Origin of the sequence: Pseudobutyrivibrio ruminis (assembly GCF_015057245.1) — a bacterium.
Lineage (GTDB): Bacteria > Bacillota > Clostridia > Lachnospirales > Lachnospiraceae > Pseudobutyrivibrio > Pseudobutyrivibrio ruminis_E.
On the sequence record NZ_SVET01000019.1, the window covers coordinates 1 to 53,037 of the forward strand.

General features: G+C 37.3%; 46 protein-coding genes. 43 read left to right on the forward strand and 3 right to left on the reverse strand.

The features are described 5' to 3' along the window. The 43 genes from groEL to E7274_RS12575 form a co-directional block, all read left to right on the forward strand. Positions 1-1,185 (forward strand): chaperonin GroEL (groEL, locus tag E7274_RS12365; RefSeq protein WP_304176295.1); only part of this gene is annotated, 1,185 nt, incomplete at its 5' end. Positions 1,186-1,276: 91 nt separating this feature from the next. Then, complete coding sequence (locus E7274_RS12370) at positions 1,277-2,149, forward strand: DegV family protein (RefSeq protein ID WP_304176297.1); 873 nt, start codon at positions 1,277-1,279, stop codon at positions 2,147-2,149. A 26-nt stretch (positions 2,150-2,175) separates the two neighbouring features. Then, a complete protein-coding gene (locus tag E7274_RS12375) occupies positions 2,176-3,450 on the forward strand; it encodes an adenylosuccinate synthase (protein ID WP_044934328.1) in 1,275 nt (424 codons plus the stop codon). A 92-nt stretch (positions 3,451-3,542) separates the two neighbouring features. Continuing rightward, positions 3,543-4,148, forward strand: coding sequence for a DUF4340 domain-containing protein (locus E7274_RS12380; RefSeq protein ID WP_304176298.1), 606 nt, complete (start codon positions 3,543-3,545; stop codon positions 4,146-4,148). 150 nt (positions 4,149-4,298) lie between these two features. Next, positions 4,299-4,565 (forward strand): 30S ribosomal protein S15, encoded by a 267-nt coding sequence (rpsO, locus tag E7274_RS12385; protein WP_028247035.1) that lies wholly within the window; start codon positions 4,299-4,301, stop codon positions 4,563-4,565. A gap of 156 nt (positions 4,566-4,721) precedes the next feature. Beyond that, positions 4,722-6,803 (forward strand): polyribonucleotide nucleotidyltransferase, encoded by a 2,082-nt coding sequence (locus tag E7274_RS12390; protein WP_044934332.1) that lies wholly within the window; start codon positions 4,722-4,724, stop codon positions 6,801-6,803. 56 nt (positions 6,804-6,859) lie between these two features. Beyond that, on the forward strand, positions 6,860-8,773 hold the full coding sequence (locus E7274_RS12395; protein WP_304176300.1) for an ABC-F family ATP-binding cassette domain-containing protein: 1,914 nt from the start codon (positions 6,860-6,862) through the stop codon (positions 8,771-8,773). 89 nt (positions 8,774-8,862) lie between these two features. Further along, positions 8,863-9,489 carry a redox-sensing transcriptional repressor Rex gene (locus tag E7274_RS12400; protein ID WP_033154065.1) on the forward strand — a complete coding sequence of 209 codons (627 nt, stop codon included), beginning with the start codon at positions 8,863-8,865 and terminating at the stop codon, positions 9,487-9,489. Positions 9,490-9,499: 10 nt separating this feature from the next. Beyond that, complete coding sequence (locus E7274_RS12405) at positions 9,500-10,258, forward strand: hypothetical protein (RefSeq protein ID WP_304176302.1); 759 nt, start codon at positions 9,500-9,502, stop codon at positions 10,256-10,258. Positions 10,259-10,366: 108 nt separating this feature from the next. Next, positions 10,367-11,248 carry a hemolysin family protein gene (locus E7274_RS12410; protein ID WP_304176304.1) on the forward strand — a complete coding sequence of 294 codons (882 nt, stop codon included), beginning with the start codon at positions 10,367-10,369 and terminating at the stop codon, positions 11,246-11,248. 59 nt (positions 11,249-11,307) lie between these two features. Further along, positions 11,308-12,036, forward strand: coding sequence for a YebC/PmpR family DNA-binding transcriptional regulator (locus tag E7274_RS12415; protein ID WP_033154067.1), 729 nt, complete (start codon positions 11,308-11,310; stop codon positions 12,034-12,036). Between the two features lie 24 nt (positions 12,037-12,060). Beyond that, a complete protein-coding gene (locus E7274_RS12420; protein ID WP_304176306.1) occupies positions 12,061-13,509 on the forward strand; it encodes a glycogen synthase in 1,449 nt (482 codons plus the stop codon). A 63-nt stretch (positions 13,510-13,572) separates the two neighbouring features. Beyond that, positions 13,573-16,332, forward strand: coding sequence for an FtsK/SpoIIIE family DNA translocase (locus E7274_RS12425; RefSeq protein ID WP_304176308.1), 2,760 nt, complete (start codon positions 13,573-13,575; stop codon positions 16,330-16,332). 16 nt (positions 16,333-16,348) lie between these two features. Beyond that, the gene (locus E7274_RS12430) at positions 16,349-18,019 is read left to right on the forward strand and encodes a formate--tetrahydrofolate ligase (RefSeq protein WP_304176310.1); all 1,671 of its coding nucleotides are present in this window, start codon (positions 16,349-16,351) and stop codon (positions 18,017-18,019) included. A 1-nt stretch (position 18,020) separates the two neighbouring features. Then, a complete protein-coding gene (locus E7274_RS12435; protein WP_304176312.1) occupies positions 18,021-18,995 on the forward strand; it encodes an FN3 associated domain-containing protein in 975 nt (324 codons plus the stop codon). A 179-nt stretch (positions 18,996-19,174) separates the two neighbouring features. Beyond that, positions 19,175-19,654: a 23S rRNA (pseudouridine(1915)-N(3))-methyltransferase RlmH gene (gene rlmH / locus E7274_RS12440; protein WP_044934340.1), complete on the forward strand. Its 480-nt coding sequence runs from the start codon at positions 19,175-19,177 to the stop codon at positions 19,652-19,654. Between the two features lie 27 nt (positions 19,655-19,681). After that, a complete protein-coding gene (locus tag E7274_RS12445; RefSeq protein ID WP_304176314.1) occupies positions 19,682-20,986 on the forward strand; it encodes a pyrimidine-nucleoside phosphorylase in 1,305 nt (434 codons plus the stop codon). A 1-nt stretch (position 20,987) separates the two neighbouring features. Next, positions 20,988-21,974 (forward strand): PhoH family protein, encoded by a 987-nt coding sequence (locus E7274_RS12450; RefSeq protein ID WP_044934344.1) that lies wholly within the window; start codon positions 20,988-20,990, stop codon positions 21,972-21,974. Then, entirely contained in the window at positions 21,974-23,167 is a 1,194-nt protein-coding gene (locus tag E7274_RS12455; RefSeq protein ID WP_304176316.1) for a hypothetical protein, read from the forward strand. Before E7274_RS12450 ends, E7274_RS12455 begins: the two co-directional genes overlap by 1 nt. Further along, complete coding sequence (gene ybeY, locus E7274_RS12460) at positions 23,164-23,661, forward strand: rRNA maturation RNase YbeY (protein WP_304176318.1); 498 nt, start codon at positions 23,164-23,166, stop codon at positions 23,659-23,661. Before E7274_RS12455 ends, ybeY begins: the two co-directional genes overlap by 4 nt. Positions 23,662-23,681: 20 nt before the next feature. Continuing rightward, entirely contained in the window at positions 23,682-24,815 is a 1,134-nt protein-coding gene (locus E7274_RS12465) for a DUF3048 domain-containing protein (protein WP_090393983.1), read from the forward strand. Between the two features lie 7 nt (positions 24,816-24,822). Further along, positions 24,823-26,505: a putative polysaccharide biosynthesis protein gene (locus tag E7274_RS12470; protein WP_304176320.1), complete on the forward strand. Its 1,683-nt coding sequence runs from the start codon at positions 24,823-24,825 to the stop codon at positions 26,503-26,505. A gap of 4 nt (positions 26,506-26,509) precedes the next feature. Continuing rightward, positions 26,510-27,724 (forward strand): aminoacetone oxidase family FAD-binding enzyme, encoded by a 1,215-nt coding sequence (locus E7274_RS12475; protein ID WP_304176322.1) that lies wholly within the window; start codon positions 26,510-26,512, stop codon positions 27,722-27,724. Next, positions 27,721-29,307, forward strand: coding sequence for an NAD(P)/FAD-dependent oxidoreductase (locus tag E7274_RS12480; protein WP_304176324.1), 1,587 nt, complete (start codon positions 27,721-27,723; stop codon positions 29,305-29,307). The genes E7274_RS12475 and E7274_RS12480 overlap by 4 nt, the downstream gene beginning before the upstream one ends. A 36-nt stretch (positions 29,308-29,343) precedes the next feature. Beyond that, positions 29,344-31,935, forward strand: coding sequence for a DNA mismatch repair protein MutS (gene mutS, locus E7274_RS12485; protein WP_090479079.1), 2,592 nt, complete (start codon positions 29,344-29,346; stop codon positions 31,933-31,935). Beyond that, the gene (mutL, locus tag E7274_RS12490) at positions 31,935-33,839 is read left to right on the forward strand and encodes a DNA mismatch repair endonuclease MutL (RefSeq protein WP_090478985.1); all 1,905 of its coding nucleotides are present in this window, start codon (positions 31,935-31,937) and stop codon (positions 33,837-33,839) included. The genes mutS and mutL overlap by 1 nt, the downstream gene beginning before the upstream one ends. Then, positions 33,839-34,786 carry a tRNA (adenosine(37)-N6)-dimethylallyltransferase MiaA gene (gene miaA, locus E7274_RS12495; protein WP_304176326.1) on the forward strand — a complete coding sequence of 316 codons (948 nt, stop codon included), beginning with the start codon at positions 33,839-33,841 and terminating at the stop codon, positions 34,784-34,786. The genes mutL and miaA overlap by 1 nt, the downstream gene beginning before the upstream one ends. Continuing rightward, positions 34,779-36,065, forward strand: coding sequence for a methionine gamma-lyase family protein (locus E7274_RS12500; protein WP_304176328.1), 1,287 nt, complete (start codon positions 34,779-34,781; stop codon positions 36,063-36,065). Before miaA ends, E7274_RS12500 begins: the two co-directional genes overlap by 8 nt. A gap of 44 nt (positions 36,066-36,109) precedes the next feature. Continuing rightward, a complete protein-coding gene (mreB, locus tag E7274_RS12505) occupies positions 36,110-37,123 on the forward strand; it encodes a rod shape-determining protein (RefSeq protein ID WP_044934366.1) in 1,014 nt (337 codons plus the stop codon). Beyond that, positions 37,123-37,986, forward strand: coding sequence for a rod shape-determining protein MreC (mreC, locus tag E7274_RS12510; protein ID WP_304176330.1), 864 nt, complete (start codon positions 37,123-37,125; stop codon positions 37,984-37,986). The genes mreB and mreC overlap by 1 nt, the downstream gene beginning before the upstream one ends. Continuing rightward, a complete protein-coding gene (gene mreD / locus E7274_RS12515; protein WP_044934371.1) occupies positions 37,979-38,524 on the forward strand; it encodes a rod shape-determining protein MreD in 546 nt (181 codons plus the stop codon). Before mreC ends, mreD begins: the two co-directional genes overlap by 8 nt. After that, a complete protein-coding gene (locus E7274_RS12520) occupies positions 38,511-41,354 on the forward strand; it encodes a penicillin-binding transpeptidase domain-containing protein (RefSeq protein ID WP_304176332.1) in 2,844 nt (947 codons plus the stop codon). The genes mreD and E7274_RS12520 overlap by 14 nt, the downstream gene beginning before the upstream one ends. Positions 41,355-41,386: 32 nt before the next feature. Next, positions 41,387-42,070 (forward strand): septum site-determining protein MinC, encoded by a 684-nt coding sequence (locus tag E7274_RS12525; protein WP_304176334.1) that lies wholly within the window; start codon positions 41,387-41,389, stop codon positions 42,068-42,070. Then, positions 42,070-43,185, forward strand: coding sequence for an FtsW/RodA/SpoVE family cell cycle protein (locus E7274_RS12530; RefSeq protein WP_044934375.1), 1,116 nt, complete (start codon positions 42,070-42,072; stop codon positions 43,183-43,185). Before E7274_RS12525 ends, E7274_RS12530 begins: the two co-directional genes overlap by 1 nt. After that, positions 43,186-43,581 (forward strand): methylglyoxal synthase, encoded by a 396-nt coding sequence (locus E7274_RS12535; RefSeq protein WP_028236218.1) that lies wholly within the window; start codon positions 43,186-43,188, stop codon positions 43,579-43,581. Beyond that, positions 43,565-44,545, forward strand: a complete 981-nt coding sequence (locus E7274_RS12540) for a D-alanyl-D-alanine carboxypeptidase family protein (protein ID WP_155952399.1) — start codon at positions 43,565-43,567, stop codon at positions 44,543-44,545. The genes E7274_RS12535 and E7274_RS12540 overlap by 17 nt, the downstream gene beginning before the upstream one ends. 78 nt (positions 44,546-44,623) lie before the next feature. After that, positions 44,624-45,046, forward strand: a complete 423-nt coding sequence (locus tag E7274_RS12545) for a hypothetical protein (protein ID WP_044934379.1) — start codon at positions 44,624-44,626, stop codon at positions 45,044-45,046. A gap of 55 nt (positions 45,047-45,101) precedes the next feature. Further along, positions 45,102-46,493: an HlyD family efflux transporter periplasmic adaptor subunit gene (locus E7274_RS12550; RefSeq protein WP_304176336.1), complete on the forward strand. Its 1,392-nt coding sequence runs from the start codon at positions 45,102-45,104 to the stop codon at positions 46,491-46,493. 35 nt (positions 46,494-46,528) lie between these two features. Next, complete coding sequence (locus E7274_RS12555) at positions 46,529-47,233, forward strand: YggS family pyridoxal phosphate-dependent enzyme (protein ID WP_090393973.1); 705 nt, start codon at positions 46,529-46,531, stop codon at positions 47,231-47,233. Between the two features lie 17 nt (positions 47,234-47,250). Next, complete coding sequence (locus E7274_RS12560) at positions 47,251-47,763, forward strand: cell division protein SepF (protein WP_033154092.1); 513 nt, start codon at positions 47,251-47,253, stop codon at positions 47,761-47,763. A 79-nt stretch (positions 47,764-47,842) separates the two neighbouring features. After that, positions 47,843-48,934, forward strand: a complete 1,092-nt coding sequence (gene aroB / locus E7274_RS12565; protein WP_304176338.1) for a 3-dehydroquinate synthase — start codon at positions 47,843-47,845, stop codon at positions 48,932-48,934. Continuing rightward, entirely contained in the window at positions 48,934-49,464 is a 531-nt protein-coding gene (lspA, locus tag E7274_RS12570; protein WP_304176340.1) for a signal peptidase II, read from the forward strand. Before aroB ends, lspA begins: the two co-directional genes overlap by 1 nt. After that, the gene (locus E7274_RS12575) at positions 49,457-50,368 is read left to right on the forward strand and encodes an RluA family pseudouridine synthase (protein ID WP_304176342.1); all 912 of its coding nucleotides are present in this window, start codon (positions 49,457-49,459) and stop codon (positions 50,366-50,368) included. The genes lspA and E7274_RS12575 overlap by 8 nt, the downstream gene beginning before the upstream one ends. Positions 50,369-50,388: 20 nt before the next feature. Here E7274_RS12575 and E7274_RS12580 read toward each other — a convergent pair whose 3' ends face one another. The 3 genes from E7274_RS12580 to E7274_RS12590 all read right to left on the reverse strand — a co-directional run bounded on the left by E7274_RS12580 (position 50,389) and on the right by E7274_RS12590 (position 52,632). Further along, positions 50,389-51,453: a tyrosine-type recombinase/integrase gene (locus E7274_RS12580; protein WP_304176344.1), complete on the reverse strand. Its 1,065-nt coding sequence runs from the start codon at positions 51,451-51,453 to the stop codon at positions 50,389-50,391. Positions 51,454-51,695: 242 nt separating this feature from the next. Beyond that, positions 51,696-52,139 (reverse strand): GNAT family N-acetyltransferase, encoded by a 444-nt coding sequence (locus E7274_RS12585; RefSeq protein ID WP_304176346.1) that lies wholly within the window; start codon positions 52,137-52,139, stop codon positions 51,696-51,698. A gap of 49 nt (positions 52,140-52,188) precedes the next feature. Next, positions 52,189-52,632: a MarR family winged helix-turn-helix transcriptional regulator gene (locus E7274_RS12590; protein ID WP_304176348.1), complete on the reverse strand. Its 444-nt coding sequence runs from the start codon at positions 52,630-52,632 to the stop codon at positions 52,189-52,191. Between the last annotated feature and the right edge of the window lie 405 nt (positions 52,633-53,037).

Consider the following 53,037-nt stretch of genomic DNA (forward strand, 5'->3'; position numbering starts at 1 on the left):
GCTGGTGATGATGAAGTAGGTCAGATGGTAGCTGACGCTATGGAAAAGGTTTCTAACGATGGTGTTATCACAATCGAGGAATCTAAGACAATGCAGACAGAGCTTGACCTTGTAGAAGGTATGCAGTTTGACAGAGGTTACATTTCAGCTTACATGTGCACAGACATGGACAAGATGGAAGCAAACCTTGATGATCCATATATTCTTATTACAGACAAAAAGATTTCTAACATTCAGGAACTCCTTCCACTTCTTGAGCAGGTTGTTCAGTCAGGTGCTAGACTTCTTATCATTGCTGAGGATATCGAGGGTGAGGCTCTTACAACTCTTATCCTTAACAAGCTTCGTGGAACATTCAACGTTGTTGCTGTTAAGGCTCCAGGATATGGTGACAGACGTAAGGAAATGCTTCAGGATATCGCAATCCTTACAGGTGGCCAGGTAATTTCTGAGGAAGTTGGTCTTGAGCTTAAGGATGCAACTCTTGAGCAGCTTGGTCGTGCTAAGTCTGTAAAGGTTAACAAGGAGAACACAGTTATCGTTGATGGTCTTGGTGATAAGGCTGCAATCGAGGCTCGTGTATCTCAGATTCGTGGACAGATTGATGAGACAACTTCAGAGTTCGATAAAGAAAAGCTTCAGGAAAGACTTGCTAAGCTTGCAGGTGGTGTTGCAGTTATCCGTGTAGGTGCTGCTACAGAAACAGAAATGAAGGAAGCTAAGCTTCGTATGGAAGATGCTCTTAATGCTACACGTGCTGCTGTAGAGGAAGGTATCATCCAGGGTGGTGGATCTGCTTACATCCACGTTCAGAAGGAAGTTGCAGCTCTTGCTGAGACACTTACTGGTGATGAGAAGACAGGTGCAAATGTTATCGTTAAGGCTCTTGAAGCTCCATTATTCTACATCGCTGCAAATGCAGGTCTTGAGGGATCTGTTATTATCAACAAGGTACGTGAGTCAGAAGTTGGTATTGGTTTCGATGCTTACAACGAAGAGTATGTAAACATGGTTAAGGCTGGAATCCTTGATCCTGTTAAGGTTACAAGAACAGCTCTCTTAAATGCTGCTTCTGTTGCTGCAACACTTCTTACAACAGAGTCTGTTGTTGCAGAAATTAAAGATCCTTCTGCTGATGCTGCAGCTGCCGCTGCTGCAGGTGCTGGCATGGGTGGAATGTACTAAAATTATGCTTTAGTTGTTTCTTTTCACCGCTGATTATGTTAGAATAATCAGCGGTGTTTTGTTTAACACAGAGTATTTTTTGAGGTGATTTATGAGCAAAGTTGCAATTCTTACAGATAGCAATAGTGGCATTACACAGGCACAGGCCAAGGACTATGGAGTTTTTGTTATACCTATGCCTTTTTATATTGATGGCGAGTTATATTACGAGGATATCGATTTAACTCAGAAACAGTTTTATGAGAAGCTTACACAGGGCGGCGAGATTACTACTTCAATGCCTATCACAGGAAATCTTATGGATACATGGGATAAGCTTCTTAAAGAGTATGATGAAATAGTTTATATTCCTATGTCTAGCGGATTATCTTCATCTTGCGCTACAGCAAAGATGCTGGCAGAGGATTACGATGGCAAGGTTGTAGTTGTAGATAACCAGCGTATCTCAGTTACACAGAAGCTCTCAGCACTTGAGGCTAAAAAGCTTGCCGATTTAGGAAAGAGTGCACAGGAAATCTGTGATGCTCTTATGGAAATCAAGTCTTTATCTACTATCTACATTACTGTAGATACACTAGAATACCTTAAAAAGGGCGGAAGACTTACTCCAGCAGTTGCTGCAATCGGTTCACTGTTAAAGATTAAGCCAGTACTTTCAATCTACGGAGAGAAGCTTGATAAGTATTCGATGGCTCGTACAGTTAAGGCAGCAAAGCAGACTATGATTGAAGCATTGAAAAAGGATATGCAAAATGTCCTTCATACAGACAATCTTGATGATGTTGTGATTTCTATAGCACATACACAGAATCAGGAAGCCGCAGAAAAATTTAAAGAAGAATTAGAAGCTGAATTCCCAGGCAAAGAAATCTGGATAGATCCGTTATCACTTTCAGTTTCATGTCACATTGGACCAGGCGCACTTGCTTGCACAGTGACTAAGAAATTGATTGATATAAATTAATTTAATTGTAATTTAGGAGGATTGTTATGGTTAAAGCAGTTGTAGGTGCCAATTGGGGCGATGAAGGCAAAGGAAAGATTACAGACATGATGGCAGCGAATGCTGATATCATTGTTCGTTTTCAGGGTGGTGCAAATGCAGGACACACTATCGTAAACAACTATGGTAAGTTCGCGCTTCACACATTACCTTCAGGTGTATTCTATAATCACACCACTAGCATCATTGGAAATGGCGTCGCATTGAATATTCCTATCCTTATCAAAGAGATTAACTCTATTGTAGAGAAAGGAGTACCAGCACCTCGCATTCTTGTGTCTGATAGAGCACAGATTGTTATGCCATATCACATCCTTTTTGATCAATACGAGGAAGAACGTCTTGGAAAGGCTTCTTTCGGTTCAACAAAGAGCGGTATTGCTCCTTTCTACTCAGATAAATACGCAAAAATCGGTTATCAGGTTCAGGAGCTTTTTGATGATGAGCTTTTGAAGGAAAAGGTTGTTCGTACATGTGATCAAAAGAATGTTCTGCTTGAGCATTTATATCACAAGCCACTCCTTAATCCAGAGGAGCTCCTTGAGACATTACATGAATACCGCGATATGATTGCACCATATGTTTGCGATACATCAGCATTCCTTTGGAATGCACTTAAAGAAAATAAGACTATCCTTCTTGAAGGCCAGCTTGGTACTTTGAAGGATCCAGACCATGGTATTTACCCAATGGTTACATCTTCATCAACACTTGCTCCATACGGTTGCATCGGTGCTGGTATTCCAGCACAGGAGCTTAAGCAGGTTGTTACAGTATGTAAGGCATACTCTTCAGCAGTAGGTGCAGGTGCATTCGTTTCTGAAATCTTCGGTGATGAAGCTGATGAGCTTAGACGTCGCGGAGGCGATGGTGGTGAGTTCGGTGCTACTACAGGTCGTCCACGTCGTATGGGATGGTTCGATTGCGTTGCTTCTAAGTACGGATGTAGAATGCAGGGTACAACAGATGTAGCATTTACAGTTGTTGATGTACTTGGATATCTTGATGAGATTCCTGTATGTGTTGGCTATGAAATCGATGGTGAGGTTACTACAGATTTCCCTGTTACTAGCAAGCTTGAAAAGGCTAAGCCAGTACTTAAGACACTTCCAGGATGGAAGACAGATATTCGTGGAATTAAGAAATACGAAGATCTCCCAGAGAACTGCAGAAACTACATTGAGTTTATTGAGAAGGAAATTGGATTCCCAATCACAATGGTTTCAAATGGTCCTGGAAGAGACGATATCATCTACAGATAATTATTTTGAAGCTGGAGCTTATGGCTCCGGCTTCTTTGTTTGTTAATACTTTTTTGTTATACTAAATGAAGAATATTTTCTTGGAGGAAATGATGAAGAAGTTTATTTCAAAGAATTATAAAGGCATATTTCTTGTGCTGGCCATTGTTTTGCTTATTGTGGTTTTGATTATTACTTTTAATTCTAAAAACCCAGCAAAAATGATACAAAATCTTGATGGCTCTGATGAACAGGCAGAAGTATTGGATGAAGCCAGCGAAATAGAAGATGAAGGCGATAATGTTATATTACTTGATAATGAAGAAGTTTATAGCTTCCAGATGACTGATAGTAATAATATTCTATTGACCTTTGAAAGAGATGGAGATGATTGGGTTTACACAGATGACCCTAGCATCGATATAAACGAAGATAGAATAGAAAAGCTGTTGAATTATATTACAGATGTTAGATTTGTAGACATAATTGCCAATGAGGATGAAGACGGAAATGGCGATGAATATGGCTTAAATCAGGATTCGCCTGTGTACATTATTAAGGATGCAAACGGCTATTCAACATTTATTTCGTTAGGTAAAACTGATGAAGAAACAGGACAGATTTATTTTGCATTGAATTATGATTTTTCTACTGTTTATGTAAATAGTGGAAAATTAGCAGGCGTTAATAAATATGCAATCGAAGATTTAATACAGTAACAGTTTAAAAAAGCCTATTTATACATAGTTTACATATTTTTATAGCTGTGTTATTATATATCGGTACGAAATTTACTGTAACTCAGGTTTTGGACACTCCGACCTTTTCCTTAGTTACGGCATATTAAAAGTTTTTAGGAGGTAGTTAAAATGATTACAAAAGAGAAGAAGCAGGCAATTATCAATGAGTATGCTAGAACAGCTGGTGACACAGGCTCTCCAGAGGTTCAGATCGCTGTTCTTACAGCTCGTATTTCTGAGCTCACAGAGCACCTTAAGGCTAACCCAGGTGACCATCATTCACGTCGTGGTATGATGAAGATGGTTGGTAAGAGAAGAAACCTTCTTGCATACCTTAAGAATACTGACATTGAGAGATATCGTTCAATCATTGAGCGTCTTGGCTTAAGAAAGTAATCTATAAGAGCGGAGTATTGCTTACTCCGCTCATTTTCTTATTTGTTTTTCGATTTCAAGCAAGATCCGAAGCCACTGAATTAGGAGAGTATAACTCTTCGTTTTCAGTAGTTTCGGGTTGATGCTTAAATAATAAAATATTTGAAGGAGAAAACCATGAAGACATTTACAATGGATTTGGCTGGTAGAACACTTCGTGTTGATATCGGCAGAGTTGCTGCACAGGCTAATGGAGCAGCATTTATTCAGTATGGTGAGACTACAGTTCTTTCAACTGCAACTGCATCAGACAAGCCTAGGGATGGTATCGATTTCTTCCCACTCTCTGTTGAGTTTGAAGAAAAGACATACGCTGTTGGTAAAATCCCTGGTGGTTTCAATAAGAGAGAGGGTAAGGCATCTGAGAACTCAGTTCTTACATCTCGTGTTATCGATAGACCTATGCGTCCACTTTTCCCAAAGGACTATCGTAATGACGTAACACTTAACAACATGGTTATGGCAGTAGATCCACAGTGCCGTCCTGAGCTTGTTGCTATGCTCGGTGCAGCTATTGCTACATGTATTTCAGATATCCCATTTGATGGCCCTTGCGCTATGACACAGATGGGTATGATTGATGGAGAGTTTATCGTAAACCCTTCACAGGAGCAGTGGGATAAGGGTGACCTTAAGCTTACAGTTGCTTCTACAAGAGAAAAGGTTATCATGATTGAAGCCGGCGCAAACATCATCCCAGAGGACAAGATGATTGAAGCTATCTACAAGTGTCATGATGTTAACCAGACAGTTATCGCATTCATCGACGAGATGGTTAAGGAATGCGGTAAGCCAAAGCATGAGTACACATCATGCGCAATTCCTGAGGAGCTCTTCGCAAAGATGAAGGAAATTGTTACTCCTGAGGAGATGGAAGGTGCTGTATTCACAGACGAGAAGCAGGTTCGTGAGGAGAATATCCGTCAGATCACTGAGCGTCTTGAAGAAGCATTTGCTGATAACGAAGAATGGCTTGCTGTTCTTGGCGAGGCAATTTATCAGTACGAGAAAAAGACAGTACGTAAGATGATTCTTAAGGATCACAAGCGTCCAGATGGTCGTGAGATCACACAGATTCGTCCACTTGCTGCAGAAGTAGATATTATTCCACGTGTTCACGGTTCATCTATGTTCACTCGTGGACAAACACAGATTTGCGATGTTGTAACTCTTGCTCCTCTTTCAGAGGCTCAGAAGATTGACGGTCTTGATGCTTTCGTTACTGAGAAGAGATACATGCATCACTACAACTTCCCTGCATACTCAGTAGGTGAGACAAAGCCTTCTAGAGGACCAGGACGTAGAGAAATTGGACACGGTGCACTTGCAGAGAGAGCACTTCTTCCAGTACTTCCTACACCAGAAGAATTCCCATATGCAATCCGTGCTGTATCTGAGACATTCGAGTCAAATGGTTCTACATCAATGGCTTCAACATGTGCTTCATGTATGTCACTTATGGCAGCTGGTGTACCTATCAAGGCTATGGTTGCTGGTATTTCTTGTGGTCTTGTTACAGGCGATACAGATGACGATTTCGTTCTTCTTACAGATATCCAGGGTCTTGAAGATTTCTTCGGAGACATGGACTTCAAGGTTACAGGTACAAAAGAAGGTATCACAGCTATTCAGATGGATATCAAGATTCACGGTCTTACACGTCCAATCGTTGAAGGTGCTATCGCTCGTTGCCGCGAGGCTAGATTCTTCATCATGGACAACTGCATGAGCAAGGCAATTGCTGAGCCACGTAAGGAAGTTGGAGAGTACGCTCCAAAGATTATCCAGCTTTCAATTGATCCTGAGAAGATTGGTGATGTTGTAGGTCAGCGTGGAAAGACAATCAACGAAATCATTGCTAGATGTGATGTTAAGATTGATATTACAGATGACGGAAACGTTTCAATCTGTGGTACAGATGCTGCAAAGATGGACGAGGCTAAGAGAATGATCGAAATCATTACAACTGATTTCGAGCAGGGCCAGATCCTTACAGGTAAGGTTGTAAGCATCAAAGAATTCGGTGCATTTATCGAGTTCGCTCCAGGCAAGGAAGGAATGGTTCACATTTCTAAGATTGCTAAGGAAAGAATTGACAGAGTAGAAGATGTTCTTACTCTTGGTGATACTGTTAAGGTTGTATGCCTTGGCAAGGACAAGATGGGACGCATCAGCTTCTCTATTAAGGATGTTCAGTAAAATTAGATTTTATTTGGCGCCTGACATTAGTCAGGCGCATTTTTTAAGGAAAAACTATGTTACTTAATGTTTCGCATATTTTTAAATCATTTGGTGAAGATGGCATTATAAAAGATGCCACTTTTACAGTAGATGAGGGTTCTAAAGTAGCTATCGTTGGTAACAACGGAACAGGAAAATCTACCCTATTAAAAATAATAGTTGGAGATTTACCAGCGGACAGTGGTGAAGTTACTCTTAAAAAAGATGCTACTATGGGCTATTTAGCTCAGTATCAGGAGGATTCCTTTGGTAGTAGCATTTTAGATACAGTACTTAGTGCACGTGAAGATTTGCTTTCCATGGAAAAACGTCTATCAGACATGGAAATGGAGATGTCAAACCTTGATAGTAAAGATGCTGCGACCTTTATGGAGAATTATCATAAGTTACAGCATCAATTTGATTTATTAGGTGGATATACATTCCGTTCGGAAGCTGTAGGTATATTAAAAGGCCTTGGCTTTGAAGGGGATGATTTAAATAAAAGCATGAATGAGCTTTCTGGTGGTCAGAAGACACGAGTTAGTTTGGGACGTCTTCTTGCATCATCGCCAGATTTGCTCTTATTAGACGAGCCTATAAACCATTTGGATTTGAATTCAATCGTGTGGTTGGAAGGATATTTATCTTCATATAAAGGCGCAGTTGTAATTGTTGCTCATGATCGATATTTCCTTGATAAAATTGTAGATCATGTTGTTGATTTATCCTACGGACGCACTAGTGTATATACAGGAAATTATACAGCTTTTTCTGAGCAAAAGGCTTTATATCAGCTCACATATGAGCGCAGCTATGAAAAACAGCAAAAGGAAATAGAACACCAGAAAGCTGTTATAGAAAAGCTTCAATCCTTCAACAGGGAAAAATCCATTAAAAGAGCTGAAAGCAGAAAGAAAATGCTTGATAAGATTGATATTATGGATGCCCCTGATAAGGATATGCCTAGAATGCGACTCACTCTTGAGGTGGAAAAGGAAAGTGGCAAGGATGTTTTAGATTTTTCTCATGTGACAAAATCGTATGATGATAAAAATATCTTTACAGACTTATCCTTTGAGGTTCATAAAGGGGATAGAATTGCCATTTTAGGTGATAATGGTACAGGAAAGACTACAATCCTTAAGTGTATCAATGGTCTTACAGATTTTGAATCAGGAGAGATTCGCTTTGGGGCAAATGTTACTGTTGGATATTATGACCAGGAGCAGCAAGGACTTACTGAGTCAAACACTATCTTCAGTGAGCTTCATGATGCATATCCATATCTTACAGAGACACAGGTTAGAAACACATTAGCTGCATTTATGTTTACAGAGGATGATGTTTTTAAACGCATTAGCGAGTTATCCGGTGGAGAGCGAGGACGTGTTTCTCTTGCAAAGCTTATGCTTTCTAAGTCTAATCTTTTAATCCTTGATGAGCCTACAAACCATTTGGACATGGATTCGAAAGAAATGCTCGAGGAAGCACTTAACGAATATGATGGAACTTTGCTTTATGTAAGTCACGATAGATATTTTGTTAACCGTACTGCAAATATGATTCTTGAACTTTCAGATGGTCATTTTACAAAGTACCTTGGCAATTACGATGATTATATTGCAAAGAAGGAACAACTTTCTGCAGCAAATGTTGTTTCAACCCAGGAATCTGTAGTAGATTCTAACGCTACAGCTGCAAAGCTTGATTTTAAAGAACAAAAGAGAATTGAGGCAGAAAAGAGAAAGCTTCAAAACAAAATCTCAAAAATCGAAGAAGAGATAGAAAAACTAGAAGAAAAAAAGGCAAAGATTCAAGACGAATTCTTAAAGCCAGAGAATATGACAAATTCTGCAAAACTCAACGAATTAACTGCAGAACAGAATGAAATAGATTCAAAATTGGAAGATTTATATTCTCAGTGGGAGGAGTTAAGTTTATCTTAAGCATTTATTAAGTCTTTGTTAAAATCTTGACATAGTTTTTGTGTGATTTTATAATTAAGATTGAAAATTGTAATTAGGAGGTATATGGTTTGGATAAACAGATTTCACAAGCAGTCATCAGAAGACTTCCTAGGTACTACAGATATTTGGGCGAACTTTTAGACGATGGTGTTGAAAGAATTTCATCTAATGATTTAAGTAAAAGAATGCATGTTACTGCATCTCAGATTAGACAGGATCTTAATAATTTTGGTGGCTTTGGCCAGCAGGGTTATGGCTATAATGTTGCTTATTTACATGATGAAATAGGAAATATCTTGGGAGTTAACGAAACACATAATGTTATCGTTATTGGCGCTGGTAACTTAGGCCAGGCTATTGCAGGTTATGTAAAATTTGAGCGTGTAGGTTTTAAGATTATTGGATTATTTGATGTTAATCCTGAGCTTAAAGGAAAATTGGTTAGAGACATTCCTGTTCAGATGCTTGATGAGCTTCCTGAGTTTATTAAGCATAATGATGTGGAAATAGCAGCTTTAACATTACCTAAGTCAAATGCAAGATCTACAGCATTAAAGCTTGTTTCTCTTGGCGTTCATGCTATTTGGAACTTTGCTCATGTTGATTTAGATGATATTCCTGATGTTATTATAGAAAATGTTCATTTATCAGATAGTTTAATGCAACTTTCTTATAACATTACTCAGCAGAAGTAGGTGAATGTATATGGCGGACAGGGATTTTACAACTGCCATTTCCAAAATCAAGGTTCCTATGCTTATTTTGGATCAGAAATGGCATAGACTTTTTGCATTAGGCGGAAAGCCAGAACAGGTTAAAGAGCTTGAAAAGCAGGAAAATGACTTACTTAAACGTGAGGCAGAGCTTAAAAAGGAGCTAAAAGACCTTAAAAAGGTCAAAGAGAATTTGATGGCTTCTGTTATGTCCAATATGGAAGGCACATCAGATTTAGTTTCAAAGAAGCTTGATGATGATAAAAGGCTTTTGGAAGAATGCAAAGAACGCATCGAATCTAACGAAGAAGAACTTAGTGGGCTTCCACAGCAGACAGATGATGTTAACCGAGAGTTGATGTTAGCTACCATGGATTATTGCTACGACAAGCTTCGTACCAATTCCACAGAAGCCGAGGAAATCACTAACTGGATTAAGGATGTAAGGGTTCAACTTAAGAAAAACGTTATTCGTAAGCATAATCGTGAGATTAACAATAAAGAGATTTATTCATACATGCATGATGTGTTTGGCATGGAAGTGCTAAATCTATTTGACATGCAGAATGGAGATTTCTATATTGGTACAATCGACGACAAGGGCGAGCCTGTAAAAACACCTGCGGACAAGCAGGATGAAAGCGACAAAACAGACCTTTCAGATATTCAGTTAGAAGAAGTTGATTTGGATGCTGTTTCCAAGGAATCAAAAGAAGATACAGAGGAAGCTGAGGCTTCACCAGAGGAATAGAATTCACTGTTTTTTAAAAGACTAAACACCATAATGTTTAGTCTTTTTCTTATATATATGGTATCATTATTAATGTGATAATTTACGTATTTCGAGAAAGGAGTATTTATGGAAGACGGGTCCAATCCCTATTTAATTATTTTTTTATTGGCTGTTATTGTTATTGAAGCAATAGGGCTTATTATTTTGTACAGAAGGTCTAAGCAGGAAAATATCACCGAGGAAGATGTTATTTCCCTTGTAAACGAGGGCCATGAGGATGGAAATATCCTTGCATCCGAGGCTGCTATGATACAGAACATCTTTGAGTTCTCTGATACCGATGCAAAGGATATCATGACTCACAGAAAAAGCATAGTGGCTGTAAATGGCGATAGTACCTTGCGTGAGGCTATAAACTTTATAAATGAGAATAATATGAGCCGTTATCCGGTTTATATTGAGGATTTAGACAATATCATAGGCATTTTGCATATTAAGGATTTACTCACATACTATGACAAGGACATTGATAATGTAAAAGTTAAGGATTTACACGAGCTTATGTCAGTGGCAGAGTTCGTTCCCGAAACCCATGGAATCAATACATTATTCGCCAAAATGCAGTCTAAAAAGCGCCATATGGTGATTGTAGTTGACGAATATGGACAGGTTTCCGGCTTACTTTCCATGGAGGATATTCTTGAGGAAATCGTTGGAAATATTGAGGATGAGCATGATGAGGAAGAAAACTCTATAGAGGTTAAGACAGAGGATTCGTTTGTGATGGATGGAGGAACTTCTCTTGAAGAGGTTGAAGAAATTCTTGGTACAAAGTTATCTGATGATTATGAAACTCTCAATGGATACTTAATTTCCTTAAATGGCAAGATTCCAGAAGACGGTAGTTCCTTTACTTTGGAGGACGATAATTACGTTTTTTATATTAAAAATGTATCCGATAAAGTCATAGATAGCGTATATGTTAGACGCAAAAGGCACGTTGAATAAAAGGCCGTGATTTGTTATAATTTTTTGAGATTTAGAATAGAAAAGAGGTAAATAATTTTATGTCAGGACATTCAAAGTTCGCAAATATTAAGCACAAAAAAGAAAAGAATGATGCTGCAAAGGGTAAGATTTTTACAATAATTGGTCGTGAGATCGCTGTAGCAGTTAAGGAAGGCGGCCCAGACCCTAATAATAATTCTAAGCTTCGTGATGTTATCGCTAAGGCTAAGGCTAACAACGTACCAAATGCAACAATTGAAAATGGTATCAAGAAGGCTGCTGGTAACGCAGATGCTGTAAATTACGAGTCTGTTACATACGAAGGATATGGTCCTAACGGTACAGCTATTATCGTTGACTGCCTTACAGACAATCGTAACCGTACAGCTGCTAACGTTCGTTCAGCATTTACAAAGGGCGGCGGAAGCATCGGTACACCAGGTTGCGTATCTTTCATGTTTGATAATAAGGGGCAGATTATCGTTTCTAAAGAGGATTGCTCTATGGAAGCTGATGATCTTATGATGATTGCACTTGATGCAGGTGCAGAAGATTTCTCTGAGGAAGAGGATTGCTTCGAAATCTATACAGCTCCAGAGGATTTCTCAGCAGTTAGAGAAGCTCTTGAGGCTGAAAACATTCCTATGGCTGATGCTGAGGTTACAATGATTCCTCAGACATACGTTGATCTTACAGATGAGCAGGATCTCTACAAAATCAACAAGATTCTTGATCTTCTTGATGATGACGATGATGTTCAGAACGTATATCACAACTGGAATGAATAAATAAAAATTGAGGGGTTTATAATTATGAATAAGATACTTTTCGCTGCTAGCGAGTGTGTACCATTTGTCAAAACCGGCGGATTGGCAGATGTTTGTGGAGCACTTCCTAAGGAATTCTCAAAGGAGTACTTTGATGTAAGGGTGGTCTTGCCATACTACACATTTATTCCAGAGAAATACAAGAAGGACTTCAAGTTTTTAACTAGCTTCCAAATGAACATGGGACCACTTGTAGGTACTAGATATGTTGGCATTTTTGAATATGAGTTAGATGGGGTTACTTACTACTTCATCGATAATCATGATTATTTCGATTGTTTCTATCCTTATTCTGAGGATAGATGGGATCTTGAAAAGTTTATATTCTTTGATAAGGCTGTTTTATCAATGCTTCCACTTATCGGATTCCAGCCAAATCTTATTCATTGTCATGATTGGCAGACAGGCTTTATTCCTGTTTATTTAAAGAATGATTTCCAGGGAGACCAGTTCTTCTGGGGAATGAAATCAGTCATGACTATTCACAACCTTAAGTTCCAGGGTATGTGGGACACTAAGACGGTAGCTGGTATTTCGGGCTTGTCTATGAATTTATTTACTCCAGATAAGCTTGAATACAAAAAATGCGGAAATATGCTTAAAGGTGGTCTTGTTTATGCAGACTATATCACAACAGTTTCTGCAACCTACTGTGACGAGATTCAGACCCCATACTATGGAGAGGGACTAGACGGCTTGCTTCGTGCTCGCCACTACGACATGCAGGGCATTGTTAATGGTATTGATAACGATGTATATGATCCTGCAAAGGACTCTAAAATCTACAAAAACTTTGATGTTTCTACATTCCGTAAAAACAAAAAGGTTAATAAGGCAAAGCTTCAGGCTGATTTAGGTCTTGAAGTTGATCCTAAGAAATACATGATTGGCCTTATTTCTAGACTTACTGATCAAAAGGGCCTTGATCTTATCAATTATTGCATAGAAGGAATAGTTGATGATTTTACTCAGCTTGTTGTCATTGGAACAGGCGAGTCAAAGTACGAGAATATGTTCAGGCATTATGCATGGAAATATCCAGAAAAGATTTCAGCTAACATTTGTTATGATGACAATCTTGCTCATAAGCTTTATGCGGCAGCGGACGCATTTTTGATGCCTTCACGATTTGAGCCATGCGGCTTGACACAGCTTATTTCATTTAGATATGGAACAGTTCCAATTGTTCGTGAGACAGGTGGTCTTAGCGATACAGTTGAAGCTTTTGACGAGTACAAAAAGACTGGAGACGGATTCTCATTTGCGAATTATAATGGAGATGAGCTTCTTAACACTGTAAATTACAGTAAGTTTGTATTTTTCGATAAAAAGACTCAGTGGAATAAAATGGTTGAGCGTGGTATGAACAAGAACTATTCTTGGGCTGTACAAAAAGAAAAATACGAAAATATTTACAACTATTTGATAGGTTAACAAATAGTAATTTACAAAAGAGAATAGCTTGACTATTCTCTTTTGATTGTAAGAGGTTATATATTGGCAACAAAAGGGACGAATAATTCTAAAAGAAAATCAAATAATTCCCGCAGAAACACTACTAAAAAAAGCAACAACAAATCTACTTCCACAAGAGCTAAAAAGGCTTCTATGGAGGTTGAATTTGAGGACCCATTTTTCGAGGATTCTTCAAAGGAAATTATCCTTTGGGGTTCTTTAGTGCTGTGCATTTTACTTTGCATTAGCAATGTTGGGCTTGGCGGAGTTGTAGGTAATGCCATTGCCGATTTCTTGTTTGGTATTTTTGGCATTATTCAGTTTATCTTGCCTTTTATGGTTGCATTTTCTGCATTTTTCATAATTTCTAATTATGGTAATAAGGTGGCAGTGGCAAAGGTTATTGCAGGTTCTGTTTTACTTATTTTTATTAGCGTATTTGTGGAGCTTATCATTCATGGGCAGGATGTATTAGGACCACTTTCTACATTTGAATATTCAAGGGATAACCACAATGGTGGTGGCCTTTTAGGTGGCGCCATCGTTTTTGGAATATATGATAGCTTCGGTTTGTTTGGAGCTTACTTAATAGATATTATCGCAATGGTTGTTTCAACCATCATCATTATTGAACGTTTCGCTTTCGATAGAGTGCAGCAATCATCTAGATATCATGCTGATAGGGCAGCTGCTAAAAGACGTGCTAGAAGAGAACGTCAGCTTATGGAACGTGAAGCAAATCAGACCAGATATAATTCTGACCGTCAGGCTATTATTGATAAAATAAACGAAGAAAAAGCTCTCGAGCTTGAGCAGATGAATCAAAAGGGTGGTTCAAGAAGAGAGAGAAAGCATTCTGGTGTTACTACAAACACAACACTTATGCCAGATTTTTCAGAGGCATCATTGTCTGCCGATGGCGTTAACGAAATCAAAATCAACATGGCAGAGGGAGAGTCTGATGTGGAAGTTACAAACACAAGCAGACATCGCCTTCGTTCCGGAGATAAAAAGTCTAAGAGCACACATTCTTTCAAGAATGTTACACCTCTTGTGGCTACAAACGAATCAGCTACATTTATTGAGCCAGAACAGCCAGTAGTGGTTGAGCCAAAGGTTGCTGTTGCACCTAAGCCAGTGGAGCCTGTTATTAATACTCCAGCTCCAACACCTGCTCCAGAGCCTACACCAGAGCCAGAAGCAGTTATGGAACCAGTGACTTCTACTAGAAAGCCTAAGCCATCGGCTTCTACTCAGGCAGAAATCGAAGATTCTTCAGAGTCTCTTAGAGCTTCTATTGAGTCAGATAAAAAGAAACCTAAGAAGCCATTTAAGCTTCCACCTATTTCATTACTTAAGGATGCTAAGAAGGGTGCAGGAGATTCTAGAGAGTATCTTCAGGAGATGGCTGGTAAGCTACAGCGTACACTTGGCAATTTTGGTGTTCAGGCTAATGTTACTGAGGTTACCTTGGGACCATCAGTTACTCGTTATGAGCTTGAAATCGCAGAGGGTACTAGAGTATCAAAGGTTGTAAACCTTTCTGATGATATTAAGCTTAATATGGCTGTTACCGACGTTCGTATAGAAGCCCCAATTCCTGGCAAATCTGCTATTGGTATTGAGGTTCCAAATAAAGAAAAGACAATGGTTTCTTTCAAAGAGCTTGTATCTTCGAAAGAATTCAAGAATGCTAAGTCAAAGATTTCCTTCTGCGTTGGAAAGGATATTTCTGGTAGCGTAGTTGTTGGAAATATTGAAAAGATGCCTCACCTTCTTATTGCAGGTGCTACAGGTTCTGGTAAATCAGTATGTATCAATACCATCATCATGAGTATCCTTTATCATGCCACACCTGATGAGGTTAAGATGATAATGGTTGATCCAAAGATGGTAGAGCTTTCTGTATACAATGGAATTCCTCACCTTCTTTTACCTGTTATTACTGACGCTAAAAAGGCGGCAGGAGCTCTTCATTGGGCTGTAAAGGAAATGACAGATAGATACGAGCTTTTGGCAGCGGCAGGAGTGCGTAATATCGAAGGATTCAACGAAAAAGTTGATTCTGATGCATTGCCTGAGTCTATACCAGAGGAAAAGCGTGTGAGAATGTCACAGCTTGTTATTATTCTGGATGAGGTTGCGGATCTTATGATGGTTGCTGCAGCCGATGTAGAAGATTCAATTGTTAGATTGGCTCAGCTTGCTAGAGCTGCAGGTATTCACTTGATTATCGCTACTCAAAAGCCTACTGTTAATGTTATTACTGGTCTTATCAAGGCGAATGTTCCTTCAAGAATTGCTTTCTCTGTTTCATCTGGAACAGATTCACGTGTTATTCTTGATATGAATGGTGCAGAGGATTTGCTTGGAAATGGTGATATGCTTTATGCTCCACAGAATCTTTCTAAGCCTATTCGTGTACAGGGTGCCTTTGTCAGTGATGATGAAGTTAGTGCAGTAGTGGATTTCCTTAAAAATAATAACGAAAATGCAGAATACGATTCGAATATAGAGGCTCAAATTCAAAACTCTGAGACTGGATCTGGTTCAGTGTCAATCTCTGGAGAACCTGATAATTCTAGAGATCAACTATTCAATGAAGCAGGTCGTCTTGTTATAGAAAATCAAAAGGGTTCTATTGGCTATCTTCAAAGAAACTTTAGGATAGGCTTTAATAGGGCGGCACGTATCATGGATCAGCTTGCGGAAGCAGGCGTTGTTGGTCCTGAAATGGGTACTAAACCTAGAGAAATACGCATGTCCATTTCAGAGTTTGAAGAACTAATAAAAGCAAATTAAAAGGGAGTCATTTCAAATGAAGTCAGACATTCAAATCGCTCAGGAAGCACAAATGGTCAATATCAAGGAGGTAGCCGCTTCACTTGATATCAGGGAGGATGATTTAGAGTTTTATGGAAAATATAAGGCTAAATTATCTGATGAATTGTTATCCGAAATTCAGGGTAATAAAGACGGCAAGCTTGTGCTTGTAACTGCAATCAATCCAACACCAGCTGGAGAAGGAAAAACTACAACTTCTGTTGGCTTAGGTCAGGCAATGGGAGTTCTTGGTAAGAAGGCATGTCTTGCCCTTAGAGAGCCTTCACTTGGACCTTGCTTTGGTATCAAAGGTGGTGCCGCAGGTGGTGGATATGCTCAGGTTGTTCCAATGGAAGACTTGAACCTTCACTTTACTGGTGATTTTCATGCTATTACATCTGCAAATAATTTGCTTGCAGCTATGCTTGATAATCACATTCAGCAGGGTAATTCACTAGGAATTGATCCTAGACAGATTGTATGGAAGCGATGTCTTGATATGAATGACAGAGCCCTTAGAAATATTGTCGTAGGTCTTGGAGCAAAGGCAGATGGAATGGTTCGAGAGGATCATTTTGTTATTACAGTAGCCTCTGAAATCATGGCTATTCTTTGCCTTGCAAACGACATGAAAGATTTGAAAGAGCGACTTGGAAGAATCATTGTTGCTTATAGTTTTGACGGAAAGCCTGTTACTGCTAATGATTTACAGGCTACAGGCGCTATGGCAGCCCTGCTTAAGGATGCCTTAAAGCCTAATATGATTCAGACACTTGAGCACACACCAGCTATAGTTCATGGTGGCCCATTTGCAAATATTGCACATGGATGCAACTCTGTTAGAGCTACAAAGGCTTCAATGAAGCTTGCAGATATCACAATTACTGAGGCTGGTTTCGGTGCTGATCTTGGTGCTGAAAAGTTTTTTGATATCAAGTGTAGAATGGCAGGCTTGAAGCCTGATGCTGTTGTTTTAGTGGCAACTGTTCGTGCTTTAAAATATAATGGTGGTGTTCCTAAAACAGAGCTTACTACAGAAAACTTAGATGCTTTAAAGAAGGGTATTGTTAACCTTGAAAAGCATATTGAAAACCTTCAGAAATATAATGTACCAGTAGTAGTTACTCTTAACTCATTTATTACTGATACAGAAGCAGAGACTAACTTCGTTAGAGAATTCTGCGAGTCTCGTGGATGTGAATTTGCTCTTTCTGAGGTTTGGGAGAAAGGTGGACAAGGCGGCGTAGAGCTTGCAAAGAAGGTTCTTTATGTTCTAGAAAATAAAGAAAGCAATTTCAAGCCACTTTACGATGATTCACTTTCACTTAAAGATAAGATTAAAACCGTTGCAACAGAGATTTACGGCGCAAAGGATGTGGCATACTCAGCTGCAGCTGAACGCGAATTAAAGAGAATAGAAGAGCTTGGAATGGGAGATTTCCCAGTATGTATGGCAAAGACTCAGTATTCATTATCTGATGATGCTACTAAGCTTGGCCGTCCAACAGATTTCACTTTAAATGTTCGCGAAGTATATGCTTCAGCTGGCGCAGGTTTTGTAGTTGCTGTAACAGGAAGCATTATGACAATGCCAGGCCTTCCAAAACAGCCAGCTGCCAACAATATCGATGTTACTGACGATGGAGTAATTACAGGATTGTTCTAAAATGAAATGTAAAAAATGTGGAGCTGAAATTGAAAATGGTCTTATGTACTGCCCATCATGTGGGGAGTCTATTCAGCTTGTGCCTGATTACAATGTTTTAGAAGAAGAATTACTTTCAAAAGTTGTAGAAGATAAAAACAAATCAAAGGATGATAAGTTTGCTACAGGTGTTTATCAAATTCAAGAAGAAGCACCTGCTGCAAACACACCATCCAAGACTCAACCTCAACCAAAGCCTGAGCCAAAGGTTTTTACCAAAAAGATAAAGGCATTTCTTTTGGTAGCGTGCTTGCTTGTTGCCATAATAGGTGTTTGTATGTTTATTCCTTATATGGGTGCGCATACTTATGACAATATTATGAATCAAGCAGTGGATGCAGAATCTAATGAGCAATATGCAAAGGCTTTAGGTTACTATGAAGAGGCATATGAAATCGACCCTACATCATTCGAGGTTATTTATGGCTTAGGACGTATGTATTACATGGTTAAGGATTATGATGACGCTATAGAGATGCTTTATCTTGCACTGGATAGCGATCCTACCAATAAAAAAATATATACATATCTTCTCAATGCTTTATATGCAAATGGTGATATGGATGGAATCTCAGCCTTGCTGGAAACATCACCTAGTGATGAAATTACAGATATGATTAATTCATATTTTCTTTCAGCACCTACTTTCAACTTAGCTGGTGGTAATTATGAAGAGGATCTTCTTATCCAGATTACTGTTAGCGGAGATTATAAAATCTTTTACACCTTGAATGGTAAAAGCCCAATTACTACAGGCAAACAATACACAAAACCAATACCTTTAACTGAGGGGACTACAGAAATAAAGGCTGTAGCACAAAATGATGCAGGAGAATACTCTGATATTGTTAGTGCTACATACACTATTACTTACCCTGAAGTTGAGGAACCAGAAGAAAGTACGGGAGAGGATGTGACAATTGATGTTACTAACTAATTTATGTTTAACAGAATGTTCACAAGATTTCCGAATTTTTTACATAATTAATTAGTATCATTACATCATCTCATTAAGAGATACATTTTTCATAACATTATTCTCCCTTTGAAAGACACGTCACCGCAGGCGTGTCTTTTATGTTGTCTAAATCATTCAAATGGGCTAAAATATAACCTATGAATGTTAAAATTCTATGCGTAGGTAAAATCAAAGAAAAATTCTTTAGAGATGCAATTTCAGAGTACTCAAAGAGGCTCTCGAAATACTGCAATTTAGAGATAATAGAGGTCTCTGATGAAAAGACATCAGAGAATGCATCTGATACTGAAATATCACTTGTAAAATCCAAAGAAGGCGAAAGAATTTTAAAGCACATTAAAGAAAAAGATTTTGTTATTGCCCTTGCAATACTTGGAAAGCAACTGGATTCTGTTGCTTTTTCTAAATATATAGAGAATCTTGGAATCTCTGGACACAGCAGTATAGCTTTCGTTATTGGCGGCTCTTTGGGGCTTTCTGATGAAGTTATGAAGCGCAGTGATTATCAAATTTCTTTTTCTGAGATGACTTTCCCTCATCAATTAATGCGCGTGGTTTTACTTGAGCAGATATATCGGGGAATGCGAATTATGAATAACGAGCCTTATCACAAATAGGCAATAAATATAAGGGGTTTTGTTACTATGAGAATGTACGACTTAATTGAAAAAAAGAAACTTGGAGAGGAGCTTTCTACCCAGGAGATTTATCATATTGTTAATGGATATACAAATGGTGAGATACCTGATTATCAGATTTCTGCACTTCTTATGGCTATCTATTTTAGAGGCATGAATGTTAGAGAACGCTATGATCTTACTATGGCTATGCGCGATTCTGGCGATATTCTTGATTTGTCTTCAATCGATGGTGTTAAAATTGATAAACACTCTACAGGTGGTGTTGGCGACAAGGTTACACTTGTCCTTGGACCAATCATCGCATCTATTGGTGTGCCTGTTGCAAAGATGAGTGGTAGAGGCTTAGGCCATACTGGCGGTACTATTGATAAGCTTGAAGCTTTTCCTGGTTTCAATGGAGCTCTTTCTGAGGAGGCCTTCATTAATCAGGTTAATAATATTAAAATCGCAGTTACTGGTCAGTCTAAAAATCTTGCTCCTGCAGATAAAAAGCTTTATGCACTTAGAGACGTTACAGCCACAGTTGATGAGATTTCTCTTATCACAGGTTCTATCATGTCTAAAAAGCTTGCTGCCGGTACAGATGCTATCGTTCTTGATGTTACAGTTGGTGATGGCGCCTTCATGAAGACAAAGGAAAAGGCATTAGAGCTTGCAAAATCTATGGTTGATATTGGTAAGCGTGCAGACAAGAAAATCGCTGCAGTTCTTACAAATATGGATGAGCCACTTGGTTTTGCAGTAGGAAACAATCTCGAAGTTATTGAAGCAATCAATGCCTTAAAGGGAAATGGTCCAGAGGACTTAATGGAAGTTGTTTATGAACTTGGTTCTCAGATGATTGTTTTCTCAGAAATTGAGACTGATAAAGCTAAAGCTAGAAAGCTTATGGAAAATGCAGTAGCAGATGGTAGTGCATTTAATAAATTTGTTGAGTTCATTCAGGCGCAAGGTGGCGATTCAAGCTTTGCAACTGATATTAGTAAATTTGAGCCGGCTAAATATATCGTTCCAGTTGAGGCTCAGGCTGATGGATATGTTCACGCACTTAAAGCAGAGGCATTTGGTCTTGCTTCTATGTCTCTTGGTGGAGGCCGCGAGACATTCGAGGATGTTATTGATATGGCTGTTGGTATTGTTCTCAACAAAAAGGTTGGGGATGAAATTAAAAAGGGCGAGCCTATCTGCTATATCCACGCAAATGATGAGAGCAAAATCAAAAATGCTATGGAGATGATTAACTCAGCTACAGTTATTGCTCCAGAAAAATGTAACCACATGGACTTGATTATCGATATTGTTGAATAAAATGAGCGATTTTTCTTTAAGTATTAGTATTCCGGCTGAGCACATCGACAATATTTTTGGCCAGTTTGATAAAAACATCAAAACCATAGAAAAGGGCATGGGAATTTCCTTCATTCTTAGGGATGATGTTATCAAAGTAGTAGGTGAAAAATCCCATGTTGAACATGGAATCGTTGTTGTGGATGAGCTTTTATCCCTTTCAAAAAAGGGCAGTATTATAACTACACAGGATGTTAATTATATTATGTCAATTGAGCAGGAAAAAATAGAAAATCATGATGTTTCAGAAGCTAGAGGCGAGATAATTTGCCATACAACCACAGGTAAGCCTGTAGCTCCTAAGACACTAGGACAAAAGAAATATGTAGATGCAATCACTAACAACATGATTGTATTTGGCGTGGGCCCAGCAGGTACTGGTAAAACATATCTTGCTATGGCAAAGGCTATTACAGCCTTTAAAAACGAGGAGGTTTCTAGAATCATTCTTACTCGTCCAGCTATTGAGGCAGGAGAGAAGCTAGGTTTCCTTCCAGGAGATTTACAAAGCAAAGTCGACCCTTATCTTAGACCATTATATGATGCTCTGTATCAGATAATGGGTGCTGAAGCATTTCAGCGCAACATGGAAAAGGGACTTATAGAAGTAGCCCCTCTTGCTTATATGAGAGGCCGTACATTGGATAATGCCTTTATCATTTTGGATGAGGCACAAAATACTACGCCAGCCCAAATGAAAATGTTCCTTACAAGAATTGGCTTCGGTTCAAAGGCTGTAATCACAGGTGATAAGACTCAGAAGGATTTACCTACAGGAGTTAAATCAGGTCTTGATGATGCCATGGCAGTTTTGAAGAACATTGATGATATAAAGATTTGCAATCTTGATGCGAAGGACGTTGTTAGACATCCACTTGTTCAAAAGATTGTAAATGCGTATGAAGTACACGACAAAAAATTACAAAGCAAGAATAAAAAGGCGAAATAATGAAATGGACTAATCGTTTTTCCACTACAAGATTATTGTATGCAATAGGCATGGCGTTTGTTTTTATTATTGCCAACACTTTAATGTGTTCCTTTGCCTCTGTACTTATGGACAAATATATTTGCTTAGTTGCAATTAATATTTGTTTCTTTTGCTTACAGTTTTTACTTATCATCAGAAGACGTTTAGAGCAAAAGCTTCCAGAAAAAAACTATATATCCTACGGAAAAATGACATTCGTAATTTTAGTAGAATGGGTTTTGACTATCGCTATGTCGTTGTGGGCGCCTGATTTTTTTGCTCCATTCATAGTGCTTCCGATTATTGCCAGTAGTGTTTTTGAGGATAGCCTTTCAAATGCGTTCAGTCTTTATTTGGTGGTGCTTACATCTCTTTGTTGGGATTACAATAGTTACACTATTCTTTGTTATATTACGCTGATTCTTTTTGGCGGTGTGCTATCCGCATTTCTTAGAAAAGGAGAGACACTTCAAAAGTTGTATGCGCTAATTATGGTTTTTGCAATTACAACACTAGTGTCTATAGTTTTTTATTACTTTAATTATCTTGAGTTATCATTTTCAGTGTTATTTTATGGCTTGATTGATGGCGTGGTGGCATGCTTAATTATAGCGGCTATCTTCCCGGTAATTAGCAGATTCGTGGATAGAGAACAGGTATTGATATATGACACCTTCTTGGATCCGGATTACACTTTATGCAATGAAATCCGCAAGCTATCCTACATCGAATACCAGCATGCAATGAGACTTTCAAGATTATCTAGAAAGTGTGCCGCAGCAATTAATGCCAACGAAAATCTTGCTGCTTGCGCAGGACTTTATTATCGCCTTGGAAAAATCGAAGGTGAGCCAATGATTGATAACGCAATCAAAATTGCAAATAATCATTGTTTCCCAGCTGAGGTTATTCAAATCCTGGCTGAGTATGGCGGAATAGTTATTTTGCCTAGCTCAAAAGAATCGGCCATTGTTCATATGGTGGATTCAGTTGTTACAAAGGTAGAGCTTTTTGATTCTGATTCAATGAGCAGTAGTTGGAATCAAAATATGGTTATATATCAAACTATTAATGAGCTTTCACAAAAAGGCTTCTACGACAACTCAGGACTGACCATGAATCAGTTCTTGAAGATTCGTGAGATTTTAGCAAATGAGGATATTTTAGCATGACAATTTTAATGGAAAGCGAAACAGAAGTTGATTTCGACTTCGATTACGAGAAAGTTGCAAAAGATGTGGTGAATACTGCTTTGGATTATATGGAATTTCCTTTTGAAACCGAAGTAAGCATCACTCTGACAGACAACGATGGTATACAGGTAATCAATAAAGAATTCAGAGGTATTGATTCACCTACCGATGTATTATCATTCCCAATGATTGAGTATGAAAATCCTGGTGATTTTTCAAAAATAGAAGAGAATGATGATTTATTTAACCCTGAGACAGGAGAAGTAATTCTTGGAGATATAGTTCTTAATATTCCCCGCATTCATGCGCAAGCAGAGGAATATCAGCATTCAAATCTCAGAGAGTATGCTTTTCTTATAGCCCATAGTATGTTACATTTAATGGGGTTTGATCACATGACAGAGGAGGAAGCTTCTGTTATGGAACAAAAACAAAGGGAGATATTAAACATACTAAATATTTCTCGAGATTAATGAAAAGGAGACACTAATCTATGAAAAAACAATTAGTATCCGCATTGCTTGTTTTGACTATGTGCACATCATTGATTGCCTGCGGCAAAGATGAAGCAGACGATACAGCGGCTGATGATGCAGCAAGCAATACAGCACAGGAGGTAGTTGAACCAGTTGATGATTCTGCAGCTTTTTGGGATCAGGTTTCAGAAGATGGCAAGGTTCGAAGCTACTTAACTGGAGATTGGGTTGATGCTGAGTATGGCAGACAGCGCCCAGTTGCAGTCATGATTGAGAACACAAAGGCATGTTTACCACAGTATGGTATTGGTAATGCTGGTGTTATCTATGAATGCGTTGTTGAAGGTGGAATCACTCGTATGATGGCTATCTTTGATGATTATTCAGGATTAGACCAGATTGGTAATATCCGTAGTTCACGTCCTTATTACGTATATTTTGCTAGTGAGTATGATGCTATTTACATGCATGCAGGTGGTAACCCAGCAGCATTTGAGCTTATCGATGACAAGAATCTTGTAGACAACATCAATGCTCTTACTGTAGAAGGTACAAAGGGTAAGGCAGCTGCTTTCAGAACTGGTAAGGGTGAGCACACTCTCTATACAAATTCTGATGGTATTGATATTGGTATTGAAAAGCTTGGATATGACACAGAGCTTCCATCAAACTATGAGCCTCACTTCACATTTGCTGCAGATGGTAATGACCTTTCTAGCGGTGAAGATTGCCAGGCTATCCAGCTTTACTACTATACAAACAAGCCTTATTGGATTTACAACGAGGATGATGGTTTATATTACAGATATGAGTTCAATCAGAAGCAGGTTGATGCTATTACTGGTGAGCAGCTTACAGCTAAGAACATCATTATCCAGAATGTAGAGTGGTGGACATATGAAGGATCTCAGTATCTTGGATACCTTCTTTCATACAACACAGGTACTGGTAAGTACATCTCTAATGGAAAGATGATTGATATTGTTTGGTCAAAAGATGGTGATACTGATATCACACATTATTATGACTTAAACTCAGGCGAAGAAATTCAGCTTAATGTTGGTGTAACTTGGATTCAGGCTTGCCAGCAGGATTACACAGATGAAACTGTATACTATGCAGATAAATCAGAATTTAGTAAGGCAAATTAATTAGTTTATGAATGCTAAAAAAAGGCGTAGCGATACCGGTTTTTTAATGCAGGGATCAATTCTTGCTATGGCTTCAATTATCAGTCGTATTGTGGGACTTATTTACAGAGTCCCACTTACGGCTACTATTGGAAAAACAGGAAATGATTACTACGGTACCGCTTATGAAATTTACAACATAATATTACTTATATCTTCTTATAGCATACCTCTCGCGGTATCAAAGCTAGTTTCAGCGAGAATAGCCAAAGGGCACATTAAGGACGCAACTAAGGTTTTACATGGCGCCCTTCTTTTTGCGTTTATAAGTGGTGGTATTGCATCCATAATTGTATTCTTTGGAGCAGAGTTCTTCACAGGTACTGTATTAAAGACACCTCTTGCGGCTATTGCTTTAAAGGTTTTGGCGCCTACATTACTTGTAGTTGCTATTCTTGGTGTATTTAGAGGCTTTTTCCAGGGCCTTGGCACAATGATTCCAAGTGCTATTTCTCAGATAGGAGAGCAGTTGGTTAACGCTGTTGTTTCTGTAGTGGCAGCAACTTTATTATTCAGCTACGGAAAAAAGGTTGGCGGTGTTTTAGGTAATGTTTCAGATTATGCAGCTGCTTTTGGTGCGGCTGGTGGAACACTTGGAACATCTACAGGTGCTTTGTTTGCTCTTTGTTTCATTATTTTCATTTTCTTTGCTTTCAAGAAGGTCCTTAAGAGAATGATAAAGAAGGATAGACATAAGCATTTTGAAACCTTTGGTGATATTTTACCAGTTTTAATTATGACAATAATCCCTGTACTGCTTAGTACAACGGTTTACAATATAAGCTCTATAATTGATCAGGGTATTTTCAAAAATCTTGCTTTGTTGCAGGGCTATGATTCAAAGGTTACCAGTGAATCATGGGGTGTGTTCACTGGTCAGTATAAGGTTCTTATAAATGTACCTTTAGCAATTGCATCTTCAATGGCTGCATCTACAGTTCCTAGTTTGACTGCTGCATTTAATTCTAATGACAAAGATGTAGTTAAAAGACAGATTAATGCGGCTAATAGATTTGTTATGGTGATTGCTTTCCCATGTGCTGTAGGACTTATGGTACTTGCTTCACCAATTATGCTTTTGTTATTCAATGATGCTGAAAGCTCATCTGCATTAATGCTTATTATTGGTGGATGCTCAGTTGTTTTCTATTCCCTTTCAACTCTTTCCAATGGAATTCTTCAGGGAATTGATAAAATGACTATTCCAGTAAAAAATGCGCTTATTGCACTTGTTGCTCATGTGGTACTTTTGTTTGTATTGATGGAAGTATTTAAATTACACATCTATGCTGTAATCATTGCTAATGCTTTTTATGCACTTATGATGTGCTTCCTTAATCAATCTGCAGTACTTAGATTCTCTGGAGCAAGGATTGATGTTAAAAAGGTTGTACTTGCGCCACTTGAAGCATCAGCTCTTATGGGACTAGTTGTTTATCTCATTTATCATATGCTAGATGCCATTTTGGTTATTGGTATGTCAGAAAAGGTAGCAAACCTTTTTGCATGTGTTATTTCTATAGTTGTTGGAGCGGTAGTCTACTTTGTAGCGATGCTTCTCTTTAAAGGTATAGATGAGGAAACACTTTTAAAATTCCCAGGTGGAACAAGACTTTGTCAGATAGCATATAATTTACATTTGTTGAGGTAGTTTTATGAATACAGATGAAAAGGTATATGATGTTTGTATAATAGGTGCCGGATTTTCAGGACTTGTTCTCGCAATCAAACTTGCGAGAGCAGGTCTTTTGGTCTGTTTAGTGGAATTAAATCGTATGGTTGGCAGAAGAATTTTATCTACTGGCAATGGCCGATGCAACTTCACAAACAGTAGAATGGGGGCTCAATATTATTACAGCAATCACAGCCTTGATTTTATTTCAGATAATCATAATGATTTACGCCAATTTCTTAATGAATTAGGGGTATACGACAAGGATTTGGATGGATATTATTATCCGATTACAAATCAAGCCAAGACAGTTAGAGAAGCACTTGAAAATGAAATTAGTTTTCTTGGAATCGATGTTCTTCTTGATAATAGAGTTACAGAAGTTTCAAAGGCAGATTTATTTAAAGTTACTACCGCTAGAACTATCGTAAATGCGAAGAAGGTTTGCGTTGCTTCAGGTGGGCTTGCTGCTGCAACTCTTGGATCTTCTAAAATCGGTTATAAAATAGCACAAAGCTTTAAAATGAAAACAACAAAGCTTTCACCGGCCCTTGTTGGCGTTAAATCTTCTAGCCAGTGCTTAAAAGAATTAGCAGGAGTTAGAGCTACAGGTGTAGTTTCATACAAGGATTACAGTTGTGAGGGAGAAATCCAGTTCAATAAAGATAGCGTATCAGGATATCCTATCATGTGCATTAGTCGTTTTATCGGCTTTGATGAGCTGGATAAAAAACTATCGGATATACGAATTGATTTTATTCCTTATCTTTCAGCAGAACAATTGAAGGAAGAGCTAAATAAAAGATTTAATCGTAATCCAAAAGCCACAATTTTGACTGCACTAGTAGGGTTTTGTAATGAAAAAGCTATTGAGCAAATTGTTAGTTATTCCAGAATCTATGGTGACACAACTGTAGATCGTTTGGATGAAGAAGATATAGATAATCTTGTTTACTTTTTCAAGAATTTTTCTATTCCTGTAGACGGGACAAAGGGATTCGACAGTGCTCAAGTCACAGCTGGAGGTGTTGATTTATCAGAAATCGATACTTCTTCAATGGAATCACTAAAGTGTAAAGGTTTGTATTTTACTGGTGAAGTGTTGGATGTAGATGGAATATGCGGAGGATACAATCTCAACTGGGCATATACATCTGCTGATATTGCATCTAAATCGATTATAAAGGAATTACAATGATTAGAATTGATCAAGTTAAGGTAGAGGTATCTGGACAGGAAGCTGATTTAAAACAGATTGTTGCTAAGAAGTTAAAAGTCAGCGAAGGTGAAATCAAATCCTTAGAGATTTTAAAGAAGTCTGTAGATGCCAGAAAAAAGCCAATTATTTACTTCGTATATTCGATAATTGTTCAATTATCAAATGATAATGAAAAGAGAATATTGGCTAAATTTAAAAAAGATAACAATATAAATAGCTATGTTCCTAAAGCTTACAATATGCCAAAAGCATCAGATTGGACTGGCGATAGACCTATTGTAATAGGTGCTGGCCCTGCTGGATTATTTGCCGCATATATTCTTGCATTAAACAATCTTAATCCTATAGTTTTTGAAAGAGGAAAAAAGGTTGATGAAAGAACAGCTGATGTTTTGAAATTCTGGGAGACTGGAATTCTTGATACCACATCTAATGTACAGTTTGGCGAGGGTGGTGCCGGAACATTTTCTGACGGCAAGCTAAATACCCTTGTAAATGACAAATTTGGACGTAACAAATTCGTTCTTGATACATTTGTCAAGTTTGGAGCCAATAGCAATATTTTATATGATTACAAGCCTCATATAGGCACTGATGTTTTAAAGAATGTCATTGCAAATATGAGAGATGAAATCATCAGACTTGGCGGTGAGTTTTTATTTGGTACAGCTGTCGATGGTTTTATTATCGAAAATGAGAAAATTACAGGGGTAAGAGCCTGTGACACAATATACAAATCAAGCCATGTGATTCTTGCAGTAGGACATAGTGCAAGAGATACATTCAAAATTCTTCACGAATCTGGCGTTTATATGGAGGCAAAGGATTTTGCTGTTGGATTTAGAATCGAGCATCCTCAGGAGATGATTTCTCGCAGTATGTATGCAGATGGCTACAAAAACCTTGAGCCTGCACCATACAAGCTTGCTACTAATCTTGATAATGGCCGTGGCGTTTATTCATTCTGTATGTGTCCAGGTGGCTTTGTAGTTAATTCTTCATCTGAGGAAAACAGACTTGTTGTTAATGGTATGAGCTATTCTAAGCGTGATAGCAAAAATGCCAACAGTGCCATAGTTGTATCAGTTGGTGGGCGAGAGTTTGATAAAACAAATCCTCTTGCAGGCGTAGAATATCAGCGCACCCTTGAAGAAAAAGCATTTAGCTTGTGTAATGGAAAAATTCCACAACAGCTGCTTGGAGATTTTAAACTAAAGAAATTGTCTACAAGCTTCGGTGATTTCTCTTCTGAAACAAAGGGGCAGACAGCATTTGGATTGCTATCTGATATATTTTCTCAGGAAATTTACCAGTCTGTTATTGACGGTATAGGTGTTTTTGGGACTAAAATAAAAGGGTTCGATAGAGATGATGCGATTTTCTCTGGCGTTGAAAGTAGAACTTCATCTCCAGTAAGAATTAGTCGTGATGAATTCTATCAGGCTAACATAAAAGGTCTATATCCTTGCGGAGAGGGTGCAGGCTATGCAGGCGGTATAACATCTGCTGCAATGGACGGAATGAAAGTTGCAGAGGCTGTTATATCCAACATGAATTTATAAGAATAGGTGGGATAATAATTGGCTGAATACACTCCAATGATGCAGGAGTATCTTAAAACAAAAGCGGAATATGAAGATTGTATCTTGTTTTACCGTCTAGGTGATTTTTATGAGATGTTTTTTGAAGACGCAAAGACTGCATCTAGAGAACTTGAATTAACACTTACAGGAAAGTCTTGCGGAGCAGAAGAACGTGCACCTATGTGCGGAGTTCCTTTCCATGCTGCAGACACATATATTAATCGCTTGGTTGCAAAGGGCTACAAAGTTGCAATTTGTGAGCAGGTGGAGGACCCAAAAGAAGCAAAGGGGCTTGTTAAAAGAGAAGTAATTAGAGTTGTTACTCCTGGTACAAACATTGATCAGCTTGCACTAGAAGAAGGAAGCAATAATTACATCATGTCTTTGTATTATACAAAGGGGGTGATTGGAATTGCTTGCTGTGATGTTTCTACTGCTGATTTCTATTTGACTGAAGTTAACGAAACTAGAAAGCTTACAGATGAGCTTTACAGATTCACTCCAGCTGAAATAATCTACAGCAAATCAATCTATGAATCAGGAATCGATATTACTGATTATGCGGACAAATTAAATATAGCTCTTACTCAGCTTGATGAATCTTACTTTGATGATACTTTAAGCACACGTGAGCTTTTGAATCATTTTAAAGCTCATTCTTTAGAGGGCTTAGGTTTAATTGATTTTTCTGTTGGTAAGGTATCTGCGGGTTCATTATTACTTTACTTAAAAGAGACACAGAAATCAGAGCTTACACATTTAACACATATCACTCCATATACAGATGGCAAGTTTATGCTGATTGACAGCTCTACTCGCAGAAATCTTGAATTAACCGAGACAATGAGAGATAAACAAAAGCGTGGATCACTTCTTTGGGTTTTGGATAAAACTAAAACTGCCATGGGTGCAAGACAGCTTAAGAGCTTTATTGAACAGCCGCTTGTATCGGTAGATGAAATCATTAAAAGACAGGATGCTATCGAAGATATTAATGGCTCTTTGATTGACAGAGAAGAGCTCAGAGAATATCTTTCATCAGTTTACGATTTAGAGCGTCTTATTACAAAAATCACATATCAATCAGCCAACCCAAGAGATTTGATAGCATTTAAGCAATCTATCGGCATGCTTGCTCCAATCAAAACATTGCTTGATGGCTTTCATTCACATCTAATCAGGGATTTGAATGCAAGTATCGATGATCTTAAGGATTTGTATGTGCTCATTGATAATGCTATTGCGGAGGAGCCTCCAATCAGCTCACGTGATGGCGATATTATAAAGACTGGATACAACGAAGAAGTAGACAGACTTCGTTCTGCTAAGATAGATGGCAAGCAGTGGCTTGCTGAGCTTGAAGCAAAAGAGCGTGATAAGACTGGAATTAAAAATCTAAAGATAAAGTTCAACAAGGTTTTTGGATTTTATCTTGAGGTTACAAATTCATATAAGGATTTGGTTCCTGATTATTACGTAAGAAAACAGACTCTTACAAATGCTGAGCGCTATTACACACCAGAGCTAAAAGAGCTGGAAGATAGCATTTTAGGGGCTGAGGATAGATTAAATACTATCGAGTATGAGTTCTTCAAAGCAGTCAGAGATACAATTGCTGGTGAGGTAGATAGAATTCAAATTAGTGCAAAGGCCATTGCCACACTTGATGCAATCATTTCGCTTGCAGTTGTTGCTGAAAAGAATCACTATGTGAGACCGGTAATTAATAATCGTGGAGTATTAGATATCAAGGAAGGACGTCATCCTGTTGTTGAGCAGATGATAAATGCCGACCAGTTCATATCTAACGATTGTTATTTGGATCAGGATTCCAACACCATCGCAATTATTACAGGCCCTAATATGGCAGGTAAATCTACATACATGAGACAGGTTGCACTTATTGTGCTTATGGCTCAAATCGGTAGCTTCGTTCCAGCTACTAGCGCAACAATTGGTGTTGTAGATAGAATCTTTACCAGAGTAGGTGCATCAGATGATTTATCAACTGGTCAATCTACATTCATGGTAGAGATGAATGAAGTAGCTAATATTTTGCATAATGCTACTAGCAAATCACTTTTGATTCTTGATGAGATAGGCCGTGGAACTTCCACATATGATGGACTTTCAATTGCATGGTCTGTTGTTGAACATGTGGCTTACAATATTGGTGCAAAGACTTTATTTGCAACACATTATCATGAGCTTACAGAATTGGAAGGTCAGATAAAAGGAGTGCATAATTACTGCATCGCAGTACAGGAAATGGGAGAGGATATTATATTCCTTAGAAAAATCATTTCTGGCGGCGCAGATCAAAGTTACGGTATACAGGTAGCCAGACTGGCAGGCTTACCTGAGGAGGTGCTTTCAAGGGCACGTACAATCGTAGATTCTTTAAATGAAAATGATATTGCTGCAGTTTCGGATAAGATTGCTCTGCAGGAAAAATTCGAAGAAAAGCTCAAAGAAGCTACAGGATTAGAGATTTCTGAATCTGAGGCACAGATAATTACAGAGCTAAAGAATCTTGATGTTACAAAGATAACTCCCCTTGAAGCTATGAACATATTGTTTGAGTATCACAATAAGGTGAAAGAATAATGGGAAAAATTAATTTACTTAGCCAGGAAACTATTGACAAAATCGCAGCAGGAGAGGTTGTTGAAAGACCTGCTTCTGTTGCAAAAGAGCTTATTGAAAACAGTATTGATGCTGGAGCAACAGCTATTTCTGTTGAGATAAAGGGCGGCGGAATAGAATATCTTCGTATAACCGATAATGGTTCTGGAATTGATAAGGATCAAATCCAAATCGCATTTTTGCGTCATTCAACCAGCAAAATCGAAGATGCTGCTGATTTAGCTAATGTTAGATCATTGGGATTTAGAGGAGAGGCTTTATCCAGCATTTCTGCTGTAGCTAAAGTCGAGCTTATTACAAAAACTAAGGACTCTCTACTTGGTGCATCCTACATTATCGAAGGCGCAAAGGAAGTATCTCTTACAGATATTGGAGCCCCTAATGGCACTACATTTATTATTAGACAGCTGTTCTTTAACACACCAGCTAGAAAGAAGTTTTTAAAGTCTGAAAGCACTGAGGGAAGCTATGTATTTGATGTTGTTGAGCATTTGGCTTTATCCCATCCTGAGATTTCGTTTAAGTTCTTGCTTAACGGCAAAGAAAAGCTTATGACTTCAGGTAATGGTGTGCTTTCAGATACCATATATCAGATTTATGGACGTCAGATAGCATCCAATGTTTTGGAGATAAATTACAAAGATGAAAGAGTTTCAATCAACGGCTTTATTGGAAAATCAGTTATTGCCAGAGGAAATCGAGCTTTTGAGCATTTCTTTGTAAATAACAGATATATTAAAAGCAATAATCTTTCTAGGGCTTGCGAAGAGGGATATTACGGCTTTTTGATGGGACATCAGTATCCATTCTTTGTAATTAATATCAATTTTGAAGATGGTGCTGTTGATGTTAATGTACATCCAACAAAGCAGGAAGTTCGATTCGAGGATGAGGCTTTTATACTTGAGATTCTTACTAAAGTAATAAATGATCGTCTTAGAAAAAGAGAAGATGTTCTTGAAGCTCATATTGATGAGCCAAAAGCATCAGCTCCTGCGCCAGTAATTGAAACATATACAGAGTTTGTTTCTAAGCCAGCTGTAGAACAGGAATCAGATTCTTCTTCATATGAAGTCTCAAATGATTCTGTGTCAGAAAAGGAACCGGAAATTATCCCTCCTGTGAAGGTAAAGCTTCCTGAACCATTCGAAAGGGATAGACTTGAAAAGATAAAAGCTCAGGTTACAAGTCAAATTCGACAGGACACACCTTACGAAAAGAAATTTGCTGAGAACAATCTAGACAAAACAAAGTATGAGCAGATTAGCTTTTTAAAGCAGGAAGCAGTTAAAGAGCACAAAATTATCGGTCAGGTATTTGATACATATTGGATTATTGAATATGATAAAAATATGTATATCATAGACCAGCATGCTGCTCATGAGAAAGTTCTTTTTGAAAAGACAATGGCTCGTCTCAAAAACAATGAAATGACATCTCAGATGGTTAGCCCACCAGTTATTATTTCATTGTCACCTCAGGATGTTCTTCTGTTTGAAAACTATCATGAGGCTTTTGAGAAGCTTGGATTTAGAGTGGAATCCTTTGGAGGAAATGAGCTTGCTATCAATGGAGTTCCTGGTAACCTATTAAATCTGGATCCAAAGACATTTTTCCTTGAGATACTTTCAGATTGTGAGAGCTTCAAGGCATCAGATTCATTTGACATGATTGTTGAGAGAGTGGCTTCTATGTCATGTAAGGCTGCTGTAAAGGGAAATAATAGGCTTTCTATTCCAGAGATTAAAACCCTAATCGATGATTTATTAAAGCTTGATAATCCATATCATTGCCCTCATGGTAGACCTACAATGATTTCGTTTTCAGAATACGAATTAGCAAAGAAATTTAAAAGGATTGTTTAATGGATAAATTAGTAATCTTAACTGGACCAACTGCGGTCGGCAAAACTTCACTATCAATTAATCTCGCCAAGGCTATAAATGGCGAGATTATTTCTGCTGACAGCATGCAGGTTTATAGAAAAATGGATATAGGTACAGCGAAGGTTACACCTGAAGAAATGGACGGGGTTCCACATCATTTGATTGATGTGATTGAGCCTACTGAGGATTATCATGTTGTAAAGTTTCAACAAATGGTAAAGGATGCCATGGCAGATATTTATTCCAGAGGAAAAATTCCTATCATTTGCGGAGGAACTGGATTTTACATACAAGCGATTTTGTATGATATTGATTTTACAGAAAATGATATCGATAAATCCTACCGTCAGTCCCTAGAAGATTTTGCTGATAAGTATGGAAATGATGCTTTGCATGAAAAGCTTAAGGAAATTGATCCTGAGTCGGCAGAAACTATTCCGGCTGCAAATAGAAAAAGAGTTATTAGAGCTATTGAGTATTATGAGCAGACAGGTGAAAAGTTCTCTGTTCACAATGCTACTCAAAGAGAAAAAACTAGCCCTTATAACTTTGCTTATTTTGTATTAAATGACGATAGGGAATTGCTATATAATCGAATTAATAAAAGAGTTGATATAATGATGGAGGATGGCTTGTTATCCGAAATCGATAGCCTACTTGCTATGGGCGTCAAAAAGGGTATGACTTCCATGGATGGAATTGGTTACAAAGAATTATTGTCTTACAAGGATGGCGAGATATCTTTAGATGAGGCAGTAGAGCTTATCAAAAAGAACTCTAGAAACTACGCCAAGCGTCAACTCACTTGGTTTAGAAGAGAAAAAGAAGTCATTTGGCTTGATAAAACAGTTTATACGACAAGTGATGCTTTACTTGAAAAGATTTTAACTTGTTTGAAAGAGAAAGGAATTATAGAAAGTGTTTAGTATTTATAAGGATTTTGGTATTTCTAAAGAAGTTTATGATTACGGTGAGGAGATTCTAAAAGGTCTTAAGGACAGATTCGAGGAAATCGATAAAACAGCAGAGTTCAATCAGCTTAAGGTTCTTAAGGCTATGCAGAAACACAAGGTTGCAGCTGAGTGCTTCAACACATCTACTGGATACGGTTATGATGATGTTGGACGTGATACATTGGAAAAGGTGTATGCATCAGTTTTTAAAACAGAGGATGCTCTTGTTCGTCCACAGATTACATGTGGTACACATGCCCTTGCTCTTGCATTAATGAGTAATCTTAGACCAGGTGATGAACTACTTTCACCTGTTGGAAAGCCATACGATACACTTGAAGAGGTAATTGGAATTCGTCCTTCAAACGGTTCTTTAGCTGAGTATGGCATTACATATGCACAGGTTGATTTGCTTGAAGATGGCGGATTTGACTACGATGGAATCAAAGCAGCTATTAATGAAAAGACAAAGCTTGTAACTATTCAGCGTTCTAAGGGATATGCAAATCGTCCTACATTATCAGTTTCACAAATCGGAGAGCTTATTTCATTCATCAAAGGTATTAAGCCAGATGTTGTCTGCATGGTAGATAATTGCTACGGAGAATTTGTTGAGAGAATCGAGCCAACAGAGGTTGGTGCTGATATGTGTGTAGGCTCTCTTATCAAGAATCCAGGCGGCGGACTTGCTCCTATTGGAGGATATATCGTAGGAACTAAGGAATGCGTTGAAAATGCTGCACACAGATTAACTTCTCCAGGACTTGGAAAGGAAGTTGGTGCTTCACTTGGAATTATGCAGTCATTCTATCAGGGATTCTTCCTTGCACCTACAGTTGTTGCTGGTGCTTTAAAGGGTGCTATTTTTGCAGCAAATGTATATGAGAAGCTTGGATTCCTTTGCGTCCCTAATTCTACAGAATCAAGACATGATATTATTCAGGCTGTTTCATTCCTTAAGCCAGAGGGGCTTATTGCTTTCTGTGAGGGAATTCAGGCAGCTGCTCCTGTAGATTCATACGTTACTCCAGAGCCTTGGGATATGCCTGGTTACGACAGTAAGGTTATCATGGCGGCCGGTGCATTTGTTCAGGGTTCATCAATTGAATTATCAGCAGACGGCCCACTTCGTGACCCATATACAGCCTTCTTCCAGGGCGGCCTTACATGGAATCATGCTAAGCTTGGTATACTAAATTCACTCCAAAAACTAGTGGATGCTTGCCTTGTGATGAAGTCTCAACTGTGTTAAAATTTTTAGGATGTTTTATATAAAAATATATACGGAGGAAAACCATGGCCAATTCATTTGGTATTGATATAGGAACCCAGAATCTTAAGATTTTTAGCGGTTCTAATAATCAAATTACTGACATAAAAAATACTATAGCAATCGTTAACAAGAATCAGATGTATTCATATGGTGATGCAGCTTATTCTATGTACGAAAAAGCTCCAGACACAATCAATGTTTCATTCCCAATTGTTTCTGGTGTTATTGCTGATTTCGATAATATGCAAACTATGCTTTTCGAAGTTATCGAAAAGGACTTAAAGGGCAAGATTAAGGGTAGTGACATTGTTGTTGCTGTACCTACAGACATTACTGAGGTAGAAAAGAAGGCTTTCTCTGACCTATTTAGCAAGGCAAAGAATAAGCCACATTCTATCAGAGTTTGCGAGAAGCCTATTGCCAGCGCTATCGGTATGGGACTTGATGTTTCAGAGCCAACAGGTGTTATGGTGGTAGATCTTGGAGCAGATACAACTGAGATTTCTGTTATTTCCCTTGGTGGCCTCGTTTTATCAGAGCTTCTTCCATTTGGTGGAAATCAGATTGATGAGTCAATCGTTACATACCTTAAGAGAAACTTTAATCTTGTAATTGGACAAAAGACTGCAAAGCAGCTTAAAGAAGAAATCGGTTCAGCACAGGAGGGAAGAGGACAGAAGCTTACTGTTGTAGGCCGTGATGTAGTTAGCGGTCTTCCTATCGAGATGGAAGTTGAGAGCGATACAATCTACAACGCTATCAAGAATGATTTAGAGAGCTTCTGCACAAATGTAAAGCTTATCCTTGAAAAAGTTCCACCAGAGCTTGCAAAGGATATTGTTCACTCTGGTATTTATCTTACTGGTGGTACATCTCAGCTTTATCAATTAACAGATTTATTCTCAGAGGTTACAAACATTAAGGTTAATGTAATGGATGAGCCACAGGAATCTTGTGTTAGAGGTTTAGGACAGGTTCTTTCAGACTCTAAATACAAAATTTATGGATATAGCATGAGGGCAAGGATTTTCAAATAATGAGACAAAGAAAAGCAAATGGCGGTATTCCAAGTAAATATTTGCTAATGATTTTATCTATTGTTTGTATAATGCTTTTGTTTTTCAGTTATTCAACTGGTTTTTCAGGTGGTCCATTAGAGACAATTGCCAATCATATCTTTATTCCTATGCAAAAGGGTATAGATTACATTGGCAGCTCTATAGCCATTTCTTCAGCTGATACCAAGACACGTGAGGAATTGGTTGCTGAAAACGAAGAGCTTCAAGCGCAGGTTGATGAGCTTAATTCTACTATCAACAATTATGAGCTAAAGCTTAAAGAATTAGATGAATTACAGGAATTATACGAACTAGATCAGACTTACTACGACTATGAGACAACTGGTGCCAGAATCATCGGCAAAGGCACATCTAATTGGTTCAATACATTTACTATTGATAAAGGTACCAAGGATGGAATAGAGGTAGATATGAACGTTATCGCAGATGGCGGTCTTGTTGGTATCGTCACTTCTGTTGGAGATTCTTATGCAGTTGTTCGCGCAATCATAGATGACACTTCTAATGTTAGCGCAACTATATCATCTACCGAAGATAACTGTATTGTTTCAGGTTCTCTTGAGAACATGACAGCCAGCAATCTTATCTTGTTTTCAGATTTGGATGATGACGAAGATAAGGTAGCTATTGGTGATGTTATCGTTACATCTAACATTTCTGACAAATATCTTCCAGGATTGATGATAGGCTATGTTTCATCTGTATCTTTGGATGAAAATGAGCTTACTAAATCTGGAACAGTCACACCTGTTGTAGATTTTAAGCATTTATCTAATGTCCTTGTTATTAAGCAGATAAAGGAGTCATACGAAAGTGAGTGATTTTAAGCAATATTTAAAGAAAATATTGATTATAGCCCTTGTCATTTATGTATGCTTCTTACTGCAGACAAGTGTTTTTTCTAGATATAGACTTGCAGGTGTTACACCTAATGTCTTGATTTGTGTGGTATCTACTTACGGCTTTATGAAAGGCCGTAAATACGGTATCCTCATTGGCTTTTTTGTAGGTATTCTTTTGGATATCTTTTCAGGCGGACTCTTTGGTATGTACGCACTGATTTATATGTATATAGGTCTTTTAAATGGCCTCTTTAAAAAGCAGTTCTTTGGTGACGATTTACGTCTTCCAATGATTCTTATTGGGACAAGTGATTTAATCTATGGCGTTGCCACTTATCTCACTTTGTTTGCAATCAGATCTCAGTATGATTTTTCTTATTATCTTTTGAATATCATTTTACCTGAGGTTGTTTACACTTTACTTGTATCCATTTTTGTTTATTATGCAATTCTTCACATAAACAATTGGGTCGAAAAACTAGAAAAGAAAGGTTCTGATAGAATTGGATATTATTAAGGACTTTTTTGAAAATGCATTTTCTTCACGTATTCGCGTGGTTATAGTAGCAATGATTGCCTTTGCTGCTATTCTTATTTCACGTCTTTTTTATTTGCAAATATTAAATGGTAGTGAATATCAGGATAATTACAATTTAAAACTTGAAAAGACTGAATCAATTGCAGCTACAAGAGGAAATATATACGATAGAAACGGCAATTTGCTGGCTTATAATGAGCTGGTATACGCCGTTACTATTCAGGATACTGGAACTTATTCTTCTACAACAGAGAGAAGCCAGTCGTTAAATACAGAAATTGCTGAAATCATTTCTAAGCTTGAAAGCAATGGGGATACCATTGATAACGATTTTGGAATTTATATTGACTCATCAGGTTCATTCCAGTTTTTAAGTTCCGGCTCTGCGTTACAGCGTTTTAGAGCTGATATATTTGGCAAGAATAGCGTTGATGATTTGGAATATAACGAAAAGCTTGGAATAGACGAAGCAACTGCAACAGCTGGTCAGATTGTTGAATATCTTGAAGGCGAAAAAGTTTACAATATCTCTGATGAGTATTCTAAAAAGCTTCGTTATGAAATCATGGTTGTTCGCTACAATATGGGCCAGAATTCATATCAGAAATATATCTCTACAGTTATTGCATCAGATGTTTCTGATGAATCAGTTGCATTCATTAAGGAAAATATTAACGAGCTTACTGGTGTAGATGTAGAACAAAAGTCCCTTCGTCGTTACGTAGACAGCGAATACTTTGCTCATATTATTGGATATACTGGTCAGATTTCCACTTCAGAATATAAAGAGCTTTCTGCCACAGATAGTACCGTCGAAACAACAGATATAGTTGGTAAATCAGGTATTGAAAAATATATGAATGATTATCTTTCTGGTACAAAGGGCTTTGAAACTTTGTACGTTGATAGTGTAGGTAATACTATCGCAGAGGGAGATTACCAGGCGGCTGTTTCCGGAAATGACGTTTATCTGTCTATTGATATGGATTTACAAAAGGCAGCTTATATTCTCTTGGAGCAGGAGATTGCAGGTATTCTATATTCAAAGATTCAAAACATCAAAGAGTACAGCACAACATCTTCAAGTGATGTAGTTGTACCAATCTACGATGTTTATTATTCTTTGATAAAAAATGGAATCATCGATATTAACGCATTTTCTGATCCTAATGCATCACAGACTGAAAAGGATGTTTTGAGTGCATACGAGGTTAAAGAAAAAGAGGTTTTGGCTACTTTAAAGAGTCAGCTAAAGGCTTCTAATGAGACTGTTTATAATCAGCTTCCTGAAGAGTACCAGGCCTATTCTACTTATATCGTTACTACACTTAAGAGCCTTGGTATTTTTGACGCTAGCGCTATTGATACTTCTTCAGATGTACAGACAAGCTGGACATCAGAGGAGATGGCTGTAAACAAATACCTTATCTATGCAATCGAGCAGAACTGGATTGATATTACCAAGTACGAATCAGAAGCAAAGTACGCTGATACAGATGAGCTTTACTCTGATTTAATTGATTATATAATCGATTACCTTTCAACTGATACTTCATTCCAAAAGCTAGTTTATAAGTACCTTCTTTTGGATGATAATATTTCTGGAAGCCAGCTTTGTTTGATTTTATATGAGCAGGGTGTCCTTTCTAAGGAAGATGATGAGGATTACACCAAGCTTGCAGGAGGCCAAATTACAGCATATGAATTTATGCTTTCAAAGATTAAGTCTTTGGAAATCACACCAGGTCAGCTTGCCCTTGATCCTTGTTCAGGTTCAACTGTTCTTATCGATGTAAAAACAGGTGAAGTTCTAGCGATGGTTACTTATCCTGGCTATGATAACAACAAGCTTGCTAATTCTGTAGATGCAGACTATTATTCGTACCTTACAAATAGTGCGGCTAATCCTTTGTATAACTACGCTACTCAGCAGAGAACAGCCCCTGGTTCTACATTCAAGATTGTCAGCTCTACAGCAGGTTTGGCAGAAAATGTTATTACTACAACTTCTGAAATCGTCGATTTAGGACAATACACTAAGGTATCAAATAATCCTAAGTGTTGGATTTATCCAAGTAATCACGGTAGCATCAATGTTTCTGAAGCAATCAGAGATTCTTGTAACTATTTCTTCTATGAAGTTGGTTGGAGATTAGCTGGTGGTGATGGCGCTTATGATGACGCCACTGGTATTGATAAGATTACAGAATATGCATCGCTATACGGATTAGATGAGACTACTGGAATTGAAATAGAAGAAAACTCACCTCATATTGCTACAGAGTATCCTGTTATGGCTGCTATCGGTCAGTCAGATAACAACTACACCACAATTGGTTTAGCAAGATATGCTGCAGCTATTGCAAGCGAGGGAACAGTATACAACCTTACACTTCTTGATAGTGTGAGAGACGCTGATGGAAATGTTATTGAAAGCTATAGTCCTTCAGTTAGAAATCAGATAGATGTACTTAATGCATCAGAATGGGATGCTATACATTATGGTATGAGAATGGTGTGCGAGTCGCTTTCATCATTTAACGGATTTTCTGTTGAAGTTGCAGGTAAGACTGGTACTGCTCAGCAGGTTGCATCTCGTCCTAACCACGCTTTATTTATAGGCTTTGCACCATATAGTGATCCAGAGATTTCTATCGCTACACGTATTGCTTATGGTTATACATCACATAATGCTGCCGAGGTTTCAAAGGATATTTTGGCTTATTACTTTGGTGTATCTGCAACAGAAGACTTACTTAGTGGTGAGGCTAGCACTGTTTCAAATTCAGAAAATGAATTTACAGATTAAAATACTTTTTAACAATAAAGGGAGATAATATTATGAGTAATGACCCAGTCATTTTAAAAAGTAATAAATATGGATTAACTCTTCAATTGGATGCGACTATTCCATTCGAAGACCTTGTAAGAGCTGTTTGCAAAAAGTTTGCTCAGTCTGCCGATTTCTTCGGTGAGACTGAGATGATTTTGGAAACTCAGGGTAGAGAGCTTTCTGCCGAAGAGGGAATGGTTATTATTCAAGCTATTGAGCTTAATTCTAAAATCAAAATTATCCTTATTCATGAAAAAAATGAACTCAAGGATACAAGAATGCTTGGTCAGATAGATAAATTCTATTCTGATGAGATTTTCGAAAACGCCAAAATCATTAGAGGCTCAGTTATGAAGAATGATTCAATTACTTCGGATTCAAGCCTTGTTATACTTGGAGATGTAAAGTCTAAGGCATCAGTTCAGGCTAAGGGCAATATTATTGTTTTAGGCGCTTTAGAAGGAGCAGCCTATGCTGGATATCCAGACAACACTGGATGCTATATAGCAACTGGTCTTTTAGATAGCAACAACATTCAGATTGGTACTGTTAATGGCGCTATTAGAATTCAGGAAAAATGGTCTTTTAGAGTTCATAAGAAAGAGATAGAGCCTATGGGCGTATCTGTATGGAATAGAGAGCTCTTAGCTGAGCCTCTTAGCAGTGGATTACTTAGAAGGATTAAAAATTAATGTTTCACAATTATAAGTTTAAAAATCTCGATGTAAAGTTAATAATTGCTGTTATTACTCTTACCATTATTGGTATTTTCGTTATTGGAAGTGCAAATGAAGCAAATCAGCAAAAGCAGATTTTAGGAATGATTTTGGGAATCTTTGTAATGGCTGGTATGGCGCTGTTAGACTATGATTTCCTGTTACATTTTCATTGGGTATATTATTTCCTTGTATTAGGCCTATTGGCATCTGTTTTGCTTTTTGGTGAAAAATCAGGTGGTGCTACACGTTGGATTGATGTTGGTATCAGATTCCAGCCTTCTGAGTTGGCTAAGATTTTGCTTATTCTGTTTTTTGCATGGTTCTTTATGATGCATGAAGAAGATATTAATAAGCCAAAAACTTTAGCTATAACAATTGTATTATCAATGTTTCCACTACTTTTGATTGAAAAAGAACCAGATTTATCAACCACAATTGTCACAATGATGATTATTTGTGTTATGATATTTGTAACGGGAGTTAGTTACAAGTTAGTAGGAGCAATCTTAGGTGTTACTGTACCTGGTATTGCATTATTACTGTTTCTTGTAACAAGAGAAGGTCAGACGATTCTTGATGAATATCAGGGTCTTAGAATCCTTGCATGGCTCAAGCCTGATGAATATCCTGCAAGCTCATATCAGCAGCAGAATTCTATCATGGCCATTGGTTCAGGCCAGCTATTGGGAAAAGGTCTTGGAAATCAGGCGTTTGACTCGGTTAAAAACGGAAATTATATTTCTGAACCTCATACAGATTTTATTTTTGCCGTAGCGGGAGAAGAGTTAGGTTTTGTTGGTTCGGCACTTATAATAATACTTATATTTTTTATAACTATCGAAATACTAATGATAGCTAAGAATGCAAAGGACATTGCTGGCAAGCTTATCTGCATAGGTATGGCTGCCCTTATTGGATTCCAGAGCTTTGTTAATATTTGCGTTGTTACAGGCTTAATGCCAAATACAGGTTTGCCATTGCCATTTGTAAGTTATGGTTTGACTTCACTTGTGACGATTTATTTTGGTATAGGTATTGTTTTAAATGTAGGGCTTCAGTCCAAAAATAACAATGGGAGGCTTTTTTAAATGAATATTGGTTTGGTAGCACACGACTCTAAGAAGAAGCTTATGCAAAATTTCTGTATTGCTTACAGAGGTATTCTTAGCAAGAACGAAATTTTTGCAACAGGTACTACTGGAAGACTTGTAGAGGAAGTTACTAATCTTAGTGTACATAAATACTTAGCTGGACATTTAGGTGGCACACAGCAATTAGGTGCTCAGATTGAGCAGAATGAGATTGATTTGGTTATTTTCCTTAGAGATCCACTTACTGTTAAGTCTCATGAGCCTGATGTTAATAACATTGTTCGTATATGCGATGCTAATAACATCCCTCTTGCTACAAATTTAGCAACAGCTGAGTTACTTATTAAATCACTTGATAGAGGAGATCTTGAGTGGCGTGAGATGTATAAATAAATTATTAAGCTTTATACTGATTATTTGTATATCTTTACCATTTGTTGCATGTGGCAACACCACAGAATCGGTTACATCCTATCAGATGTATGATACTTCCTTTACATACGGTATCACACATAATGGTTCTACATCTAATGTTCAGTTATTTGCTAAGAATCTGTGTGTTGCTGGTACAGATGATTTAGGAACTTCAGCAGTAGATTCACAGGTGGCTGGCGCTGCAGGTGCTTTCAATACTACAGAGCAATCAGTGGTATATGCACAGTCATTACATGAAAAAATGTATCCTGCATCTACTACCAAGATTTTAACGGCTTATATAGCTTGTTTATATGGTAATTTAGATGATTATTATACGGTAAGCGCAAATGCAGTTGATCAAGCTAGCGATTCATCAGTTATTAATCTTAAAGAAGGGGATGTAATTTCCCTGAGAGATTTGCTATATGGTTTGATGCTTAGGTCTGGAAATGATGCTGCTGTTGCTATTGCAGAAGGAATCAGCGGCGATGTAGATACATTTGCGGCTCTTATGAATAGCACAGCCAAATCTCTTGGCGCAACAAATTCAAATTTTGTTACTCCTAATGGTTTGCATGATGAAAACCATTACACAACTGTTTATGATATGTATTTAATATTAAATGCAGCTATGGCTAATGAACAGTTCTATACTATTTTTACAGCAAGCACATACACGGCTAGCTATACAAGTGGTGGAGAAGCAAAGACTCAGGAGTGGAAGACCACAAATCAATACATTACTGGAAATGTAAATACACCTTCAGGCTTCACTATTTTAGGTGGTAAAACTGGTACAACAGGAGCTGCAGGCTATTGCTTGGTTCTTCTTTCGGAAAATGAAGACCACGACAAAATAATATCGATTGTTTTTAACGCAGATTGTCGTTCTAATTTATATCTGCTCATGAATGAAATACTTAGTAACTATTGCCTATAATTTGGCATTTAGTATTTAGGTTTTAACAGCATTATGTTAAAATTGATGTAACTAAAAATTTAAGGGAGGTATTTTGACATGGTGGAAATTATTTCAGGCGAAAAGGGTAAAGGCAAGACAAAGTATTTACTTGACAAGGTTAACAGTGATGTCAAAAAGGTTGACGGATCTGTTGTTTACATTGACAAGAATACGAAGCACATGTACGAACTTGATTCGAAGATTCGATTGATAAACATGGGGGATTATCCAGTTGAATCTACAGATGAGTTTTTAGGTTTCCTTAGTGGAGTTTTATCTCAGAATGCGGATATTCAAGAAGTATTTCTTGATAGTTTTCTTACTGTTTCCTACGTTGATTCATCAGACGGTCTTAATGTAGCCCTTAATAAGCTTGATAAGATTTGCAACATGTATGATGTTAAATTCGTTTTATCAGTTAGTAAAAATGAAAAGGATTTGCCAGAAAATGCGAAAGGCAAAATCATTATCTCTTTATAATTAATGAGTATATTAGGGCACGGTTTGCGTGCCCTATAATTATGTTAGACAATATATGAAAAGAAAAAAGAAAAATGATAACAAAATAATTAAATACCCAAAGCAATACCATTTTTCTATTGGTTTTATCGTCATAGGCGTAATGTTTATCTATATGATGTATCATTTATTTACTTATGTCACTGCAGATAACATTACTGTTTATGAGGTGTCACAGGGTTCTATATCTTCAAATCTTGAATATAATGCCCTTGCTATCAGACAAGAGCAGATTGTGTATGCGGATAATTCTGGAGATATTTTGTACCTTGCTGAAAATTTTGGTAAAGTTGGCTCAAAATCCCAGGTGTACGCGTTAGACACCACAGGTGAAATCTTATCCTCACTGGAGGATTCTGGTGATGATTCAGAGATTGTTTTAGATGAAGAAGATTATTCTAAGATTCAATCTACAGTTTCTAATTATTTAATTGATTATGACGGTATTAATTTTACTAAGACATATTCATTTAAAAATGACTTAGAATCTCAGGTTGAACAATTATATACAGTTTCGGCTATGGAATCTATGGGGGATTCACTGGACTCTGCAATAGCTTCTGGTTCCTTTAATATCTATAACAGTGCCACACCAGGCCTGGTAGTATATTCAATTGATGGAATGGAAGATTTAACAACCGATACGTTTACTGCAGATTCTTTTGATACTTCAGAATATTCTACTGAAAATCTTAAAGCACAGGAATCTGTTGTTGTAGGTCAGCCTGTATATAAGCTTATTACATCGGATCATTGGAATTTAGTATTGGAAGTAGATCAGGATTTATATGATTCTCTGCAAGGAGAATCTTATTTAAAGATAAGGTTCTTAGAGGATGATACTGAAACCTGGACAAATCTTGAATTCCAGGAGAAAGCCGGAAAATATTATCTTGTTTTAACTTTGGATGATTCCATGGATCGCTTCGCTGATTCTCGTTATGTACATGTGAAGATTATTAATAACAATATTTCTGGTTTAAAGATTCCTAATTCGTCAATCGTTGAAAAAGAGTTCTATACAATACCAAAGGACTATATGATGCAGGGGAACAATACCGATGATGCTGGCTTCCTTCTTCAATCTGGTTCAGAAAATATGTATATTACTCCAACAATATATTATGAGTCTGATGAGTATTACTATATAGATGATGAAATTGTTACTAGAGGCGATAAGTTAATCAAGCCTAATTCTAATGAGCAGTATGTAGTTGGTTCTACCACTGATAAATTGGAAGGCGTATATAATGTCAATAAAGGCTATGCGGTATTTAAGCAGATAGAAATACTTTATCAGAATGATGATTATTCAATAATTAAAACCGGTACAAACTATGGTATATCCATGTATGACCATATTGTATTACAGGGCGATGAAGTAGAAGAAAATTCAATCATAAATTAATAAATACAATCTTGATTTAATTAAGGAGCTTTTGAATGAGAGAACAAGAATTAAAAGAGAATTTAACAAATGTAGAGGAAAGAGTTGCGGCTGCTTGCAAGAGAGCAGGAAGAGCAAGAGAGGAAGTTACTCTTATTGCAGTTAGTAAGACAAAGCCAGTAGAGGATTTGCAGGTGATTTATGACGCAGGTATTCGCAGCTTTGGTGAGAACAAAGTTCAGGAACTTACAGGAAAGATTCCTGAGATGCCAAATGATATTGATTGGCATTTAATCGGTCACCTCCAACGTAATAAAGTTAAATATATTGTAGATAAGGTTAAGCTTATTCATTCTGTAGATAGTTACAGATTAGCTGAAGAGATTAATATTCAGGCTAAAAAACATGGAATAGTTGTACCAATTCTTATCGAAGTAAATGCAGCTAACGAAGCTACAAAGTTTGGTGTTAAGCTTGAAGAAACATTACAGCTTTGTGAAGAAATCTCTCATTTGGAGAATGTTCACATCGAAGGATTAATGACTATAGCACCAAATGTAGTGGTTTCTGAAGAAAATCGACCAATTTTTAACAAAATAAAGGCTTTATCGGTTGACATAGCAAGTAAAAACCTTGATAATGTAGATATGAGAATTTTATCTATGGGAATGACAAATGATTTTGAAGTTGCCATAGAAGAAGGTGCTACTCATGTACGTGTAGGTACAGCAATCTTCGGTGAGAGAAACTATAATATTTAAATAAAGAGGAGTATGTTATGTTTGAAAGAATGCTTGACGCGATGCATCTTAGTGACGACTACGACGATTATGATGATGATGAATTATATGATGAGGAAGAGGATAAATCCTTCTTCAACAAATTCGGAAAGAATTCAGACGAAGAAAGACGTCCAGTTTTGAACAAGCCTTCTGAAAAAGAGACTAGAGCTGCTAAACCAGCTCCAAAGATTACACCTATGAGAAATAAAGGGAAAGGAACTGTTATGGAGGTTTGTGTTATTAAGCCATCTTCATTCGAGGATGCCAGAGAGATTTCTGAGACACTTTTAGCTGATAGAACCGTTTTACTTAATATGAAAGGTTTGGATTTAGGAGTTGCTCAGCGTATCATTGATTTCACATGTGGTACATGTTATGCAATCGATGGTAACCTTCAGAGAATCGAAGATTACATCTTCATTATCACACCTGCAGGAGTTGAGCTATCTGGTGATTTAGCAGGAATCGTTGATGCCTTTGACTTTACAGGAATTCAAACAGGCTTTTAAATTTTAAGCACCAGATTATCTGGTGCTTTTTTTCTTTTGACTTATGTTGACTTGCTTTTGATCATTACGGGAGAATAAAATGCTTCAAGAATTACTAATCAATTATGAGAACAAGCCATGTTATAAAATTGTATTTAGACCAGATTTTTCTGATTTAATAAATGTATTTAACTCAGAAGTAAACCATCAATATGATAAGATTTGTATTGTTACAGATTCCAATGTAGCTAAGCTATATTTACATGAAATTATATCAGGATTTAAGAATATTGATTCAGAAGTATACTCATTTAGCTTTGATGCAGGAGAAGAATCTAAGAATCTTAGTATTGTTAATTTGTTATATCAGCATTTAATAAATCATAAATTTACCAGAAACTCACTACTTGTTGCTTTGGGTGGCGGTGTTGTTGGTGATTTAACTGGCTTTGCTGCGGCTACTTTTTTAAGAGGCATTGATTTTATTCAAGTTCCTACTACATTGCTTTCTCAAGTTGATAGTTCTGTAGGCGGCAAAACAGGTGTTGACTTCAACCAATATAAAAACATGGTTGGTGCGTTCTATATGCCAAAGCTTGTTTATATGAATATTGGTTCTTTAAATACACTGGATGATAATAACTTTATTTGTGGTATGGGTGAAGTTGTTAAGAGTGCTCTTATTGCTGATAAGGATTTCTATAATTGGCTTAAGGCTAATTCTACTTTGTTAAAAGAGCGCAATTATGATGCCTTGGCATATGCTGTTGGAAAGTGCTGTGGAATTAAAGGCCATGTAGTTGAAATTGATCCAAAGGAAAAAGGTATCAGAGCGTACCTTAATTTTGGTCACACCATTGGCCATGCTATTGAGAAGCTTAAGAATTTTACATTGGGACACGGACAGTGTGTTGGACTTGGAATGGTCTCAGCAATTTATTTATCTAACAAATTATCTTACATATCGGATGATGAGGTTTCTGATATTATTGAGACTTTGAAGGAGTTTGGTATTCCTGTTAGTGTAGATGGTTTGAATCCAACAGAAGTTCTTGCAGCTACCAAGTCAGATAAAAAAATGACTGGAAACAAGATTAAATTTACTATATTAAAGGCGGTAGGTCAGGCCGATTCGTATTTGGATTTTTCCGATGAAGATTTGCTTTGGGCTATAGATAAGGTGCTAGTTTAATGTTTTACAAATATAAAAAATCAATTTCATTGCTTTATAGTTTAATACTTACAGTTTTACTTATTGCTCTTGATCAGTTTACTAAGCTTTTGGCTGTGAGACATCTTATGAATAAAGAAGATATAATTCTTATTCCAAATGTATTGCAGCTGCATTATTTGGAGAATACAGGTGCGGCTTTTTCTATTTTAGAGGGAAAGCAGATTGTATTTGCAATTATTACACCGATTCTTCTTGTAGCTCTTTGCTATATTTTGGTAAAGATGCCTCAGACTAAGAAATACCAGGCTTTAGATTATATTATTGTGTTTTTGATTGCAGGAGCTATAGGCAATTATATCGATAGAATCATGAATAACTATGTTGTTGATTTTATTTATTTTTCCCTTATTAATTTTCCTGTATTTAATGTTGCAGATTGCTACGTTACAGTTTCTGTTATTTTACTGTTAATTCTTATTATGTGGTATTATACAGATGAAGATTTAGATGATATAAAAAAAGGATTAAAGATTACAAAGAATGGATGAATTTACTTTATCAATTGAAGATTCTGCAGATTGTGGAGTCAGAATAGATAAATATTTAGCTCAAGCATTACCTGAGAAATCACGAAGCTACTATCAAAAAGCTATTGATAGTGGCTTTGTTTTAGTTAATGGAAAACAAGTAAAATCTAAATATCAGACCAAACTTGGTGACGATATTGTGGTAAGCATAGAGCCTGTAAAAGAGATAGATATTCAGCCTGAGGATATTCCTATTGAAATTCTTTACGAGGATCAGGATGTAATTGTTGTTAATAAGCCTAAGGGAATGGTTGTGCATCCAGCACCAGGTCATTATTCTGGTACACTTGTCAATGCGCTTATGTATCATTGCAAAGATTCATTATCTGGAATTAATGGAGAAATTAGACCAGGAATTGTACATAGAATAGATATGAATACTACAGGGTCTCTTTTAGTATGCAAAAACGATAAAGCTCATAACGATATTGCCGCTCAAATCAAAGTGCATTCAGTAAATCGTATATATAAAGGAATTGTTATTGGAAATTTTAAAGTGGACGAAGGCACGGTAAACGCTAGAATTGGCCGAAATCCGAAAGATAGAAAGAAAATGGTAGTAAGCGATGGTCGAGAGGCAATCACTCATTTCAAGGTTTTAGAGCAATATAAAGGCTATTCTTATGTACAGTTTAAGCTAGAAACCGGAAGAACCCATCAGATTCGTGTTCACATGGCTCATATAGGCCATCCATTGCTTGGGGATGATGTTTATGGAAAGCCAGTCAAGAATCTTCAGGGTCAAACTCTTCATGCTCAAACAATTGGATTTGTTCAGCCTACTACTGGAGAATATGTTGAAGTAGATGCTCCGTTGCCTGCTTATTTTGAAGATTTACTTAATAAATATAGAAAAATGGTATAGGGATTCCTATACCATTTTTTCTATGTATCTTTTCTACGGAAATCTACTGCGTTACGTGCCTGTCGTTTGTGCTCATCTTCAATAGCTGCATAGTAGTCGATAGTTGTATTAATATTTTCGTGGCCTAATACATCAGCTACAAGCCTGATATCGCCGGTTTCACGATAGAGGGCAGTACCATAGGTGCTTCGTAGCTTATGAGGTGTGATTTTTTTGTTTGGGACCACTATTTTGGCGTATTTCTTAACGAGATTTTCAATCGCATCTACACTAATTCTTTTACCTTGAAGGGAATAGAAGAGAGCAGTTTCATGGCCTTCTATAGGATTTATATATTGGCGTTCGCCATTTATATAGTCTTTTAGAACGTCTGCAACCTCCTGATTGAAGTAGATAACGTCCTGTCCGCCTCCCTTTCGAACGATTGTTAAAGAATTAACATGAAAATCTACATCATTTAAATCCAAGCCATTACATTCGCTGACACGGATTCCAGTATTTAGCATCAAAGTAAGGATTGCAAGGTCGCGGCCACGTGTTTTTTGATTATACATGCGTTGGCGCTCAGATGTATAGGCGGTTCCGTTATCAATGGCGTCAAGAATTGCTTGAACCTCATAATTGTTCATTCTAATGATGTTTTTGTCTTTTTTGAGCTTTGGCAATTCAACTGTAGCCATTGGATCATCGTCAATATTGTGTCTGGTATAGTGATACTTGAACATACCACGTAATGGAGACATTTTACGAGCGATTGCTTTTTTATCATTTTCGTGTTGTTCACCTACAACATTTAATTCTAAATAACGTTGGTACTCAATAATATCATCAGCTGTAATTTTATTTAAAACGCCGTAATCAATTTTTTTGAGGTCTGAACTATCAATTGTAGGGTTGGAGGCTCCTAAAAATCGAAAAAAAGTTAGTAGATCATATGAATATGAAATTAAGGTGCTAGGCTGAGTTGTATGTTCCTTAGAATAAATATAATCAGCAGCACACTTAGGAAGCTGTGAGATTAACTCACGTAATTTGATTTTTTGATTCTTTGTTTTGTCTTTGTAGAACTGTGAATCTTTACCCATATTGTAATTCCTCCCAATAATTTGAAAAAAACAGGGGATAGATAGAAATGCCGTGTTTTCGGGCTTTTTTAACACTATCTATCGGATAAACAGATATTTATCCGATAGATACATTTTACTCTCTTCTGCGATTTTTATCAAGTTGATTCAGTAACGATATAAGTAACTTTAAAGTAATTTTTTTAATGTAAATTTATCACTGCATATTTATTGGGTTCTGTACATTTAGATTATATTAAGCCCTATAATGCTATTCTCATAGATACCGTTCCATTTTCACAGCCTAATTCCTCAAACTCCATACGCTTATATAATTCATAGGCTGTTTTCATTACTTCAGGTTTAGTAGTAAATATTATTTGGTCATACCCAAGCTTTCGCGACTTTTCTATCATGGAATTAAGTAGAACTCTTGCATACCCTTTCCCACGATACTCTGGTTTAATAAACAATCGTTTTCCTTCGCAGGTTGTGACATCTACTTTTTTTATAGCTATACAGCCTACAGGTTTACCATTTTCATAACCAACGAGAATTGCTCCACCCTTGTAAAAATCATTTAAATCGGCCAATTCTTTATCAAAAGAAACAAAGCATCCCTCGGCACCTTTTATCTGAGAATACTCAATGAATAATGCTTTTGCCACCTCAATATCATTACATTCTTTTACATCAAAAGTTCCCAATTCTTGTTATCTCCTTCTAACTCTTTCCCAGTCACTTTCCATCATCTGTCTAATCACAACATTTGTCCTCCACTTCATCGCATGCTTCATTATATAGTTTTAAAGCCTCAAGAACCTGATCTTGCTTATCCTTCGGGATTCTTGAGAACACATCTTTAAACTTCTCATACATGTCATTCTCAATCTTATTAAAACGAGCCTCTCCCTCTTTTGTCAGAGTAAGCACAACACATCTACGATCTGTTTTAGAAGGTTCTCGAATGACAAAACCTTTTTGTACAAGTTCCTCAACAGCCCTACTTACCGCACTTTTATCAAGTTTCAGTATCTTCGCCAATTCTTTTACGCAAACACCCGGGCTACGTCCAATCTCCACTACAAGAAAACACTGAGAAGTAGTAACTGAGCATTGGCAGCAATCCGTAGTGTTCAAATTATCAAGATTACGCTCCAGTTCTCTGGTATATTCTCGAAAAACTTTTACTTTATCCATAGTCGAACCTCCTTTTAAATATGAATAATAATTGCAATTGTTGTACATGTCAACTATTTCTTTATATAAATTTAGACTAGTACTATCTGGACGTCCACAGAGGTATATTGATGTTGCATTTAGTGCTGGAAATAATAGGTAAAATTAAAGGAGCTAATCAAACTGAACAGCTCCTTATAATATGTTTATTTAGTCAGACAAATTTGAATTTGTCTCATTTAATTTGAAGTTAATTAATTGACATTTTGTGCATTTCCTAATACACGCTAATGCAAAAGCCATTCCAAGCACGCCTAATCGACAAATTGGATTTGCTTATTTCTTTTTCTTTGGAGCAGGCAATTCATCAACCATAGAATTCAAAAGCTTATTCAAGAAATCTTTGTTATCTATGTCATCAACCAA

Bases quoted from the DNA above. Each gene is read 5' to 3' on its own strand.
- E7274_RS12370 (WP_304176297.1), top strand. From the start codon at position 1,277: ATGAGCAAAGTTGCAATTCTTACAGATAGCAATAGTGGCATTACACAG.
- E7274_RS12375 (WP_044934328.1), top strand. From the start codon at position 2,176: ATGGTTAAAGCAGTTGTAGGTGCCAATTGGGGCGATGAAGGCAAAGGA.
- E7274_RS12380 (WP_304176298.1), top strand. From the start codon at position 3,543: ATGAAGAAGTTTATTTCAAAGAATTATAAAGGCATATTTCTTGTGCTG.
- rpsO (WP_028247035.1), top strand. From the start codon at position 4,299: ATGATTACAAAAGAGAAGAAGCAGGCAATTATCAATGAGTATGCTAGA.
- E7274_RS12390 (WP_044934332.1), top strand. From the start codon at position 4,722: ATGAAGACATTTACAATGGATTTGGCTGGTAGAACACTTCGTGTTGAT.
- E7274_RS12395 (WP_304176300.1), top strand. From the start codon at position 6,860: ATGTTACTTAATGTTTCGCATATTTTTAAATCATTTGGTGAAGATGGC.
- E7274_RS12405 (WP_304176302.1), top strand. From the start codon at position 9,500: ATGGCGGACAGGGATTTTACAACTGCCATTTCCAAAATCAAGGTTCCT.
- E7274_RS12410 (WP_304176304.1), top strand. From the start codon at position 10,367: ATGGAAGACGGGTCCAATCCCTATTTAATTATTTTTTTATTGGCTGTT.
- E7274_RS12415 (WP_033154067.1), top strand. From the start codon at position 11,308: ATGTCAGGACATTCAAAGTTCGCAAATATTAAGCACAAAAAAGAAAAG.
- E7274_RS12420 (WP_304176306.1), top strand. From the start codon at position 12,061: ATGAATAAGATACTTTTCGCTGCTAGCGAGTGTGTACCATTTGTCAAA.
- E7274_RS12430 (WP_304176310.1), top strand. From the start codon at position 16,349: ATGAAGTCAGACATTCAAATCGCTCAGGAAGCACAAATGGTCAATATC.
- E7274_RS12435 (WP_304176312.1), top strand. From the start codon at position 18,021: ATGAAATGTAAAAAATGTGGAGCTGAAATTGAAAATGGTCTTATGTAC.
- rlmH (WP_044934340.1), top strand. From the start codon at position 19,175: ATGAATGTTAAAATTCTATGCGTAGGTAAAATCAAAGAAAAATTCTTT.
- E7274_RS12445 (WP_304176314.1), top strand. From the start codon at position 19,682: ATGAGAATGTACGACTTAATTGAAAAAAAGAAACTTGGAGAGGAGCTT.
- E7274_RS12450 (WP_044934344.1), top strand. From the start codon at position 20,988: ATGAGCGATTTTTCTTTAAGTATTAGTATTCCGGCTGAGCACATCGAC.
- E7274_RS12455 (WP_304176316.1), top strand. From the start codon at position 21,974: ATGAAATGGACTAATCGTTTTTCCACTACAAGATTATTGTATGCAATA.
- ybeY (WP_304176318.1), top strand. From the start codon at position 23,164: ATGACAATTTTAATGGAAAGCGAAACAGAAGTTGATTTCGACTTCGAT.
- E7274_RS12465 (WP_090393983.1), top strand. From the start codon at position 23,682: ATGAAAAAACAATTAGTATCCGCATTGCTTGTTTTGACTATGTGCACA.
- E7274_RS12470 (WP_304176320.1), top strand. From the start codon at position 24,823: ATGAATGCTAAAAAAAGGCGTAGCGATACCGGTTTTTTAATGCAGGGA.
- E7274_RS12475 (WP_304176322.1), top strand. From the start codon at position 26,510: ATGAATACAGATGAAAAGGTATATGATGTTTGTATAATAGGTGCCGGA.
- E7274_RS12480 (WP_304176324.1), top strand. From the start codon at position 27,721: ATGATTAGAATTGATCAAGTTAAGGTAGAGGTATCTGGACAGGAAGCT.
- mutS (WP_090479079.1), top strand. From the start codon at position 29,344: ATGATGCAGGAGTATCTTAAAACAAAAGCGGAATATGAAGATTGTATC.
- mutL (WP_090478985.1), top strand. From the start codon at position 31,935: ATGGGAAAAATTAATTTACTTAGCCAGGAAACTATTGACAAAATCGCA.
- miaA (WP_304176326.1), top strand. From the start codon at position 33,839: ATGGATAAATTAGTAATCTTAACTGGACCAACTGCGGTCGGCAAAACT.
- mreB (WP_044934366.1), top strand. From the start codon at position 36,110: ATGGCCAATTCATTTGGTATTGATATAGGAACCCAGAATCTTAAGATT.
- mreC (WP_304176330.1), top strand. From the start codon at position 37,123: ATGAGACAAAGAAAAGCAAATGGCGGTATTCCAAGTAAATATTTGCTA.
- E7274_RS12525 (WP_304176334.1), top strand. From the start codon at position 41,387: ATGAGTAATGACCCAGTCATTTTAAAAAGTAATAAATATGGATTAACT.
- E7274_RS12530 (WP_044934375.1), top strand. From the start codon at position 42,070: ATGTTTCACAATTATAAGTTTAAAAATCTCGATGTAAAGTTAATAATT.
- E7274_RS12535 (WP_028236218.1), top strand. From the start codon at position 43,186: ATGAATATTGGTTTGGTAGCACACGACTCTAAGAAGAAGCTTATGCAA.
- E7274_RS12545 (WP_044934379.1), top strand. From the start codon at position 44,624: ATGGTGGAAATTATTTCAGGCGAAAAGGGTAAAGGCAAGACAAAGTAT.
- E7274_RS12550 (WP_304176336.1), top strand. From the start codon at position 45,102: ATGAAAAGAAAAAAGAAAAATGATAACAAAATAATTAAATACCCAAAG.
- E7274_RS12555 (WP_090393973.1), top strand. From the start codon at position 46,529: ATGAGAGAACAAGAATTAAAAGAGAATTTAACAAATGTAGAGGAAAGA.
- E7274_RS12560 (WP_033154092.1), top strand. From the start codon at position 47,251: ATGTTTGAAAGAATGCTTGACGCGATGCATCTTAGTGACGACTACGAC.
- aroB (WP_304176338.1), top strand. From the start codon at position 47,843: ATGCTTCAAGAATTACTAATCAATTATGAGAACAAGCCATGTTATAAA.
- lspA (WP_304176340.1), top strand. From the start codon at position 48,934: ATGTTTTACAAATATAAAAAATCAATTTCATTGCTTTATAGTTTAATA.
- E7274_RS12575 (WP_304176342.1), top strand. From the start codon at position 49,457: ATGGATGAATTTACTTTATCAATTGAAGATTCTGCAGATTGTGGAGTC.
- E7274_RS12580 (WP_304176344.1), bottom strand. From the start codon at position 51,453: ATGGGTAAAGATTCACAGTTCTACAAAGACAAAACAAAGAATCAAAAA.
- E7274_RS12590 (WP_304176348.1), bottom strand. From the start codon at position 52,632: ATGGATAAAGTAAAAGTTTTTCGAGAATATACCAGAGAACTGGAGCGT.